Genomic DNA, 57,671 nt, shown 5'->3' with positions numbered 1-57,671 from the left:
AAGACCGACAGCATCGTCAACAACGACATCAACATCGTTGGGCTCGGTTTGTCCGATGGGACCTTTGATGCGGACGACTCCGGGACCAATCTGAAATTTGGCCTGAGCTATAATCCGCCGGAGACTGATTGGTTGGTGTACGCCAGTGCATCTGAAGGTTTTCGCATCGGCGGGACCAATCAGGCGCCTGGCATTCCCGAGGAAAACGTCACCTACGGGCCCGACTCGCTGTGGAACTATGAATTCGGCGCCAAGGCCACGCTCGCTGACGGCAGATTGCAGATCAATTCGGCGCTCTACTATGTAGATTGGAGCGATATCCAGCTATCGCTACCCTTTGGCTTTTCCTTCGCTGTGGCCAATGCTGGCGAGGCTCGAATCATCGGAGCGGAAATCGAAGTGGTGGCGAGACCGACTGAGAACTGGGACCTGGCGTTTGCCATTGGCGTCAACGACGGGGAACTGACAGAGGACGCCCCTGGCGCTGATAATCCTGCGAATCCCAATCCGGGTTTTGACGGTGACCGATTGCCGGGCACACCGGACATCAACGCGTCGATATCGGCACAACGAAACTTCACGCTCGCTGGCAACGACGCCTTTTTACGGTTCGACTACACCTACACCGGCGACAGCACGACCACGTTCAATGAAAGCAGCGTCCGCGGAGGCGGGGAGTCGAGCTTCTTCGAGCTAGACTCCTATAGTCTTCTGAACCTCCGCTTCGGCGTCGATTTCGATCGGTGGAGGGGCACCATTTTTGTCGATAATGCGACCGATGAACTGGCTGAGCTCTTGACGGACAACGCGGCTTTTGTGACGCGCACAACGCGTAACCGGCCGAGAACGGTCGGCGTCAAACTCCAGTATGATTTCTAGGGTCGCCTAGCGCGCGGCGGACTGGCGAAGCGGCTGAATTCTCGACCGGGCCTAGACGTGAAGCTATATATCTCCGCAGATATCGAAGGCGTTGCTGGGGTCACCACCCGAGATCAGGGTGGCCCGGAGGGTTTTGAGTACGACAAGGGGCGCGAGTGGATGACCGGTGAGGTACGCGCAGCCTGCGAGGGCGCATCGGTCGGCGGCGCGTCGGAGATTGTTATCAGCGACTCTCACGGCAATGGTCAGAACCTGCGGATCGACGACTTGCCAGAAGATGTACGGGTGATCCGTTCCTGGCCACGTCCACTTGGGATGATGGAAGGGATTCAGGAGGGCGGCTTCGATGCTGCTTTTTTCATCGGCTACCACGCAGGTGCAACCAATACAGCCGGGAATCTCGCGCACACGATTTACGGACTGGTGATTCGGTCAGTACGCATCAACGGTGAAATCGCTTCTGAAGCCTACCTTTCGGCCGCCACGGCGGGTGACTATGACATTCCTGTTGCGCTGATCAGCGGTGATGATGCGTTTATCGCGGAAACGGCCGCCTTCCTACCGTCGGCGACCACGGTGACAACCAAGCAGGCCTTAGGAACATTGTCGGCATCCTCAATCTCGCCCACAAAGTCGCGGGCACTGATTCGAGAAGCCGCCCGACAAGCGATGACCACCGTCGCGGAGCCGGAATCATCGGCCAAGCCACTAAGGGTACCGGCGCCAATCACGCTCGAAATTGAATTCAAGCACCGGCTACCCGCGGAGCTCCTGGATTATCTACCCAACGTCAGTCGGCGCCATGCATATGCGATTGAATATGAGGCTACCGACATGAGCGATGTGAGCCGGTTCCTTTCGTTTGTAACCTCCTACAACCCCATGCTGTTGTAGCGCGGACGACACCAGTGATCTGCAGGATGCTCAAAACAGCAGCAGAGAGTGGGAGAACGTAGTGGCCGAGAGCAGGTTAAGTCGTGTTCAGTTACCGATTTGGGCTGCACTCTTGGCTGCGGTACAGCTTCTGAGCCCGCCTGCGCTCGCCGCCTCGAACTCAAGCACCTACGTGACGATGCCGGACGGGGTGCGTATTGCCGTTGATGTCTGGCTGCCCGGGCTATTGAACGAGGAGGTTGGTATCCCGGCAATCGTCGAGTTTACGCGTTACTGGCGCGCGACCGCCATGGACCCGCCTTCAGACAACCTGACCGAGGCACGGCGCCAGAGCCTAGCAGCGGGTTTTGCATTTGTGGCGGTTGACGTTCGCGGGACCGGTGCGTCTTTTGGATCGCGAGGAGCAGAATTCTCGCTGGCCGAAGCGCGTGACATGCCGCATGTCATCGACTGGATCGCCGCGCAGCCCTGGTCCAACGGCCAGGTCGCGTCTATGGGGATCTCATACGACGGCAACACCGCTGAAATGGCCAGCCTTTATCGCTCACCGGCTCTGATGGCCACGGTACCCCGATTTACTGATTTTGACTGGTATACCAGCATCGTGATTCCCGGTGGGCTGAAAAATGCCTACATCACCGAACGATGGGCGGCAGGTGCTAAGGCCTTAGATCGCAATGACGTGACAATTTTGGGCGATCTACGGGATTCCGGAGACGCGGAAAACCCAAAAGTATTGGGTGTCAAACCGGTCGACGACGATACCGATCAGCGGCTGCTCAAGCAGGCTACCCAAGAGCACGCGGCGAACCAATCACTTGCCGACAGCCTCAATAAACTCGTGTATCGAGATCAATACCCCAGCGCCCCGGATCTGGATGCAGATGGGGACATGGCCGTCAGTATTCACAATTTTGAAGCGGCGTTTGAGAAAAGTCCCGTGCCAGCCTACCACTGGGGAAGCTGGTTTGATGCGGGAACAGCAGCGGGCGTTCTAGCGCGATTCCAGTCATTTGATGTCCCGGCAAAATATGTGATCGGTGCCTGGAGTCACGGGGCAAATTTCGACGCCAACCCTTACAAACCCGAAGACTCGCCTGTTGACCCGAGTCTCGACGAGCAGTTCCAAGACATCTTCGAATTCGTGCGTGGTCAAATGACGGAAGGTGCAGATTCCCCGGCAAAAGAGCTCTCCTACTACACCGTCGGGGAGAACGCGTGGAAAACTACCGACGTTTGGCCGCCGCGTGGTCACCGCTTGGAACGTTGGTGGTTTGACGCCGATGGTGTGCTGTCAGTAACTCCTCCGGAGGCAGTTGTTGGGTCCGATCGCTACGCAGTCGACTTTTCTGCGGGGACCGGTCCGACGTCACGGTGGTCGACACAGCTTGGTGGTGGTGATGTCTTCTATGAGGACCGGTCAGTTGCCGACACTAAACTGCTCACGTACACCTCGGCGCCGCTGGAGCACGCGGTCGAGCTCACCGGGACAGCGTTGGTAACGGTTCAGGTCAGCTCGACGCATGAGGATGGCGCGCTCATCGTGTATCTCGAAGATGTTGATCAGACCGGTCACGTTCGGATGCTCACGGAGGGGCAGCTGCGGTTGCGGCACCGGTCGACACGAGGTGCAATCGATTCGGATTTTGGGCCAGCCCGAAGCTTTACCGAAAAGGACGGCAGGCTGCTGACGCCAGGCGAGACGACCACGGTTGAACTTGCACTGCTGCCGGTATCTGCACGGATCGATGCAGGCCACGCCATACGCATCGCTATTGCGGGCCATGATCAGGATACCTTTCTCCGAGTCCCTGTGGTCGGTGACCCGGTAATGACATTCGAGCGTAACGTTGAGCGAATGTCGTATATCGATCTTCCGGTGATCGAATCGTCGGCACCAACGGCTCCTGACCCAGTGAAAGTCGAGGCGTGGGCAGATGCGCTCTTCACCGAGGCGCTAGAGCGCAAGCGAATGTCGGGTGCCGTACTGACAATGGTGCAGCGAGGCAAAACCGTTTTGTCGAAAGGCTATGGTTTCTCCGACTATCGGACCGGCACGCCTGTCGATCCTGAGGAGACGCGTTTCCGCATCGGTTCAACGACCAAGACCTTCACCGCTTTGGCCATCGCCCAGTTGATGGATCAGGGCAGGATAGAAAGCCTTGATGATCCCGCAAACCGATACCTAAAGCGGCTGCAGTTGCCTTCGCCCGACGGTCGTGACATTACCCTCAAGCACCTGCTGACGCATACCGCGGGCTTCGAAAACCGCGTCTACAACATCGGCACGGACCGGCTTTACGAACTGCCGCTCTCGGCCGAGGAGATCAAGCGCTATGAGCCTTCCGTCGTCAGCCCGCCGGGTGAGTACAGTTCGTACAACAACTATGGCACGACGATGCTGGGGCTCATTGTTGAAGATGTTACGGGGCAGCGCATCGACGAGTACTTCAACGATCACATCTTCACTCCGCTCGGTATGACCCGCAGCGTCCTCAACATGTCGCCAGAGCCGACCGAGGGCTTGGGCACGTCTTATGGGTTCCTTCCGAACGGCGACGCGGCGGAAATTCCGCACCGCACGGTTCATCCATTCTTCGCGCCTGTGGGCGGCATCAACGCAACGGGCAACGATATGGCGCGCTACATGCTGGCTCAGCTAGACGCGGGTCGAAGCGACGACGCCATTCTCAGCCCTGCAACGTTTCGCACGATGCACTCACAGATTCGATCCAACCATCCGCTTTCCAGCGGCTTCGGGATGATCTATTTCACGTTTAATTGGGACGGACTTGATGCGGTGATTCACGGGGGCGATTGGCCCGGTACGCACTCGGGCATGGTCCTGCTTCCGCAGCTGGATACCGCGTTTTTCTTCTCCCTGCTGGCCGAGTATCCAGAAGTACCGTTGCTTGAAAGCATTACGGGGTCAGAACGCACCACGCCGAGTCCGGACGTTGTCGTGGACACGCCGCTGTCCAACCTTGGAGTGTTGTTCAATTTTAGAGAGACCTTTTTTGGTCTACCCGAACCGCCTCATATCTCTGAGGCCTCGACCACGGACCTTGAAGAATACGTCGGGAATTATGTTGGCCGATCCGCGGCCTTCAGCACGATGGAGCGTATGCTCAGTCTCACCAACCCCTTCAATGTCGTGAGTGTGTCCATCGACGATTCCGCCAGCGGTCTGATGATCAACGGCAAGGGTCCGTACGCGGCGATCGGCCCCGACGTATTCTGGAGTGATTCTCATCGCGAGGTGCCGTTGGATGGCCTGTTCCTCGACTCGCCTAGCTTCAGCTTTGCCCGAGACGATGCGGGCGACATCAGTTATCTCGTCCCGCGGGTTGGCTTCGACGTCTGGGTAAAATCGGGGCCCCTACAAAACCCACAAACCTACGGAAAAGCCTGGATCATCTTGCTGATGCTGGCCCTGACCGCTCTGATTGCTGTTTTCTATCCGCGCATCTCCGGTCGTCCGTGGGCGAAATGGCTGCCGCTGATGGTCTTGATCGGTTTGGTCGCACAGCCGCTGGTTCTGCTGCTCGGCTACGCGCCCGGGACAACCCTTACCGACGCGCTCTTTTTCGGACACGGTGGCCGCTTTACGCTTTTTGCCATCCTGGCAAATCTCATCGCGCTACTGGCCCTCGTTTTTGGCTGGTATGTGGTTCTTGCCTGGCGCGAGTCGTTTTGGAGCCAGGCAAGATTGGGTGCGGTACTTCGCTGCCACTACACCATTTTGGGTGTAGGAGCGCTGCTGTTCATTCCTGTTTTTGCCTTCCTTAACCTGCTCGGCCCCTAGGCAGCAAAGAGGTGGACGCGTGATTACCATCGATAAGGTCAGCCTGACAGCTGAAGCCGGAGTTGCGCTGCTATCCATCGACCGGCCCGCAAAGCACAACGCGTTCCTTGTTGAGACGTTGTTTGAATTAACCGATGCGATTGATCGCGCCGCGGCTGACGACGATGTAAACGTGCTCGTGCTGCAGGGCGGCGGCGGTAGGGTGTTTTCTGCCGGGATCGATCTGGCGAGCGGGCTTTTTGAAGATGCCGACAAGCTGACCGCGGTCATGCAGGAGTCAGTCTTGCCGTTGCTCGAGTCCATCGAGCGTAACGAAAAGCCGTTGATCGCCTCGGTAAGAGGTTTTGCCGTGGGCTTTGCGGCGTCGATTGTCTTGGCGTGCGACCTGGTTGTGATGGCGGAGGACGCGGAGCTACAGCTGGTGTTTTCAAAGCTAGGCATCGTGCCAGACGGTGGTGCCTGTTGGCAGCTTGTAAACAGGCTCGGCTACTCCAGAGCCCTTGACCTCGCCTTGGGTGGGCAGACTCTGGACGCACAAGACTGCCTGAGGCTTGGTATCGCTAACCGGGTTGTTCCGAGTGATGAGCTGGATGATGCGACGATGAATTGGGCGCGATCACTCGCTCAAGGATCATCGATTTCCCACATGCTTACCAAGTCGCTGATGCGTGATGCTTCGCGAGGCGCCAGCTATACGGAAGTTGCTGATCGAGAAGCGCAGGCCCAGGCTAAGTGTGCCGCCAGTGAGTACTGTGTCCGGTCGTATTCGAGCTTTCTGGACAAGCGTAGAGCTACCCCAAAACCCAAGTAATCAGGGAGATGCCATGAAACGTCGCGAGAAGGTCATTATTACCTGCGCCATAACCGGTGCGGCTCATACGCCGACGATGTCACCGCACCTGCCGATAACGCCTGAGCAGATTGCCGAGCAGGCGCTGGAAGCCGCCGAGGCTGGCGCCGCCATGATTCATTTGCATGCTCGTGAGCCCGAAGACGGATTTCCCACGAACGATACCGACATCTACGAGCAGTTTCTGACGCCGATCAAAGCGGACTGTGACGCCATTATCAATATAACGACCGGTCAACCGGACCGACAGATGGTGGCTGACGGCGACTCCACCGCGTTATTTCAAAGGCGTTTAGCTGCGCCCAAGCGATTCGAACCCGAAGTCTGTTCATTCAATCTCGGTCCGATGATCCCTGGCGTATGGGCGGTGGTTGATCGGTTCGAGGGAAAGTGGCTTCACGAATGGGAAAAGCCGTTCCTTGAGGCGACCAAGCACATCACGATGACCAACACGTACGCGGGCATGGAGCAGGTTGCGCTGGAACTGGGCCGTGATCGCGGGATCAAGTTTGAGTTTGAGGCGTTCGACATCGGGCAGCTGTACACGCTCAAGTACATGGTCGATCAGGGCTGGCTCAAGCCGCCGTATTTTATTCAGTCGGTGATGGGATTCCCGGGTGGACTGGAGGCAACGCCGCAACAGATCGTTCACATGAAGGAAACGGCTGACAAGCTGTTTGGTGACGACTATCACTGGTCGTGTCTTGCGGCCGGCAAAGATCAGATCGCGGCAGTAACGCAGGCCGCCTTGCTAGGAGGCCATGTTCGTGTCGGATTGGAAGACTCGTTGTGGTACGGCAAAGGACGATTGGCGAAGTCCAACGCCGAGCAGGTGCGTCGCATCCGTCGCATTCTTGAGGAATTGTCGCTGGAGATCGCCACGCCGGATGAGGCCAGAGCGATGATCGGGACCAAAGGCGCCGATCAAACCAAAATCTAAGGGATGCCGAGATTCGCCGCCAACGTCACGATGCTTTATCGGGAACTGCCGTTGCTCGAGCGGTTTGCCGCAGCGCGTGCTGACGGTTTTTCGGCTGTCGAGATCCTCTCTTCTGAAGGGACCGACATAGCCCTCCTGGGTACCGCCGCCAAAAGTGCCGGTGTTGACGTCGTGCTGTGCAATGCCCCTATGGGCGATTTTCTTGAAGGTGGTCCGGGCGTATCGGCGGTACCGGGACGGGAGGCGGATTTTCAAGCGGCTATGGGTCAGGCCATAACGATGGCGGTGACGCTCTCCTGTCCGATCGTGCACCTCGGCCCGTCACGAATCCCCACAAACGCTACCAAGAGCAGCTGTCTGGCAACACTTGTTCGGAATCTGGAGGCTGCCGCCGAGCTGTGTGCGGACCATGACATCTCAGTAACGATCGAGCCGATGAATAGGCTGGATAATGTGGACGTCTGCCTCAGCACGGTGGCCGACGCGCTGCTCGTGCTGGACGAAGCAGGGCAGCCTAACTCCGGCCTGCAGCTCGACGTTTATCACGTAGTGCGGATGGGAGATGACCCGCTTCAACACATTAAACGTCATGCGGCAAGAATCAGGCATATCCAGTTTGCTGACGTTCCTGGGCGGCAGGAGCCGGGCAGCGGTGAACTGGATTTCCAGCGGATATTCGAGACGATCGACAATGCCGGCTACGAAGGCTACCTGGGTGCGGAGTATCTGCCGAGTGGAATGACCAGCGATTCCTTTTCATGGTTTGAAGGATATCGGCAGTGAGTAAACCGTCGCTCGCTTTTCTCGGCCTAGGCATCATGGGTTTGCCCATGTGTGGGCATCTGCTAAATGCAGGCTATCCCGTCACGGTCTGGAACCGCACGCGTGAAAAATGTGCAACTCTGGCGGGTAAAGGGGCAGTGATCGCCGATACGCCTGCGGCAGCGGTCGACGGCGCAGACTTCGTTATTGCGATGCTCAGCACGGGGCCTGTGGTCACCGACGTGCTGCTGGGCCGTATGGCTGCGGCAGACCGCATGAAAGCCGGAAGTACGGTCATTGTCATGAGTTCGATCCCGGTTGAGACCGCTCGTACCCATGCCACCCAGCTTTCCGGCAAGCACATCAACTACGTTGACGCGCCCGTATCCGGTGGTGAAAAAGGGGCGATTGAAGCAAAGCTGACGATCATGGCAGGTGGGGACAAGGACGTTGTCGTGGGAGCGTCGCAGATTCTCGAAGTCATGGGCCGTTTGACACGCGTCGGCCCGATTGGGTGTGGACAGCTTGCCAAGCTTGCCAATCAGATGATCGTTGGCATCACGATTGACGCCGTGGCTGAGGCGCTACTGCTAGTGAAGGCCGGCGGCGGCGACATGGCCGCTGTGCGTCAGGCGCTGCTTGGGGGCTTCGCTGACTCAACCATCATGCGCCAACACGGCGAACGAATGATCAGCGGTGACTTCGCTCCGGGCGCCAAGTCTGAAGTACAGTTGAAGGACCTTCGGACTGCCCATGAACTAGCCGAGTCGCTTGGCCTGAGTTTACCCGTCCTGCGGCTGACCGAATCCTTGTTCGAGGCGATGTGTGACGCTGGACACCAAGAGCTCGACCACAGTGGACTGTTCCGTTACCTCTCGTTACTTCAGCACGAGTCAGCGAGCCAGGACCCTATAGGTTCTCGATGATCGCCTGACAGCCGGTGACCACCGGGTCCACGCAGGGCAGGGCATATCGTTGTGAGAGGTTGGTCAGGTACTCCTCTCGCTGATCGGCAGTGAGCTGCGACGTATTAACGCTGATACCCGCGCAACGGATGTCGGGGTTCGTCAGCCGGCCAATGTCGACAGTGCGTTGGATGACCTCGCCGATGGACGGTAGCGGCACATGGTCCCATCCCGCCATGTGTTCCCTGCCCGCAGCGTGGCAGACCACGAAGGCGTCGGGCTGCGAGCCAAGAAGCAGGCCATGAGTGACCGCAGCGTAGCCCGGATGAAAGATTCCACCCTGGCCTTCGATGACATCCCAATGATCATCTTCGTTAGCCGGTGACAACAACTCTGCTGCTCCGGAAATAAAGTCAGCCACCACGCAGTCGATCGGGATGCCTCTACCCGCGATCATGATCCCGGTTTGGCCTGATGCGCGAAAATCGGCGTTCATGCCTGTTTCCCGCATGTCCTTTTCCAGCTGCAGTGCAGTATATTTTTTGCCCAGGGCGCAGTCGGTTCCCACTGTGAGAATTCTTTGGCCAGACCTGGGTTTTCCACTGCCAACGGGAATATCAGCCGGCGGTGACCTTACATCGATGATTCGACTGTGTCCGCGCCGTGCGGCTTCGTTGATCTCATAAACGGAACTGAGTCGCGTGTGGAGGCCTGCGACAATGTCCAAGCCAGCGGCCGCGGCTTCGGCAAGCTTATTGATCCACTTGCTCTGAATGTCTCCTCCAACCTGGGAGGTGCCGATGATCAGCGTGCGCACGCCTGCGGCCTTCGCTTCCTCGATCGATAAATCAGGTAGACCCAGATCCAGTGTGTCTGAGCTTAGGCGCAGTTGGCCTCCACAGAGGGCTCGCCTCCAATCCACGATTCCCCGTCCTGTTTTGACGTAGGTTTCTCGAGTTTCGTCAGCCAGGAATAGGAGGTAGGGCGGAGTGATTTCGACAGTGTGCATCGGCGGGTTCTCATGGATAGTGGCCTTTGATGGCCCAGAGGCAAGGTTGTTTTTGGGTTCCGAAAATTCATCGACAAGGATTGCGATCCGGAATTTCGGGTCCGAGGATAGAGCCAAAAAAGACCCATCTGCAGAGCTAGCATAACAGTGTACAGTTGAGATTCGTAGCTCGATCGACAGCCAGCAGGAATAGTGTTGATAACCACTTGGTTCCGCTGTGCGTTTTCCCGATGGATGGCATTTAACAAATAACAAGATACCAAGAGAAAAGCCATGGAGACCTTCCGAGGAATGCTGCTAGCGGCGGTTTTCGGCGTGGGGGCGGCTGATGCCCAGCACCCGATCATCGACGTCCACGTGCACGCTAACCTGCCAACGGTTAACGGGCCAATTCCTTCGTTTATATGCGTTCCCCTGGCACCAAAGCTGCCGGCTCCCACCACCGCCAAAGCGTGGCCTATGCAGCTCATGGGCGTTACCCGAAATCCACAGTGCGACGACCCCATCCCCACGCCTGAGACACCAAAGAAGATGCTCAAAGCGGTCGTCGATGAGCTGGTGCGCAATAACGCGGTGGGAATCCTGAGCGGTCCGCCGGGACTCGTTAACGAATGGAAAGCGGCGGCGCCCGATCGCTTCATCAAGAGTTTGCAGCTGAACGTGATGCGCGATCCGCACACGGCTGAGCAGGCTCGCGAATTCTTTAAGGATGGCGGGTTCTTAGTGCTGGGCGAGGTGAGTAATCAGTACATCGGCGTATCGCCAAAAGACGACAAAATGATGCCGTTCTGGGCAATGGCGGAGGAACTGAACATCCCGGTGCAGATCCATATGGGAAGCGGCCCCCCGGGTGCTGCGGCGCTATACCCCGACTATCGTGTGGCCAACGGTAATCCACTTCTGCTGGAACCGGTGCTCGCCAAACATCCAGGGCTCCGGATTTCGATCATGCATATGGCCGAAGGCTTTAACGACGAGCTGATCATGATGCTTTGGACCTACCCGCAGCTTTATGTCGACATCGGCGGCATCATGTGGGGCAAAGGCACCGAGTACTTCTACCGGCAGCTAAAGGATGTTGTCGATGCTGGCTTCGCCAATCGCCTGATGTTCGGCGCTGACGCGATGAACTGGCCGGGCCTGATCTCGAAATCGATTGAGATCATGGAGAGGGCGGATTTTCTGACCGCAGAGCAGAAGCGAGACATCTTCTTCAACAATGCGGTGAGGTTTTTTGGTCTGGATCGCGCGGACCTGGAAAGACGGGCTTTGGGACATCCTGCCTCTTTATAAGCGCTTTGCGCTTAAGTATTAATTGATTGTCGCTGCCGTTAGCAGACTTCACGGCCAACCCAGCCGAAACAACCCATCCTGGTTTGATGCGGGTCGATTGACCCGCTAGCCATCCCTCAGATTTTTTGCCGATAATCCAACGCCTGAGTCCAACCGGAGACAGGTTACGCTCTCCATTGCCAGATTCGGGATCATGCGCCGCAAAAAGATCCCGATAGCCTGATCCGACCGCGGAAAAACGAATTCGTTGACACTTGCAAACCAGATTGATTGTGCTGCGTCCAAATGCCAGTGGACTGTAGTGGCCCATTCGGAATTAACGCGGTGATTGACGTAAATCGCTTACAACACTCACACGGGAGACCGAGTGGCCAATTCAGATGAACAGGTGCTGTTGAGCCGGGCCAAAAACGGTGACCGACTCGCCCTGAAGGCCCTGGTGGAAAGGCATCAGGAGGATGTCTTCTACCTTGCGCTGGGCCTGCTTGGCCAGCGCTCGGAAGCGGAGGATGCAATGCAGGAAGTCATGATAAAGGCGATTAAGGCGCTACCGCGATTTCGAGGCGACTCAGGCTTTGCGACGTGGCTGTACCGCATCACTCACAACACCTGTCTGGATCATATTCGCCGGCAGCGCTGGAGCAAGGTAACCGATTCGATGGATGAAAACCCCGCCTTGGCAGAGCACTGGCAGACCCCGGACCCCACCGACGACCCCGGACGGGTCACGGCGAGCGCTGAGCTCGGGCGTGAGCTGATGCAGGCGATGGACACGCTAACGCCCGCAGAGCGCAGTGTTTTCGTTTTGAGGCAGTTTCAAGAGCTGTCGACCCGTGAAACGGCTGAGGTGCTGTCGCGCGCCGAGGGTTCCGTAAAAAACCTGCTGTTTCGCGCCATGCGGAAGCTGCGGGAGGCGATGGCGGAGTTCGACGACTCCTCGGGTCACCGGGAGGCATCGCTATGACCGTCTGCAAAGAGTGGGAAGCCGCGATCAGTGATCGAGTCATGGGCGAGGTGGAGGGGCCGGAACAGGAAGCGTTTTCGCGGCACGTCGAAACCTGTGCCGGTTGCAGTGCCGAGCTGGCCGCACAGATGGCGTTCCAGGCCTCGCTGGTGCTCCCGGCGAAACCCTTGCCCGGCGAGCTCAACGCTTGGCCGAAGGTGGCTCGCGAGCTGGCTCCGACACCGCGGCGTTCGCGCTCAATGAGTTTTGGCATGGCGGGTTTCCTCGCTGCCGCGATGCTGGTGCTGGGTGTTGGGCTTGGCGGTCTGATGGTCACCAACAGCCCGGTGGATGGTCCGCGCCTCGTGGAGACCTCTGTGTCTGAGGAGGATCGCTATCTAACCTTCCTTGAGGAAGCGGCGCCGCTGCTTCTGGCGGTCACCAATCGCGAAGTTCCTGAGCTGGTGAGCGCCAGTTTTTTGGGGAGCGAGGCCCTGGCGGCGGAACAGCGTGCTGCCGAACGCCTGGCTGATGTTGCGCGAGGCCTGATCGACCAGCTTGAGGACACCGGCCGTGATCGGGAGGCGCAGCTGGTGGGTGAGCTGGAGCTGGTGTTTATCCAGGTTGCCAACCTATCTCGGAAGCAGGACGCCGGCAGCCTTCAGATCCTGAAAGCGGCCATCGATAACCGTGGCCTCCTTTTTCAACTAACGCTGGAAGAACTGAGACATTTGCCCGAGCCGCAGGACGGCGGGGTCTAAACCAAGGAAGCAAAACTATGAAAATTCGCACAATTGTCCAAGTGGTGAGCCTGTGCTCCGGGCTGATGGCTGCCTCGGGAGCCGCCAGGGCTCAGTCCAATGCAGATGGCGCTGCCCAAGCTTATCAGCAGGGTTACAACCAGGTGCTGGATCGAAACTGGTCTGCAGCCCTGGCAACCTTTGGCGCTCTGGTTGAGCAGTACCCTGGCTCCGACTGGGCTGACGACGCGGAGTTCTGGCGCTGCTACGCACGTGACGAGTTGGGGGAGGCGCCTTCCGAGGTGTTTGGCTGCTATGACAACCATCTGGCGAGCTATCGGCGGAGCGAGTGGAGCGACGACGCCAAACGGGCAATGGTGCGCCTGGCTCGGCAGCTGGATGGACAAGGACAAAAAGAATACTCCGATCGCGTCCGCCGTTTTGGCCGCAGCGATGACGATAACCGGATGCTGCAGGTGTTGGCGGAGCTCGGTGAAATCGGCGATGAACGTTCGCTGGAGGTAATTATCCAGCACCTGGACGCCACAACCGACGAACAGCTACGTGCTCGCATCACCGATGTGCTGGAGGACATTGATCTTCCCGCAGCCTCCGAAAAACTTCGGAATCTGGTCTTTAATGACCCGTCGATCAAGGTTCAGCGCACGGCGCTCCACGCGTTAACCCATCACGAATCGGCCAGCGTCACGCCGACGCTGATGTCAGTCCTGGACGATCAGGGTCGCGATCCCGAACTTCGCTCCGACGCCTTGGAATATCTGGTCGAGCTGGAGCCGGCGGGTCTGATCGACTTGCTGACAGAGGCGATCCGCGGAACGGACGATCGGCTGGCCATGACCGCGATCGACGAGCTCTCCGACCGAGAGGACCGGCAGGCGCTGAACGTCCTGGTAGCCTTGCTAGGCGAAGTTCCGCATCAGCGACGACGGCTTTCCATCGTTGATGAGATGGAAGACTTCGAAATGCCTGAGGCCGCGACCGCGCTGCTGAAGGTGGCACAGAGCGACCCTGACCCTAGGGTGCGGCGTGCGGCAACCGAGTCCCTGGGTGATATGGAAACGCCTGCAGCCCGGGAGGCGCTGATCGAGCTGTTGCAGGGTATGGGAACCGGACAGTGAGGCACCTCGTAACTGCAATGGTGGGTTTGCTTGCTCTGGTTGTGAGCCTCCCGTGCAGCGCGGCGGCCGTAGAGCGGTTCGAATCCGGGTCACTGGCGGAGCGCTGGACGGACGCAAGCAAGCAGAATCCTACGGAGGAGGCCTGGCTTGGCTGGTCGATTGATCGTTGGGCGGACCCGAACGGGTACAGCTACGCCGGCGGCTGGAACTTTGGCGGCAGCCGGTTCGCCCTCAAGGGACGTCCTTTGAGTGAACTGCTAACCGCAGATGACTCGCGGGCCGCTGCATTCTCCGGACAGCCGCCTTACGCCGGCTGGGAGCGAAGACCGATCGCCATTTTGCTGCGCATCTCCCCCGATGGGGTGGTTACTCGGGTCATCAACAGCGACTTCCAGGTTCCAATCAACTTGAGAGGGAAGCCGCTGAACTGGCTCGGTCGCCACAATCCTGAAGACAGCATTACGTTGCTGGTCCGTCTGCTTGCAGGCGGAAATGGGCAAGCCCGTCCAAGGGTGCGTGAATCGCTGATTCGGGCGATTGCGCGCCACAGCCATCCGGCCGCCTTTGAAGTGCTCGAAGGCTTCGTGCGGACGCTGGAAAACCCGGGGCTCCGCGAGGCCGCCACGGAAGGGCTCTCCTGGCAAGATGACCCGAGGGCTTTGCCAGTCCTGCTACGACTGATTGACGAAGACCCGGCCTGGAAGGTTCGACGAGCGGCTGTAGAGGCGCTGGGTGAGCTTCCGGAAGCTGAGGGGCTGCCAGCCCTGGCAAAAATTGCCCACACGCATAACGATCGCGACCTGGGTGAGGAGGCGATCGAAACGCTGGGTAGCCTAGGGCGAAGGCAGCCTCGTGCACGAGAGGCGCTTTTCCGTCTGCTCACCCTTCACGAGTCTTAAGGGCGGGTGACCACTAGCTAAATCCGCCCTCGGTCGGGAGTCTGACCGGCAGACTCCGGACTCGGAGGCCGCTGGCGGCGAAAATGGCGTTGGCCAGGGCCGGCGCAACAACCGGCGTGCCGGGCTCGCCAGCCCCACCGGGAGCGTGGCCGCTGTTGACGATGTGCGTCTCGATGATGGGCGTTTCGTCGATGCGGAGCATTGGATAATCGTGGAAATTGCTTTCCTTGACGGCACCGTTCTGGATATTGATCTCGCCGTACAGAGCGGCGGTCAGCCCAAAAATAATGCCCGACTCCATCTGCGCGGTAAGGCCGTCCGGGTTGATGGCGAGGCCAGGGTCGACCGCACAAACAATCCGATTGACCGAAACCTGGCCGTTTTCCACCAACACCTCTACCACCAGCGCAACGTATGTTCCAAACGATTCCTGCAAGGCGATGCCGCGACCCTCGCCGGGTCCGGTTCGCTCATACCAGCCAGCTTTCTCGGCAGCCGTTTCCAGAACCGTTCGATGACGGTCTGCGTCTTTGAGCAAGTCGCGCCGAAACTCAAAGGGATCACGTTTCGCGGCGACTGCGAGTTCGTCGATAAACGATTCGGTGAAAAAGCCCTGCTGCGAGTGGTCCACGCTCCGCCACGGCCCAAACGGTACGTGGGTAGAGCTGTCCACGTTGAAAATGCCAACGTTGGGGATCGCGTAGGGGATTAGCGCCGCGTCCGGTGGATGGCGTTTTTGAACGTAGTGGTTCTGCCACGCAACCGGGTTGCCGCTGGCATCCACCGCGCCGACAAAACGGCTGGTAACTGCCGGGCGATACCGGTCCTGACGGATGTCCTCCTCGCGGGACCAGATGAGCTTGACCGGGGCGCCCACCTCCCGCGAGAGCCTGGCCGCTTGAATGGCCACACCGGCTTCGGAGCGGCGGCCAAAACCGCCACCCATATAGAAATTGGTTAAGCGCACCTTGTCGTCGGACATCTCCATGGCCTCAGCTACGTCCGCCTGGTAGCCCAGCGGATTTTGTGTGCCGGTCCAGATTTCCAGCAGATCTTCTGTGTAACGGGCCGTCGCGTTCAGCGGCTCCATGGTCGCATGCGCCAGGAAGGGCACCTGGTACGTGGCTTCTACGACCGTCTCTGCCGATTCAATCGCCGCAGCTACGTCGCCGAGCGCCCGGTGCTTTTCTCCTTTGTCCTCGGCAATGGCGGTCGAGATGTCTCGCTCATACTGTGCAAAAATATCGCTGCCGCTGATCCCGTCCGCGTCGGTGGTCTCCCACTGGGCTTTGACTCTTCCCAGAGCCTGTTTTGCCGTCCAGTAGCCGTCAGCAACCACCGCAACCGCGTCACCCAGATTCACCACCGCGCGTACGCCTGGCATCTGCAGCGCTTCTGTGTCGTCGATGCTCGCCACCTGACTGCCGAAAACCGGGCTTTGCTGGAGGGTTGCGTAAAGCAAACCCTCGACGTGAGCGTCGATGCCAAACTGGGCGCTGCCGTCAGTCTTTTCAGGTACATCGAACCTGGGAATTGACCGGCCCATAAGGGTGAAGTCGCCGGGGTTCTTGAGTTTTGGGGCGACTGGCGGTTTGATCTTGGCGGCAGCTGCGGCAAAGTCCGCGTAGGGCGCGCGCTGGCTGTCGCTGATGACGTAGCCTGCCTCGGTCCGCAGTGCGTCGATCGGCGTTGCCCAGGCGCTGGATGCCGCCTGAAGCAGCATTTCCCGTGCTGCGGCGCCAGCCACGCGCATACCAAACTGCCCGGTTGAGCGAACGCTGGTGCTGCCGCCGGTGATCTGCAGGTTAAACAGCTGGCTAACCTCCAGGAGGGCACCATCGACGGTCGGCAGCAGCACCGCAGGAACCTTTTTGTCGCCGATCAGAAAACCCTTGGCCAGCACGTGATTGGCATACTCCTTGTGCGGGGGCGCTTCCTCGACCCGGATCTGCGACCAGTCAGCATCCAGTTCATCGCCCAGCATCTGCGCCAGCGCAGTTTGGGCTCCTTGGCCCATCTCGGAGTGAGGAACAATGGCCGTGATGGTGTTGTCCGGCGCAATTTTGACCCAAAGGTTCAGCAACTGCTCGCCATTGCTGGTCATCAGCTCTGCCATCTTGGGAGCACGGTGTCCGGGCCGTACCGCAACACCTAGCACCATGACCCCGCCGGCTGCGAGACCGGCGCCAATCAGGCCTCGGCGCGTCCACTTGTTCATCCGGTTTGCTCCGTCGTGGACTCGGCCGCCTGGCTTGCCATGGCCTTGGCTGCGCGATGGATCGCCCGGCGGATACGTGGATACGTGCCGCACCGACAGACATTGCCCCGCATAGCGGCGCTAATCGCCGAGTCGTCAGGCGAGGGGTTGCTGTTGAGCAACGCCATGGCCGACATCAGCTGACCCGACTGGCAGTAGCCGCACTGCGGCACCTGCTCATCGATCCAGGCTTGCTGCAGGGGGTGCAGCTGGTCGTCTGGGCCGGCCATCGCCTCGATGGTTGTGATCTCCTGTCCGGCAGCAGCAGAGATCGGCACGCTACAGGAGCGTATCGGCGTACCGCCGAGGTGCACCGTACAGGCACCGCACTGAGCGACGCCGCAGCCAAACTTGGTGCCGTTCAGGCCAAATTGCTCTCGCAAAACCCACAGTATGGGGGTAGCCGGATCGACGTCGGTTTGTTGCTGCTGGCCGTTGACTGTGAAACTCAGCATGAACTGCTCCGTGAATCCGTTTTTGTCTCAAAGCAACATAGCATTCAACGGCGTAGCCGTCTGCCCAAGGTGTGTACAGGGTTAGACAGTTTTTTTGGGGGTTGTAAGAACTCGCTTTATTCCCTCCATGCTGCGGTCCAGGGTTGCAGCTCTTCATTCCCGTCGATCTGACTGAGTCAGATCGCTAACAAATGTCATGACGTCGTGCTCGTACTGCTCCAGCACGCCAGCGTCAGCCCCGCGGTACGCCGAAAAGGCGATGGCCTTTCCCCGTTTTACGGTGACCTTTTCTAGCGGGCCGTCGAATAGCAAGTGCCCGGCGTTTTCATAGAAGATGAATCTGACGGGCCTGCTTCGCCTTTGCATCGCTTCGACCCAGTCCGCGATGGATGTGGGGGAATTGGGATAAGTTCTTGTCCAGACAAAATCGGTTTCCGATTTGCCCGCCCAGGTGTCGAGTTTGCCGAAGATGACGATGGTTGGAATGGCGTAATCCCCTAGTGGGAGTCCAGTGGCTGCCGGCGCTTCGGCCACAATCCCCTGGATTCCGTCGAGCTTAAGTAAGGAGCCTGCGTATAGCGCAACTCGCCCGCCGTTCGATGTGCCGTAGAGGAACGTGTTTTGTCCATCCCAGTCGCTGCGCGCCACGGCATAAGACACGGCGCCCTCATAGATTCCCCAGATCATTTTCTGTTTGGCGCTGTTGGTGACCTTGCGGCTGACGAACTCCCAATCGGTCAAACCGTTCATCTCATAGGCATCGAAGGACACCGTGGCAAAGCCAAAGCGGCGAAACATCTCAACGCGTGCGTGGTCGTCGTCCCGGTAGCCGGCGCCGCCGTGGGCGAACACCATGACCGGCGGATTCTGACTTGACCCAGGAGCCCAGATTTCAACGTGTGGGCTGGTGGGATCAAAGGAAGCCACGGGTCCAGCAACGGTGAACCAGCCACGGGTTCCAACTTCCTTCAGACTGACGGTAGTGATTTCTTCGCCAAGGCAGGGCTCTGCCAGAAGTCCGACCATCAGGGCCATCGTCGCGAGCAAAGCGGCGTTTGTTTGGGGGAAATTCGGCATCTTTATGTACCAATTTGAACGGCGTATTCAGAGCGTAACGAATGATGCCGGAAGGGGTTACAGGTAAAGAACGGCGTAAACCTTCCATGCGTGGAGATTGGAACGCCAGCTGTCCTGCAAATGGCCACCTTAGCGGTTGCGTGTTGCGATAGGCTGAGACCCACCTCTGTCGCTGTAATTATGGGTGAAAACCATGAAGCTCGAAGAATATGTTTCTTATGACGCCACGGGGCTGGCTGAGCTCGTTGATCGCAAGGAGGTCAGGCCTGATGAACTGGTCAGCACGGCCAATGAGGCGATCGATCAGGTCAACGGTCAAATCAATGCCGTTATTGATCGACTGGAAACACCGGTGCTCGGCGACCCAAAAGGCACGTTTAGAGGAGTCCCGTTCCTCGCCAAAGACCTGGTTCTTCATATCGCTGGCGTTCCGTGCCGCTCGGGTTGCCGGGCGCTGGCAGCAGGTCAGTTTGTGCCGGAAACAAATTCCGAGCTCGCGACGAGGCTCCACAACGCCGGGTGCAGCGTTGTCGGGATCACGTCCACGCCAGAGTTTGGATTTAACGCTTCGTCTGAGGCCTTAGTTTACGGAGAACCGACCCGCAACCCCTTTAAGCTAGACCGATCGAGTGGCGGTTCGTCCGGCGGGTCGGCGGCGGCAGTGGCCGCAGGGATTGTGCCGATGGCACACGCCAATGACGGCGGCGGATCGATTCGGATTCCGGCAGCCAATTGTGGACTGGTCGGGCTCAAGCCCACGCGCGGAAGAACACCGCTTGGCCCAGATTACGGCTTTCCGCTGATGGGTATGGGCATCGAGTTTGCCGTGTCGCGCACGGTTCGCGATAGCGCGCGTCTTCTTGATGCGGTCCAGGGGCCGGAAGTAGGGGCCCTGTTTGAGATTGCCCCGCCGGTAAGGCCGTACGCCGAAGAAATTGCGCGTGAACTAAAACCGCTTCGTATCGCACTGACGCACAGTCTTCCTGGCACGCCAAAGCCCGATCCCCAGATTGTCGCGGCGCTTGACCAGACGGCCTCGGTGCTTGAAGGCGCCGGTCACCATGTGGAAATGGCCTCTCCCCAGTACGATCCTGACCAGTTCAACGAAGCCAATTTTTTGGCGTGGACATCATTTCTGGCGGCCGGTGTCTATGGCCTGAGTCAGGAGCTTGGCATTGAACCCGGGCCTGAATATTTCGAAGAGGCAACGCTCGCCTGTGCTCGAGCCGGAGCCGGGTTTTCGGCGATCGACGTTGAAGTAGCTTTTGTATCGATTAACGCGATATCGCGAGCCATCGGGAATTTTATGGCCGACTACGACGCGCTGCTGCTTCCAGTGTTGCGGCACGAACCGATCGAACTGGGCTATCTCAATCAAAACGACGCGTCGTTATCCGGCCGTCACTGGTACGACCGCAACTTCGGGGTGGTGCCCTACACAGCGCCGTTCAACATGACGGGGCTGCCAGCCATTTCGCTGCCGGCCAGTATGCACAACGATATGCCGGTACCGATCCAGCTTGCCGGACGATATGGCGATGAGGCGACGCTGTTGCAGCTGGCCGCGTTTCTGGAAAAAGCACAGCCGTGGCGTGATATGCGGCCGGCGGTTTTTGCCGGGTCCGGTTGAAACCGCTGAGCCAAAGTCGATTCCTTAGATCCCTCAACCTTTCGCTTCAGCCTTTGCATTGGCTGTTAGGATTACTGATGAAATTTGCCTTCATGGCGTTGTTGAGCGCATCGTTTTGCGCCAACTCGATCGTCATCAGACATGACGTTGACGATCAGAAATATCGAGTCCCAGCGAATACAGTGCCGCAATTGGCTACGTTTTATGTTGATGGGGCGCATGGGACGCTGATTGACACGCAGTGGATTCTAACGGCGGCCCACGCGACGTTTTGCGTGGTGCCTTATGCTGAGGTGTTGATCAACGAACGGCGCGTTCCGGTGGAACAGGTGTTCGTCCATAAAGACTATACGCCAGGGATTAGCCACGATATTGCCTTAGTGAAGCTCGCAGAGCCCGTGACCGACGTTAAACCGTTTACCATCAATACACAGGCTGACGAGGAGGGCCGCATCCTCTGGCTGATTGGAATCGGCGGGACCGGCAACGGCAGCGCAGGGCAGACGATTGACAGCTTTGCCAACGCTGGGGTGCTGCGTCGCGCTCAAAACCAAGTTGCGCGCGCCGACGGTCCAACGATGACCTTCGTTTTCGACCAGGGCCCCGATGCGCTTCCGTTAGAAGGCGTATCGGGCGGAGGCGATAGTGGCGGACCGGCCTACACTTTTGAAGGCGGTCAGGGCACGGTCTACGGCATCAGTTCCCGCGTTAAAGGAGGCGGTATTGGTCGCTATGGCGTCCAAGAGATATATAGCCGGATTTCCTATTTTTCGGAGTGGATAAAGCAGGTCATTGACGGCCGCGACACGGCGGCGATAGCTGACCCACGTCTTAAGCGGCTCCCCGGTGGATTAACGCGCGACGTGTTGCCCGAAGTGTGTGAGGATATCGGCCTCTAAGATATGGGCGTTGGATCTCTTATGCACCGACAACGGAAGGCCCTAGCACTGACGATTCTGTGTTTTACTTTGGTCGGCAGCGTCAATACCAGCTTGGCGGAAGAACCGGCGATGACCGCGGACGCAGTCGGGCGCTTCACCCAGCTTGCGATCACCTGCATCCCGCAGGAGTACCCGAATAAGCTCAATCAGCTGCTTGGCGACGCCAGTCATTTACGCCCGCCAAGAGAGCTCCATCCGACATTTTTTGGCTGCTACGACTGGCATTCATCGGTCCATGGGCATTGGATGCTCGTCAAAGCGCTCAAAGACTACGAAGACCTTCCCGGTCGAGAGGCGGTTTTTGCGCAGCTTCTCAAGTCGATTTCGGATGAAAACGTTTTGGCTGAACTTGATTACTTCAAACAGGAGTCCAAGAGCTGGGAACGGATGTACGGATGGGCGTGGCTGCTGCAGCTGCAAAATGAGCTGGTCGGCTGGGACGATGAGCGTGGCGAAGCGATGTCAAAAGCGCTACAGCCGCTGTCAGACTACATCCGCGATCGTTACATGGAGTTCCTGCCGATCCAGACCTACCCGGTGCGGACGGGCGTTCATCCGAATACCGCATTCGGCATGTCGTTTGCTTACGACTATGCAGTCGCTGTGGGCGATAAAGCGTTTGCGCAGCTGCTCGAAGAGACGGCGCTGCGGTACTACGGCAGCGACAAAGACTGCCCGATCGGCTGGGAACCCAGCGGGGAAGACTTCCTGTCGCCGTGCTTGGAAGAGGCGGCTCTGATGTCTCGCGTGATGGCGGGCGACCGGTTTCGGGACTGGTTGGCCGAGTTCCTTCCGAGGCTGGGGCAGAGCGGGCTTCAGCCCGCGGACGTCAGCGACCGTACCGACCCAAAGATTGTGCATCTCGATGGCTTGAATCTGAGCCGAGCGTGGAGCCTGCTGATCATCGCGAATGCTCTAGAGGATGCCTCGCTGGCGAATAAGCTGCGGGCGTCAGCGGATCAGCACCTGGCTGCGTCGCTGCCCTTCGTAACCGGCGACCACTATGTCGGGTCGCACTGGCTGGGTTCGTTTGCCATCTACGCGCTGACGCGTGCTAGGTAACTGCGAAAGTTTTTGCAGTCACCTTTTGCTGGAAGCGTTACGAGAGGTTGCGAGGTAGAAGCGTTATGCGTAGATGCTCGTAGACGCAAAGAAGACAATTGATGCCGCCGCGATCGTCGAGGTCACTATGCCGGTAAGGCGTGAACGGATCCAGCCGGAAAGTCCGATGCTCACAATGAGGCTGTTGACCCCCAGGCTGTAGCCCGCAATTAACGAATTCCACAGGAGCGTCACTTTATCTGGATCCGGCGTGAATGGAAGATCTGGATGAAGGGCAATAATGAGTCTCCAGCCCGCAATCACTGACACCAAAAGACTACAGGCCGACAGGGTCGCTGTGGCAACCAAAAACGTGACGATACGCTTTTCGGAAGCAAAAATGATTACGCTGAAGAGGATGGTCGCCGCCACGCCGCCAAGAAATGCCGAGACGAACGAAATCTGTTCCGCGACAGCGACGACGTAGCTGGCTTTCAATTCCTGGGTCACGATCCATTGTCCCTTGCAAACACCATCGCAGGCGAATGCCAGAGACTGTCGCAGCTTTGCGCTCTACGTCAACCCGTAACTGTTGCGGTGAGATGCGTCTGACTTGCCCTGAATTGGAATCAGAGATTTAAGGCGATGACCGTTGCACGCTGGTTCTTACGGAAAAAACGTAGAAATGACGGGTTTGTCAGCGTTCACACCGCATCGGCCTTTCCGATCAGAGCATTGAGCGGGAAGGAAACGGGCCCCGTGGCGTCTTCGAAGGACGGGTACTTCGTCCGCATCAGACTCACCATCTCGTCGATTTGCTTTTGCTCCACGTCGTTCGCCAACAGCCAAGCCTGAACCTCGGTTGTGACGAAATCTTCCACGGAGGGGAAATCAGCGGTTCCATCATGATGGGTGATTTCGGCTTCCTCCAGGTCGGCAGACGCAAAAATCGACTCTAGCGCGCCCGGTGAACCCATCGTAAAAGGCCAGGCCATCGATTTGGCTGCTTCCTCACCGGCAACCTCGCGTGTGGCATCTACCAGATGGCGGTAAACGATATTGTCTTGAAGACCCTGCCAAACGCTCGCGACTAATCGGCCTCCTGGCTTGAGCACGCGCCTCATCTCGCTTAGGGCTTTCTTCGGGTCCGGAACGAACATCAGCATGAAGGAGCTGACCACGATATCGAATCGTTGGTCCTCGAACGGGAGCTCGACAACGTTGCCCTGCAGGAATGTCGCGCCAGGACAGCGCTCCCTTGCGACGCTCAGCATGCTCTCGCTGAGATCAAAGCCCGTTAGGCTTCCGGTGTCCCCGACGTGCTGGGTCAGTTCGCGTGTCAAAACCCCGGTCCCGCAGCCAACATCCAAAACGGCGTCACCGTTGCTGATCCTGGCTGCTGCCATGAGGACTGGCGGCCATTGCTGAAAAATTGCCGGCACAAAAAATTGTTCATAGCCGTTCGCCGCTTCCGGCGTGAGGCCCATCTCATCGGGTGTTGACATCGAGTATTGCTCCTTCCTGCTCAGCATAGTTGCGGCTAATAGGTTTGTGGTTACCTATTCCTCGAAGCCGCTGTCGAAAATCTTTTCGGGAACCTCAAGAAAGAAAAAGCCGAGCTCGTCCACCAACGCCGAAATGGTGTTGTTCATCGGATTGATGACCGTGGCCGAAAGCACGGTGTAGGGTGCGTCGCCGTCGACTGAATGCACCAGACTAAGCTGCCTTTCTTCTACTCCTGGGAATAATTCGTCATCCAGATAGCGAAACTGCACTTCAGCGCCGGACCAGTTGTCGCGATTAGCCGATACCTCCCATGACACAAAGGCTGCCGCGTTACCGAAGGATCCGTCATTGCGGTTCAGCGTAACAGTAACGATTGAGGCGGCTTCGCCTGGGGTCTCGCCGTTCGAAAAATCGATCCATGCGCGGGAGTCGGGATGGCTGCGTTGGCTGCCGTCGCCCGCGATGCCAATCGCAATTCTGGGAGGATCACCATTTCTGATATGACGACGATAGGTGGCAGTTTGTCCCGGTTCGGATTGACTGAAAACCACGTAGCTCGAGCCAGCGGAATCGTTTCCGTCTGGTTCTGCGCCTGGTGCGCCGATAATCAGGTCAGCGAGGCCGTCGCCATTAACATCGCCGGCTGTCGAGACGCTTCGGCCAGCATCGTCGTTGGCGGCGACACCCTCATATCGCACGAATCCAGCAACGTCATTGAACACATCAATCGGCCCAGCGTCAGCTTTGCCGAAAATCAGGTGACTCAGACCCGCGCGGACATCGGCGGTTGTGCGTTCGCGGTCCAATCCTAGGATCAAATCCGCCTGCCCATCGCTGTTGGAGTCTCCGGCACCGGCGACGACCGTGTTACTGACCCCACCCAGATTGACTAAGTCAAACCCGCCAGTACCTAGATTTTCGACTTCGACCTGGGCGGAGTCACTTTTTCCGAAAATCACGTATGCCTCCCTGGATTCGAAGCCGGCAGCCAAGACATCACCGAGCCCGTCTCCATTGACATCACCGGCACCGGACACGATTCGACCTAGTCCCTCGAGAAAAAACTGTCCAGTAATTCTGAATCCGCTGGTGTTCAGGCTCCCGAGCTCAATCTCGTTAATGCTTGTGTCGCCAAAAATGACGTAGGCGGCACCAGCATTGGTGGTGCTGTTGGGACGGGCGCTTGTTGCACCGACAATCACATCGTCAAGACCATCACCGTTTACATCACCTGCGCCAGATACGCTGAAGCCTGATCTATCGCCTGCAGATGCGCCCGTTATCCGACGTCCCTGGAAGCCCAAATTGTTGACGTTGATGTCATTTGCATCAGTTTTACCAAATATCAGATAGCTGGCTCCGGCGTCCATGGCATTGGATAGGTCTACTCCTTGTGCGCCTACGATAAGATCGTCCAGGCCATCCCCATTAAAATCGCCAGCGCCGGCGACGCTTGAGCCAAGACGATCCCCCGGGCTCTCTCCGTTAATTCGAAATCCACCGGCACCCAGATTTCTGAGATTAATCAGGCCGCCAGCTGGCCGACCGAACACAACAAAAGCCGAACCTGCATCATTCCCGCCTGGAATGTCTATGCCGTCGGCACCGATAACGACGTCCGTCAACCCGTCGCCGTTGACATCACCGGCCCCCGACACGCTAAAGCCGGTTCGATCGCCTGGACTGATACCCACAATCTTGATGCCATTGGTCCCCAGGCTGCCAAGGTCGAGATCCAGATTGTTTGGCTTGCCGAACACGACGTAAGCAGCACCGACGTCCTCAATCACGTCGAAAATTGTTATTCCCTGGGTGTCAACACCCGTTGCCCCGACAATGACATCCGCAAGGCCGTCACCGTTAACGTCGCCGGCTCCGGAAACGCTGATGCCAGAGAGGTCAGACATCGACTCGCCATCGATTTGAAATCCGTTGTTGCCAAGCTGGTCGAGTCGAATGGTCTCCGCCAGAGCGCTCGTTCCTAACAAGCAGTGAAAAAACAATGCTGGCAAAACGATGCCCACCCAGTTTGCAAGAGAAAGAAGATGCGTATTCGCTGTATCACATTGGCTCTTCGTGACGATGTGTTTCCATCCCACACTTGCTCTCCCTATCGATCATCGGAAAAATTTGTGGCTGAATAGAAAGATCGAGATAAAACGACGAACCCGCCATTTTGCGTCGCTGCTACTCTTGGGATGGTTGAGTTCGTAACATCCGCTGGCCATTAACGAGGTATCTATGCCAAAGGCGACTGACTCGGACAGCATCATCAGCGCAATGCTAGGGATGGTCAGATCAGAGCGGGAAGCTTATCTCTCGTCGGTTCTCGATGACCCCAAAAAGCCTCCGGTTTTCCTGGAGGCGGCTGATGCGCTCTCTGACTATCTGTCGCTGCTGCGCACGGGTGGCGGCGTACTAGCCCATCAGCAGCTTCGCGTCGATGAAACGGTCGGCAATGCTGAACTCGAACGCGTCGAGATCGAGCAGTTTGAAATCGGCGAAAAGCTGGGTTCAGGCGGGTTTGCGGACGTTTATGCCGCCAGACAGCTCGAGCCTATTCAGCGCGATGTAGCGATCAAGATTCTGCGGCACGATCCGGGTAACGAGACACTCGCCGCTCGATTCCAAAGCGAACAGCAGGCGCTGGCGCAGCTTGACCACCCAAGTATCGCGCAGGTGTTCGACGCGGGCCGGACGAACGATGGAAGGCTGTTTTTTGTGATGGAAAAGATCGACGGCGTTTCCATTACGCAGTACTGCCACGATCGGGCGCTTGGGCTAAACGAGCGTTTAGGTCTTTTTCGAGAGGTTTGTGATGCGGTTGAGTTTGCTCACTCTCGGGGGATTGTTCATCGGGACCTGAAGCCTTCCAACGTGATGGTGACCGATGCCGCCGGCAGGGTGCAGGCCAAGGTGATCGACTTTGGGATCGCGAAAGGGATTGAGCATGCAGTGCGGGCAGAAGAACCCCTCACAGGGCAGGGAGAATTCCTCGGTACGCTGTCATCGATGAGTCCTGAACAGATCGGTGCGCGGTCTATTCCGATTGACCGGAGAACCGATGTCTATGCTCTGGGAGTGTTGCTCTATGAGCTGCTTTGCGATGCTGGTCCCTTCAGCGGGAGTACAACGCAAGGCGTCCTGATGAGCGTCTGGCGCTACGTGAGTGGCGAAACTCAGCTAACTCGGCCCAGCCGGCTAGCCGAGGAACAGTCTGCGCTTTCCCCCCGTATTGTGACGCGAATTGAAGAAGACCTGGATTGGATTACGTGCAAGGCGATGGCGATCGATCCGGCGGAGCGCTATCAGAGCGTCATGGTGCTCAGTGAGGACATATTGCGATTTTTGAGTCACCAGCCGGTGGCTGCAGGTCCTCCATCAGCCCGTTACCGAGCTCGCAAGTTTGTCCGGCGCAACTGGCCCGCACTATTGGCAGCGGGCTCCGTTCTGGCCGCGCTCACGGGTGGATTGCTGCAGACCACGATTGAACGCAACCGTACCGCGGAGGCCCTAGAGACGTTGACCCTGGTCACAGACTTCCAGTCGGAGATGCTTTCCAACCTGGATCCGTATGCCTTCGGTCTACAGCTGCGTGAGGTCATCCAGTCGGCAGATCCCGGACAGCCGGTGAACTACACCGATGCGGCTCGTTCGGCCATCGATAAGAACATTTTGTCCAAGGCGGGAGGCGCGCTTGGGTCGGTGTTTGCCGATAAGCCCGAGGTGGAGGGGCAGCTGAGGCAAAGCCTGGCGGATGTCTACATGAATCTGGGCATGAACAGCAAGGCCGTTGCCGAGCTGGAAAAGGTCCAAATGCAGCAATCCGGAGCCAGTGGCGTGGATCAGGTTCAGTTTCTCGGTCGGCTGGCCAACGCACTTGACGGAGACGGACGGTATGAGCAGGCGAGAGCGCTAGGTGTGCAACGACTTAAGCTCGCAGCAGCTGACTTTGATCCGCTGGATCCGATATATCTAGGCGCGTTGTCGGACATGGCCAGCATCCATATTTCATTCGGAGATTTTGAGAAAGCCGAAAAGCAGCAGCTTGAAGCGATGCGCGGGTTTTCCCAGCTATATGGCGAGAATTCCCGCCGAGCTCTGGCAGAAACACACCTGTACGCGACCATTCTTCACCATCAGGGTCGTCTCGCAGAGTCGCTGACTTACCGAGAGGCGGTTCTTCATTCGCGTTCCGAGCTATTGGATCGTCTCGACAATGATTTGATTGTCAGCCATGTCGGGCTCGGTTCGCTTCATCATCACCTGGGCAACCTGCAACAAGCAACTTATCACTTAAAGGAAGCGTTTAGCCGGCGCCGCGAGTCGCTAGGAGAGAACCACCCTCGTACGCTGTCGCTCTACAACAGGCTGGCGGCGGTGCTGCTCGACGAAGGTAAGCTCGCTGAGGCTGAAGCGTTCGTGCTGGACGGCGTAGGGCGATTTGAATCCACATCCGAGCCCGATACGCCACGTCTACTTTTGCTGCAGGCGCGATTGGCTGCGGTCAGAACCGCCCAGGGGCGCCATGAGGAGGCGGTTGCTGTACTCCAAGACGTACATCGCAAGAGCAGCGTCTTTCAAGGGGAAGACAATCCGGAGACGGTGGTTTTTCTCCACTCGTTGGCGTCGGCGCAGCTGAGCGCCGGTCGCCCGGAAACGGCCCGCTCTCTGTTCAGCCAGGCGATTGAACATTATCTCCGAATCTGGGGCGATCAGCATCCGCGTTATGGGATCCTGCTTGCGGATCAAGCTGAGCTGGAGGCTGACGCCAAGCGGTTTTCGCTGGCGCTGGATCAACTGAATCATGCGGAGCAAATTTTTGCGCTGAACTTCGGAGAAAAAGATCACCGCCTGATCGCTGACGTCCTGCTTCAGCGTGCTCGTTTCCTGGCGTTGGATGGGCGGAGCCCGGCGGCGCAACAAGCCGGTAATCGCGCGGCGGATATGTACCAGCGTCTGGGGCTATTGGCCAAGGCTGACGAGGCGCTGGCGCTTTCAATTCGTCAGTGAGATCGATGCGGTCTTAGCGGCCAAGCTGCGCTGCTAAGAACTTGCGCGCATTAGACCAAAACCGCTCTGCCGAGCGCTCGGACGATCCAAGAATGTCGGCAATCTCCGCGATGGAATACCCGCCAAAATAGCGATACTCAAAAACCTGGGCAAGTCGCTTGTCTTGCTCTGCTAACCGATCAAGTGCCTCGTTCACCCTTAACAGAAACTCTGCGTTGACCTGCTGGTCGTCGCGACCGATTGCCGGCACATATTCGACCTCGAGCCCCTGGCGCTTTTGCGTCTTAGCTTGTCTTGCGTCATCGATTATCACCTGGCGCATGATGGTCGCCGCCAGACCGAAGAACTGCTTCCGGTCCTCGGGTTTCACCCCGCCCGACGAAAGCAGCTTGATAAAGGTTTCCTGCACCAGCGTTGTCGCACCAATCTCCTGACCTGGGCGAACACGGCGATGTGCCAAACTCTTCAACTCCGGGTAAAGCAGATCGGATAGTGCGCTAAATGCCGTGGTATCACCCTGACAATAGCGTCTAAGTAGTTGCGTAACGTTTGCGTCGCCGCTCATGTTTTAGTCGTCATTTCTCTTCTGAAGGCGATGAACCCGGGTAAGAACGCCACGGATGGTCAGAGGATTTCCCAAGGTTATTGATCCCAGCAAAAAAGCTGAGCATAGATTCTATGATGCCTATCCATCGGCTGCACTGGCCTGCTAGAGATTTCTTTGCTGCTCAGCCGCTCGGACACGTGATCGCGAACATGTAAGAATGGCGTCTAGTTGGGGAATAGGGAAAACAGTGCAGGCTCAGCTCTCAAGATGCAGCGAGTTTCGGTGCTCGTTGGACCGCCGGATGCTGCCATTGGCGTCGGTGCTCTTTGTGCTATGTCAGGTTACGGAAGCTCAGGTGTTTGAGGCGGGCGCCGGGGTAGCTGCTCCCGATGAGACGGTAGATATTGATCTCCGGTTTGATTCGCAGGGGCAGCAAAATGTTGCCGGTGGCGAACTACGGCTGGGGTTCGATCCAGCGGTGATACAGATCAGCGAGAGCTGCCGATCGCGGGTTGGAGGTACCATATTCTCGACCCATCGGGTTAGCTGCGAAGTCGACAATTCGGCGGGGACGTTCACCATCGAGTTTTCGAGCCTGACGCCGATGGTGCCTCAGCCTCTTGTGGGTGATTTCGGACTGGGGAGTATCCAGGTAACCCTGGTTGATCCAAACGCCGTAACGGCGGATGGACTGCGGCAGCTTTTGCCGACGCAAATCATTATGCTGGAGAGCATCACTGGTGGACCGCTGCCGACGTCGACACCGCTGCCCGAGGGCGAGGCAATATTTGTTCCAGGCTGGCCCATTGATCGCTTTGAGTTTGACGATGACCCGGTCTCGGCAAGCAATCTGGATGAATCACTGGTTTCCAACGGTGATCCATTTATCGATCAACAGCTTCATAGCCTGCATCTCGATGCTGACGAGGACTGGTCAGCTCATGTGCTCAATGTGTGTAATCCGGTTTTTGCTGAAATTAGCGTTACCGCATTAAGTGCGGGTTTACCGGATGCCTTTCATCCAATAGTTCAGATTTACCCGGTGAGCCGTCTTACGGACGACAGCGTTTTGCCTGATGTTGTGTTGGGGAACTGTGATGCTGCGCCGGCTGAGTTGAGCATGGACGTTTCCGTGCTGTTTCGAGAAAGCCGCCTGATACGCGTCAGAAACTGTGAGCCGATTCCGGTCGGAGGATTGGCGTATCGACTGACTCGGGCGACGTCTATTGCCTGCCCTAGAGAGTCGATCTCCGTGTCAGGGACCGTCACGGATGCGTCGACCGGTCAGCCGGTACAGGTATTTGTGCTCGCCAGCCCCAATCAGTTTTCAGTGTCCAATCCTGTTACAGGCAACTACGCGATTACACTTCTGGCGGGTGTGGAATATACGTTGACGGTGATTTCTGACACGTTTCAGTCGAATCAGCTTACGGTCGGCCCCTTTGCTGAAGGCATCCGAGATACCGGTAACGATCTACAGGTCTTTCGACTCAGCGACGATGTCTTTGTTGATGGGTTCGAAGAATTCTAAGAACCCCGAAACGCATCTCAGTGATAGCTGGTCCGAACGGACACATCTGAATATCGTGATTCGTGGTTGACTAAGGCGCCGACAGAGTGGTCGGGTGAGGGCGGGAGCTAACGCTTCGCTAGCGGTTTCTCTTTGCGCGTCGGGCTGCTAGTTTGGCCTTGTAGTGAGCTTTGCTCGCCACATAGATAGTTTTTCTAACCTCGCAGTACACCTTCGATCGATCTTTGCTGGTGAGCTGGGTGACTTTAACGATTTCCGTTTCGTATTCGGCCTCAACCGCCCGTCGAATATCTTGGAGCTCTTCCTGGGAGTAGCTGAAATCGGCGTAAACGTCCTCCCTGGCTGGAGCCCTGAAATAAATTTCGGCGGACTTATCCCAAACGACGTATTGGCTATCAAGGAGATTGATGAGTTGAACCATCGGGATGGGGTCTACCGCAGCGAACAGGCTGCCCCCAAAGATCGACCCGACGTAGTTTTTGTTTTTGTAGCTGATTGGCAGCCTGGTTCTGACAAAGGTCATTTCCTCATCGACTTCAATAATCTTCGCCGTGCTGCGCCGATACATGGGTGAGAGGTTAAAGCCCACCTTAAAGAATCGAGCTTTGCCGAAGGCTTTGGCACCGATTTCTGCGATTTTCTGATACATGCTCAGGCCTTGCTTCTTAGTGAGATGCGCATCGTAATATCGGCATGGAAAACCTCGACGCCCTTTGCGTCGGTAACACTAACGGGCATCACGACATCCTGCGCTGTGTCCCAGTCGTAAGCGGGCACTTCACAAACGGCTCGAAGATCGGTCTTGGCCATTTTCAGGTAGTGCACGGTCATTCCGACCGGTATCCAACGGAAATCGCTATTCAGGGACACGTCGAGGCAGGTTCCACCGGCCAGCTCAGCCGCGTTGCACATCGCGATGGCATGCACCGTACCGATGTGGTTCTGCACGCGCCGCCGCTTCTTAAAAGACACTTCAACCCTTCCGGGGCGTATATCCCTGAAGGTGGGTTTGATACTCGAGAAATAGGGGGCCTTGAAACAAACGATTCGGCTGACTAGCCAGTGTCCAAAGGCATTGCCACCGAACGTTTTCCAGAGCTTTAGCAGGGGGCTCTTCGAAGGTTTATGGGCCATGGTTACTTTTTCTTCCCGGAAAACAACTGGGTCACGTGCTGCAAATAGCGAGCTACGGTGTCGAGCTCGCGTTCACTGAATCCCTTATCCATTTCGGAGTTGAGGTCCTGTAGCAGGGTCATACCTTTTTTCAATACGTCTTTGCCTTTATCGGACGAACTTAGACGAGATGCGCGTGAGTCGGTTTCACAGGTTGACCGTTCGATTAGTCCATTGGCCAGCATGCGTTTTGCGAGCCCGGTGACGGCGGAGTTATCAAGCATCAGGGCATTGGCAAGCTCTTTCATGAGGCAATTTTCGTGCTCCTTTAACACCATGAGTGCCGTGAGTTGAGTTGTGGTTATCCCAAGCTGTTCTAAACACCCGGCGTCCAACGCTTTCATCATGGTGTGCCTGGCGAGGTTGATTTGATAAATCATTCGTCTGTTTTGGGCCATGAAGGTAGTGTGCGTTATATATTTGATATGTCAACTATCGATCCGGAATTCCTTCGATCGATAGAATGAGAGCGGCTTCGCGCTCTGGTCACAGGCCAACGCGATCGCAGAGTGAGGTGGAGCCTTGCATAAGGCTAGCTCTGGCAATGTGCAAAACCCCTGAGTCGAGGGGTTCTCTGAGTCCAGGCTCCGTCTTTTTCTGGGCTACGTTCGATCCATGAATTCCAGATGCGCCGATTCCTTTTCTCAACTTTAGGGCCCGTGATCGCCTGATCTTGGGACACCTGCTGCGTGCCGTTAACTGGGGGATCGAGCCGCCCGGAGCCTACTCAGGTCACGGTGTGCTCGGCATATGAACCTTGCCAGAGCCTTAATTTCAAACCCTGGTCGATTTGGTGCGGGCCGAGTGAGCTTGTTGCTGAAGCTGACAGAGAGCTCCCGTCCAAAGGCTGGCGCAGAATTTCAAACGGTCTAGTTTTGTGGATCGTTACGCTATGATTCATGCGAACGGTGCCGAGTATGCAAGTATGCCGCTCCTAAATTTCGCTCATGCACGTTCGTGTAGTGCCTCCGTCCTGATTTGCGCCCTGCTGGCTACTGGGATGCAGGTTTCCCTAGCGGCAGGAACGGCTGATGTGGTTCGTCTGACGGTGGCGGTCAGATCGATGCAGGCACAGGCTCGGGACGACTTCGTTATCGTTGAGATACCGGGTACCAGTAATTACGTACAGTTCGCCGGCGTGGAAGGAGGCGGATATGTTTTTGACGTCCCGGTGCGTTCACTCACGCCGGATCAACAGCGACGGGCGGCGGCGTTTTTCGCCTCCCGGGGCGTTGGAGTTGTAACCATCGACGCCACCGACCCGACAACGAAGGAGTCGTTCGCTATCCAAACCTATCAGAAATACTTCCGCGGCGATGACCCGGGTGGCGGGGCGGCGCTGAGCGTTGAATTTGTGCACGAGGTGCTGCGCCATTCCGGCGAGCTCCGCGTCGTGCGAGGATGGCGCTGAGCGGATCTGCTCATAGGGATTTGCTGAGCAAAGTAGAAGGCCATATTGAATGAAAGGGAATCGCAGGAATTATGGGCTGTCGGCTTGCGGTCTAACTCTGTTGCTGGTGGGTTGCGCAGCGGAGCGGAAACTAGAACATCAGCAGTTTGATCTGATGATGAGTTGGCTCGCTGGTAAGTGGGATAACGGCCAGCAGGTCGAGGCTGAAATTGCCGCCGCAATGCCTGAGTTCGATCGACACCTGCACTACGCCATGCACTATGTTCCCCTTCAAACGCCCGGGATGGATGGTCAGGTATTTGCGATCAGAAGCTTCAACGAAGGCGGATTTGATGGCCCATTGACTCGCGTGGCGCTCCACCGGTTTCGGTGGCTGGATTCCAGCCAGGAGATTGAACACGAGTTTCTGTTTCTGCTGGATCCTGGGGAGTTCGGAGATCTCAAATCCTCTCTGGATTCTTTAGCCACACTTGGTGAAAACGACGTTCGTGTGAACCCAAAATGTCGTATGTACTGGCGCTGGCTCGGTGATCACTTCGATGGCCGCACTCGCAAGGGGCAGTGCATAACCGGTTCGTACACGCCCACTAGCATACTGGTGGAGGGTCATGGCGTTTTGAGGGCGGACGAACTGCTTCGGCATGACATGAACTTTGAACTGAGCGGTCAAGTTCGCCCCCGTCAGGGCGGGGCGTCACCCGAGCGCTTCCGCAAAATTTCCTCGGGGTAAGCGAACCGCAAGCTCCAGGACCCAATGCCGCGTCAACTTACCACTGGAGATACCAATGCGTAGAGTGACCGGCGTTCAATACGACCGCGGCGCCCGTGGACAGTGCACTGGACGCCGCGGAAGAAGGTCACGCCCGGGTCAGTCGCAACGCGGCTGGAGAGCGAAGGGAAGGCAGACCGTTTCAACTTCCTCGCGTTCGCTTTGGTAAAGAACACCGCCAGCTCCATACACGAGCCGGCGTCCGTCGCGCGAGATAGACGGCCGCGTTTCGCTGCTGTCCGCTGTGCTCAGCGGAATAGTTTGACTTAGGTTGACCGCATTTCGAAATGGCTGGTCGATGCTTGGTCGGCTGGCGTAGTAGATATCGAAGTTTCCGCTACCCGGATCGTGTCGATCGGAGGCAAACACAATTTCTAGGCCGTCCACCGTCACATTGGGCTGTCGGTCGTCGAACGGTGAATTGATCAGTGTCAGCGCCCGGCCCTGGCGAAATCCGCCTGCGCCTAGCCTGCTTTCCATCAGTTCCTGGTCGCCGAAGGCAAAATTGGAGGAGTAGAACAGCGAGGTACCCCTCCAGGTTGTTACTAGCGCAGGGCTGAACTCCGTACCGGGTGTATTTGGGCCTCGGGGCTCACAATTGAGGCTGACGGGCTCCTGCCAGCCTTCGATGGGGTCCTGGCGGGCGAAGTAGATGTCCACCGACTCGCCGCAGCCGCCGGGGCGAGCCGACACAAAGAGCAGGTCGCCCCCAGGTAGCGGTGTGGGACAGAAGTCGGGCCCCTCAGCACGATTGACCGGCTCTGGCAGCGGTGCGCCAGGCTCAAAAGGGGCGTCCACCATCGGCCGGAAGTTACTCCAGAGGTTGAGCGATCCGCTGTCGTCAGTGCGGGCCGTAAAAAGGGTCAAGCCGTCGGGTGACTCAATGGGGCAGCCACCGCCGAAACCATCCAGCGCCGGTGCGTCGAGCGCGACAACGTCCGGCCCCCAATCGGAGAAGGTGGGCAGCTTCAGCGAGAACTGCGCCAGCGCCGCCGGGGTGAGGGCGCAGAGGCCAAGCGCGGCTAACGCGCATTTTGACAGGGACAGGTTCATGGGCTTCCTCGTTTCAGTTGGGAAGCACCACCGTTACCTTAGATCGCTGCCCAGTCTCAACAAATTTGCTATACATATGCGACAAATCTGCTAAATGCTCATGAATACGCCGCCAAAGTCGGTTCTTAAAATTGGTCCCTACGAGCTGGATTTCTACAGCGGACAGCTGCTGCTTGATGGCCAGACTCGGAAACTCCGCCCCAAGTCGATGGCGGTGCTCCAATATCTGGCGCAGCGACCTGGGCAGCTGACCAGCAAGCGCGAAATCCTGGATGCCGTGTGGGGCGCTGCGGATGTCGGCGAGGGAGCGCTTACGCAGTGCATTATCGATATCCGTCGGGCACTCGGCGCTCATCGAGACTGCCTGCAAACCTTACCCAGACGCGGCTACCTCCTGGAGCCAGGGTCGGCGACAAAAGCGCCTTCGGCGCGGCGGGCACGTCTCCACTGGTCGGGTGTTGCTGCGGCATTCCTGGTTGTGTTCGGCGTTGTCGCAGCATTTAGCTATCGGCCTGACGGGGGAGCGTCAAGGCCGATACGCCTGCTACTCGCGCCGATCCAGGACGCTACGGGCGATCCCATGCTGGCCCACCTTGGCCAAAGCGTCATTTATGAACTGCGACATCTGCTGGCAGGGGAACTGGATGTGGAGGTGGTCATGCCGCCCCACGGTCTTCGTCCGCAGGCCGAGGAGTTGCTCCGTCTGGCGGAGCAGTCATCCGCAGCATATCTACTCACCGGATCTATGGACGGCACGCCCGATGCGCTTCACGTCCAGGTGGGGCTCACCGGCGTCGAAAGGGGTTTACAGACCTGGTCGCACCGGTTTGAGGTTTCACACTCGGACTGGGCCTCGCTTCGCCGCCAGCTTGGGGTGGAGGTTGCGGCGGCGCTACGCCTCGATCTGGTGGCAGGCGCGAGCCTGGCGTCGTCGCATCAGAACAGCTCCTGGCTGCAGTTCCAGCGCGGGAAGTTTTACTACGATAGGCGTCAACCCGGGGATGTTGATCGAGCCCTGGCCATTTTTCAGGAGGCGGTACGCCTGGATCCTTCCTACGGCGATGCTTGGGTGGGGTTGCTGGCGACTCACCGGATGCTAGACAAGACGGCTTCTGACCCTGATCTGGCCCTTGCGATGGAACGGGTGGCGACGCTGGCGGTTGACTCGGCTGAAGCCCACATTCGCCTGTCCCGGATTTATGCGGACGAAGGATTGGAGAGTCAGTCTCGGGCGCACCTGGAATCAGCCCGCCAGCTAGATCCAGGAAACTGGCTAGTGTTGAATGACCTGGCAACGCGCGCGTTCGCCTCGATGGCTTACGACGCCGGTCTGAGCTATCTCCAGCGGTCGGTCGAAGCAGATCCGCTCAATCCGGTGGCTCGCGCTAACTACCTCAGTGCCCTGGCAGGTACGCGGAACTTAACTGAGGCGGCGGCTCAGGTCGAGGCCCTAAGTACTTTGAGTGACTATCACTCGATTTCGCCCGAACTGCTGGGCCTGGAGCTGAAGTTTCTGCAGGGAACCATTACCGAATCCGACGAGCGATTGCTGTCCCAGGCACCGTGGCCGGACAAGCAGGGGCTGCTCATGAAGCTAAGGGCGACGCGAGGGGATCGAAGCGTGCTTCTAGAGCTGCCAGATGACGCGACGCTCAGCGCCCGCGGCATAGCCAGTGCCGCCGTCATAGGGCGCGCTGAGCTGCTGGTGCTGCTGGGCGAGGAGCAGCAGGCGCTTGAGTTGGTTCAGACATTGGCCGGTGAGGTGACCGGTATCAGGAGACTTGTGCGACTTTCGCAGGTTAACCTCTCAGCGGAGCTGGCGGTGCTGCGTGATCATCCAGACTGGCCGCAGCTCGACGAATCCAACAAGCGTGACATCGGGACCGTTAGCGACGCGGTTGCAGAGGTTGGCTCCCAAGCCAGTATCCTAACTAAAGCCAATCCCGACTAACCTCATAACCGGTGGTGGGCTTTACCGTGCGTCCCTACATCATCGGGTCCATCATCCTAGAAGCTATCTCGCAGTAGCGTGAACTCGCCAACTGTCGATCGTGTCGAGTACGATTGAGACATGCGGAAGGTTTTCGGAGAAATCATGATAGAGCCGCGACACGGCCATTGCACCCCACATGGAAGTCTGAATAAAGGATGCGCAGGCACGAAGATCCAGGTCGTTGCGGATAACTCCGCAGTCTTTGCACTGCTCCAAGTACTCCTCGAATAAGTCTGTCAGACCCTCACGGTAAGAGCGCACATACTGAAGTACTTGCTCGCTGACGTTCGTGGAGTCCAACACCGTATTGACCATCATGCAACCGAGATGCGCGGCTTCTTGTCTCGGATCTCCATCGAGATGCAGCGAAAAGAATTGATTAAGCGAGCTCAATTCAGGTACCGCAAGCATTTCTCTTAGCATCTTGAAGGCCATCTCTTGATAACGACGCTGGGCCGCCAAATACAATCCTTCCTTGTCCTTAAAAGTGTTGTACAGGCTGATGCGGCTGATACCGGTCGCTTCCTCCAAATCGGAAATCGTTGCTCCATCAAAGCCGTTCTGCCAAAAACAGTGCATTGCAGCATCGATGACGTTGTCTTCATTGAATTCACGGGGTCTTGCCACAGGGCCACCTTTGGATGTGTTGGTTCCCGATCGTTGCCTCCTAAGTCTTCGACTTAGGAGGTAGTTATATAACGACCATTATATAACTATTCGGTACTTTGCGTTGTGCGTGATGAACGCAGTGGTTGCGCTCTATGCGGCTGTTTCCGTTTGCCAGGAGCGTAGCGTTTCCGCCGCAATCTTGGAGAGAGGGGCAGCTGCCGTCTTCGAACGAATCAACCGAATTTCACTCAGCGCGCCCCACATCGAGCCAACCAAAAATTCCGCGCGCTCACGAGGCTTAGCGATGCCACTCGCTCGCAAGGAATCTTCGAACGCAACTAACCACATCTTTCGGTACGCCTCGACATGTTCGCGCATGTTCGGCTGAAAGCGATGTAGCTCGAAAATCGTATTGACGAGCATGCAACCCATGTTTGACATGTCCTCATCCGAGGCAGGCGGCGTTCCCATGCGCTCAAAAAATGCAATCAATGCCTCAATGCCAGGTTCAGAAAAGGACTTGGCGACGACACCACGGGCCATCTGTCGATAGGCACCGGCCGCCTTATCGAAAATCTCGTCCTTTGTACCAAACACGTTCGACAGTCCTTTGACGTCAATGCCCGTGGCTTCAGACAGCATTTTGTACGTCGTGCCATCGTAGCCGTGGCGCCAGAAGGTCAGCATCGCCGCCTGCAGCGCCATTTCTTCGTCAAAGTTGCGGGGTCGCGCCATCGAAGGCTCCGAGAGTGGTTTTCCAATGCGAGTTGTAAAACGCAAAGGGTTGCGCTATAAAGCGACATTGATAATACAACCGACGTTGGAAAACAAGTCTGGCAGACGCAGGAAACTGTGACGACTGGTGAGCGGTTGGAATTAGGAATTAGGCGAAAACGGGAGTTTACGAAGGAGTTAAGGATGGAAATTCACCGCAAAATTAGGATCGCGACATCGGCTGACGAGGCTTGGGCGGTCATCGGCCCCGAGTTTGCCCACGTCGACAAATGGGCTAGCAACGTCTTTGTCTCAACCTCGCACAACAACAGCGCCGCACCAAACGGGGCACCGGCGGGGGGGCGCGTTTGCAGCACCTCACAGGGCGAGTTCGATGAGTCAATAGTCGATTACGACGAGAGTCGCCGACTCATTGCCTATGCCGTCACCGGAAAGGCCCTGCCAGGTTTCGTCAAATCGATTCGGGCAAGCTGGGTCATTCAACCCGCTGGTACGAATGACAGCGCCGCGACAATGACCATGACAGCCGACTTGGCGCAGCCGTTCGCCTTTCTGATGGGCTGGATGATGAAGAAACAGTTCGGCAAGGCCATCGACGAGTCTCTGGAGGAATTCAAGTTCTACTTGGAGGAGGGTCGCGTTCATCCTCGAAAAACTGAGAAAGCCAGCTCCAAGCAGGCTCAGAAAGCGCGTGCAGCCGCGTAAACCTTTTTATTTGCCTTGTTTTACAACAACTATTGGATAACTAACGTCGTACTCATGCCGTTAGCAGAGGAGGTATCCCCATGATCAAGTATCGATTAACGACCATGTTTGTCGCAGTTGCCGTACTAGCGTTCCACCTGAGTGCAGGAGCTCAAGACGCACCACAAATGCCGCCAAGAACGGATGGTGCTGTAAAAGTTGATGAGCACACTTCAGCGCCACTGCAGTTCTCCCGCTCGGCGGAAGTCAGCGAATCAGCTGGTGCAGTATGGAAGTATCTCACCAACTCAAACAACGTGGCGGGCCTGTTCGATGGCGTTCACTCCATCTCTCGCGCCAAGGTTGGTGAGCGACGCACCGTAAGGCTCAGGAGCGGCGGGAGCGTCAGCGAGACCGTACTCGCCGACGACGCGAAGTCACGTACGTTCGCCTATTCAATCGCCGATACGAATCCCATGGACATATCTGATCACCTTGCGGTGCTGACAGTCACGTCCGCCGATGAAAGGAAGGGGTCAGTGGTGACCTGGAATCACTACTTCAATGCTGCCGGAACGGATGCCAGCGTGTCGATGAGCAAATCTCTGACTGACGCTCTCGTGAAGTTGTCGGCCAAGCATGGAGGTTATGCAGACCACGGCAGTAACAGTGGTTTCAATCCCGCGATCGTCCGTCAGACGAGAATCCTCAAGGCGAGTAAAGCCGACGTGTGGGCGGTTGTCGCGGACGGCTTTGGCGACGCCCATGTTTGGTCAAGCAACATTGGCAAGATTACCGTGACGGATCGCAACGGCGACAAAATCGTAGGTGATCAGCGAGCCTGCTTCATTCCTTCCTTCAATGGCGAAACGAAAGAAACCATAACCCAATATGATGAAGATAAGGGTGTTTTCGCATACTCCATTGATCAGGGAATGCCGCCGTTTGTCACTTACGGCGAAGCTGTCTGGTTAGTGAATGAAATCGACAGCGACACTACGCAGATCACGGTGGAGATAACGGCTGCAACTGCTCCGGGCGTGCCACCGCAGGCCATCGCGTTTTTTCGCGGTGCGATGACACAGCAGGTTGTTGTCGCAGTCGACGACGCGAAATATTTTATTGAAAACGATGCAGTTCATCCACGGAAGACCGCAGCCCTACAGGCTGCCGGCGGCGGTAACTAGTCGGGCCAGATTGGTTCCTGTGTATCCGGGAAAAGGTCTTGTTGCGCTCTTGCTGTGCTCAGTGCTGACAGCCTGCGACAGCGTGGGTGAACCGCCCAACGTCCGCGTCCTGGCCGATGGGGCGACAGGGCTTTCAACATCATCAGGGGAGATCGTCCTTCGCGTCCTCCGGTCCCCCCCGGAGGGGGCGGAACGGTCTGCGCTGATGGTCGGTCTGCACGGCTACGGAATGGACGAGCAGCAGATTACAACTCTCGTGAACATCGAGCCGTCAACACCTCACACCTATGTGGCCATTCGGGGCTTCGAAGCGCTCGAGCCACGAGGTTATGCCTGGTTTCCTGTATCGAACGGCGCAGGTGGTCCCGCTATTGATGCCAACACGATCATCAAAGCTAACGATCGCCTGTTCAACGGTATCGATGCGATAACAGCCTGGCTTAAAACTGATCCTGAACGAGTTTACCTCGTCGGCTTTAGCCAAGGCGCCACGATGACTTTGTCCGCCGCCTTCCTGCGGCCGTCGGACGCGGCGGGCTTCGTCGGCTTTGCTGGAAGCCTTCCGGCGTTTGACGTACCTATCGTATCCGACGTCTCCGCGCCCGTCCTGATCGGCCACGGCACACGAGATCCGAGTGTTCGAGCAGAGGACACCGACCTCGCAGTTTCCCGGCTGATTGAGGTCGGCCGCCAGGTCGAGCTCAACGTCTACTCCGTGCCGCATGTCGTCAGCGCCGCCGGTCGCCGGGATATTGCTACTTGGATCGATGCTCGCGAGCGTGGACAGGATATGACTGCATCGCCGCCGCAGCCTTTGTCGGCCGTGGGCTCAGCCGTGGCCAAAAGTCAGGGTTCGACCGAGGCCTTTGTCGACAGTGTACTGCGCCGCGCGGTGACTCGTGGCGGCGTGTCCGGGAATCCGAAGGGCGCTATTACGATTTACAAGTTTTTCGACTACAACTGCCCATCGTGTCGAGTCGCCCATCGTGAACTGCCGAATTTGCTGGCCGCTTACCCAAACGTTCGATTGGTCGCGGTGGACGTCCCGGTTTTCGGCGACGGATAAATAAGAGCGACCGCACTGACCTTTTCAATTGATAACCCAGCACATTACAAGGCGGTCTACGCCGACTTGATGGCGTCTGATGAGCGGATAGGCTCTCACCAGGCGATCGAGTCGATTCGGCAGCACGTCGGTGTTCTTATCGACGATACGAATATCGCCCCAGTCGTGCAGGCGAATCTGAGCGAAATCCAAAACAATATAGCGGCCCTAGATATTCTGGGATTCGTCGGCACGCCTGGGTTCCTGATTGATGCGGACGGTGTGCGCACAAAACAAATCGGCTGGGATCCGCACGCGTTAAGGGCGTATCTGAACAGCGTCAACGAATAGCTCTTCCACTATTGAACTACGGAGCAACGATTTATCCTCGACATACCCATTCGTTCCATCGAGCAGGCCGCCGTACCAGGTGCGGGCTTCTTATCCTTCGACGCTTTGGTAAGTCAGTTCTGGTTTGTGAGAGCAGCTGGCCTGCATCCAGCGCAGATTGAGTCCGATTCGCTCGCCGTCATATTCGGCCCACGCGTAGGAGACTGCGCGCTCCGACGCTCCTTCGTAGGCATATAGAACCAGTGACGAGCGGCTGGATCCCGTGGGCCATTCCATCCTGCGGAGAATCAGCCGCGCGTCCGTTTCAAAATCTTCTCCGCCAGGTAGCTGCAGCTGCCCGCCCTGGTCGTGGAGCCACAAGCCGCTTTGAAACGACCAGTCGTTATTGCCCTCGCCACTGTCCCCATGTTTCGTCCCGCGAAGTCGAGCCACCCAGCATTCGAAAGCGCGGATCTTCCGGAGTTTGTGGTGGACGTCCGCTTTGTTTCCGAAGACGTACTCGCCGGTAACGGTCTCTGCCTTATCCCGAATCCAGATCTCGCTGTCGGTCAGAACCAGATCGTCGGTAATCACTATCTCCTTGCCAGATCGCTGGGACACAAAGCGGCAGGCTCCCTCTTTCATATAGCCGATGAACTGATTGGATTGTCGACGCCAGAAAACGTCGCAGCCCGCATTTGTCGTGGTATCGGCCACCGTCAGATCTGAAAGCAAATCGGTGTTGTTGAAGGCCGAAACAATGACATCAGGTTCGGTTGGCGTGTAGATCTTCAATCGGATTGCATCTTCTTCAGCGTCGGCGGTGAATGCGTAGATGCGCTGGCGATAGATATTGGCGGGGTCACCGTCGCCATATTGCTCGACGTAAAAGACGTTTTCTCCGAACTCCGGAAGGTCAACGCGTCGGAAAATGGAATGAATGCGCTCATGCCGGTGGTCCTCCGGCACTTCAAGCTCCGGTTCCCAGAAAACCTGCAGCGAATTGTCATACCGGCCGGGAAACCAGTCCAGCATCAGGGCAAGGTCTTTTTCAAGGACGGTGGCCGGGGGCTGGGCAAGGGCAGATGTCCCGGTAAGCGCAAGGGCGATTGCAACAAGCTGGGTCAGGATTGCTTTTGAGTTCATTTCTTCCTCTCGAACATGATTGATGTCGAAATCAAAGGGTCCAGGAGCAGTTGGTGGTTCGGATAGCTGACAAGTCTAACCTTGTTCTCGGTGAGCGCTGACTGTCGGTCATTCTAACTGAGACACCTAATAGCGTTGCTGTCTCGCCCGAGATCTCACCCGGAGCTTTTTTTGCTGCCCCGTGTCATCCCCGCTTCCTGTTTTCGTATTAGGCACTGATACAAGCGGATAACTCGGAGTGGTCACATGATCGCGCGATCTCGTTTTAAGCCCCTCGCTCTTTTGCTAGTAGCGGTGCTTCCGACCTCAGGGTGGGGTGCGGGCCCTAAGGGCTTTACGCTCCCACCGCCAGATATTGCCAGCATCAACGGTGGTCCCTGTGCGTACGAATCTGTGGCGTCGGCGGTGGAGGCGGCAAGCAGTCTCGATACCATCATCATCGCACCGGGCACCTATGAAGCGCTCATCGGGGAAATCGACAAAAGCCTAGTGCTGGTGCCGGGTCGCGCCGCGTCCCCGGGGTTTACCGGCTGCGAGGCGGAAGACACCACGGCCAGTTTCCCGGCCGTGGTGCTAAGCGGTGCAGGAGGTAGCGACGACAGCGTGGGCGGGCTGGCGCATGTACTCAATGGCGCCCGGGTCACCTTCCGCAACCTAACGCTCGAGTCGGCGGTGGCCTCCAACGGCGGTGTTTTGGCTGTCACCGAAGCCTCCCAGGTCACCCTGGATGGTGTAAGCGTCGAGAATGGCACGGCAACGTTAAGCGGTGGTCTGATCTACGTGGAGGGGGGCGCCACCGCTTCCCGCCTCACCCTCACCGGGGATACGCAGTTGCTCAACGGTCTAGTGTCACCCGGCGACGGCGGGGGCATCGCGCTGTTTGATGGCCAACTCACGGTTGAAGATGCCCGAATCGGCCGTGTACCTACCGTTTTTCCGCCGTTATTTAATACCGCTGACGGAAATGGCGGTGGCATCTTCGCCAGCAACAGCACCATCACCCTAGGTACGGAAGCCAGGATTATCGGCAACAGTGCAGGCGACGAGGGCGGAGGCCTGTACGCCATCAATTCAACCGTGACCGGCGATAGCGCTAATTTTGCCGCAAACCGGTCCGGGCGGGTTGGCGGCGGCCTGGCAGTTCGTGGCGGCTCCGTTGACCTGGCTAACGCAATCTTCAACATGAACGAAACGTCTCAGGTGGCATCCAACGCCGGCGGCGGCGCGATCCACGCCGGGGACGACGCTGTGGTGACGTTGGATTCGGTGATGTTCATGGAAAACAGCGCGTTCTCTCTTGGGGGCGCGATTTCGCTCAACGCCGCCCAGCTCTGCAGCGTAGGCAGCATGTTTAGCCAGAACGAAACGGGAAGGGGCGGTGCCATATTCAGTTTCGAAAGTGAGCTGACGCTGGAAGGTGGCTCATTGCAGAACAACGCAGCCAACTCCCAGGGCGGGGCCCTGTATTTGATCGGTGGCAGCGCTTTGATTCAGGGTGGTGTGGTCTTTTCCGAAAACGAGGCCGACGAAGGAGGTGGCATTTTCCAGCTCGACGCCAGCGCCACCGAGCTGACGCTGGACAACGTGACGATGGACAACAACCGGGCCACCGACGGCGGTGGATCGCGTGGCGGCGCCATTCTGATGGGCGCCGGCACCCTGGTGATCGGTAACTCGTCGTTCACAGGCAACGAGGCTACCGGCGCGGGGGGCGCCATCGATATAGACGGGGAAACCAGCGGGTTGACGGCGACTATCGTTGGCTCCCAGTTCCTGAGCAACACGGCCTTTAACGAGGTGTCTCCCATCGGCGACGGGGGCGCGATCAGCGCCACCCGTCTTGACCAATTGGACGTCACCGATACGCGGTTCATTAACAACAGTACCGATGCGTTGGGCGGAGCCTTGTCCCTTTCGCGGGTGGCCTCGGCAACGTTCCGCAATGTGCGCTTCGCCGGAAACCAGTCCGACCGGGGCGGCGCCATCTCCTCCCAGAACAGCAGTCTTCAATTTGGCGTCTTGCCATCAAACTGCGATCCATTCGCTTTGGCCAGCGACGAGTATTGCACGATGTTTTCGAACAACATCGCCAGCACAACCGGCGGCGCGTTCTATGTGAGCAATAACCTGGCTGAGGGCAACATCAGTTTCAATCGGGTGGCGTTTGTCGACAACCAGACCATGAGCCTGAACGAGGCAGACGCCGCGGTGATCGAGATCCGGGGCACTGAGCATAGCCTGACGACAATGGACAACGTTTTGGTGGCCGACAACGGTCTGCCGGGAAGCGCGGCGCCGGCACTTTTGGTCGAAGGCAGCCAGCAGCTGATGCTTCGCCACGTGACGTTAGCGGGCAACGTGGCAAGTCCGCTGCGCGCCGCGGACGAGACCGCCCAGGTCAGTGTCTTTAGCTCAATCCTACAGCTCAACGGCCAGGGTCCGGCAGTGGGCACTAACGTGGCCTACACGGGGGCTTGTAACAACTCACAGCCTCAGCAGGCTGGTGTGCCTCTGGGTCCGAATCTGGGCAACCCCAATTTCATCACAACGGCCCGGGGTGACTATCGACTTTCGGCCATTTCTGTCAGCGTTGATCAGTGCGAAATCAGCAGCGGTCGGGATCTGGATGGTTTGTTTCGCATCAGCCCGAATCTGGCCGATCAGGGCGCCTTTGAGCAGGACGGCTCAGTGACTCCGCCCGATCCCTTGTTCGCTGACGGGTTTGAGGGGCCATAGCTGTTTAAACAGCGAAAGCGAATCAGGTAAGACCTAACCCTTGGCATCGGCAGCTAGCGCCTCGGTCGGTCGCAACGCCTGTGTGATTGCGTAAGCTTCCCCGTCAAGTAGACGTCTCGTTAGTTAGCACTTTGGCTCGGTAAAGGACTTCTGCGGGCGTTAGCCCACCGAGTCCGTCATGATCTCTTTCCTCGTTTTACTCCAGCATCCAGCGCCACGTTATTTCTCGGACCTCGTCTAGATTTCGGAAAATCCAGACATCGAGCACTTCATTTCGGTTGCTCCGATTGAATCGTTCGATGTAGGCGTTCTGGTACGGAATTGGAAGGGGGGTACGCTTGGTGTCGCCAAGCGCTCGTGTCTCGAATCGAAATCGATGCAAATCTCACAGGCCTCAATTTAAACGGAGAATTACACGTTCACTACCACGGTCACTCACACGATCGCTGCTCAAAATATCTAGCAGTTCAGGCAATGGACGTGAGCACAGGATGTGCTTAACAATCGACACATGAGACAGATTCCGCTCGCATTATTCGTCTCCAGCGCACCAATTAGCCCCATGGCAACCAATGGTTATCGATTGGACAGTCAATACCCCATTTTTGCAGCAAACGCTCGGGTGGCTTGTCAGTTTGACCTAGGCTCGGCGCGACCGCGCGGTCGTCTGCTTCCGCTGGCGGCGGCGGTGGCATTGTCGTTGTCGTTGACAGCGACGCCACGAACGCAAGCTCAAACCATCGATCTCGGCAATTTGGGCGGCGGCGGTTTTGCCATCGAGGGTGTCGCAGCGAACGACTATTCTGGCCGCAGCGTGTCGGGCGCGGGCGACGTGAACGGCGATGGACTGGCAGACCTGATTGTAGGCGCTGCCCAAGCGGATCAGGGCGATGAGAATTACGCTGGAACCAGCTACGTGGTCTTTGGGAAGTCGAGCGGTGGCACGGTAGAACTGGGCAGCCTGGGCAGCGACGGGTTCGCCATCGAGGGTGCCGCAGCTAACGACTATTCTGGCCGCAGCGTGTCGGGCGCGGGCGACGTGAATGGCGATGGCCTGGCGGACCTGATTGTGGGCGCACCAGGCACTGGGAATTTAGTCGGAACCAGCTACGTGGTCTTTGGGAAGTCGAGCGGTGGCACGGTGGACCTGGGCAGTCTGGGCAGTGGCGGATTTGCCATCGAGGGTGCCGCACCGTTCGACTTTTCTGGCGGCAGCGTGTCGGGCGCGGGCGACGTCAATGGGGACGGGCTAGCGGACCTCATTGTGGGCGCGTACAACGCGGATCCGGGCAATGAGGATCGTGCTGGAACCAGCTACGTCGTGTTTGGCAAGTCGAGCGGTGGCACGGTGGACCTGGCCAGTCTGGGCAGCGGCGGGTTTGCCATCGAGGGTGCCGCAGCGGACCACTTTTCTGGCGGCAGCGTGTCGGGCGCGGGAGATGTGAATGGCGATGGGCTGGCGGACCTGATAGTGGGCGCTGACGGCGCGGATCCGGGCGGTGAGAATTATGCTGGAACCAGCTACGTGGTCTTTGGCAAGTCGGACGGTGGCACGGTGGCCCTTGGCAATCTGGGCGGCGACGGGTTTGCCATCGAGGGTGTCGCAGCGGACGACCGATCGGGCCGCAGCGTGTCGGGCGCGGGCGACGTGAACGGCGATGGGCTGGCGGACCTCATTGTGGGCGCATTCCGCGTGGATGTGGGCGGAGAGACCAATGCTGGGACCAGCTACGTGGTATTTGGCAAGACTAGCTCTAGCACGGTGGACCTGGGCAGTCTGAGCAGCGGCGGGTTTGCCATCGAGGGTGCCGCAGCGGGCGACCGTTCGGGCTTGAGCGTATCGGGCGTGGGAGACGTGAATGGTGATGGGTTGGCGGACTTGATTGTTGGCGCCTACCGAGCGGCTCCGGACGGCGAGGTCAATGCTGGAACCAGCTACGTGGTCTTCGGCAAATCGAGCGATGGCACGGTGGACCTGGGCAGTCTGGGCAGTGGCGGGTTTGCCATCAAGGGTGCCGCAGCGGGCGACTTTTCTGGCGGCAGCGTGTCGGGCGCAGGAGATGTGAACGGCGATGGGCTGGCGGACCTCGTTGTGGGCGCGTCCGCCAGTAATGGTTTTGCTGGAACCAGCTATGTGGTGTTTAGCACCGCCTCGCCCGAACTCACGGCCACGTATCGCACCTTTATGCGCAACGGGGACGCGCCCCGTCAGGCGGTGGGGGTGAGCGGTGATGGCAGCAACGACGACTCGCCGGACGCGCGTGTATGGATGGATTTCGACGATGGCTTTGATTTTGTTAACCTTGGCACCGATGCCTCTTCTCATGAAGTGACCCTGAATCGAGGCAGCGGCGCGTTTGGCGACTCGGCGGCTGAAGTTCACTGGCAACTGCAAACGAACCGTGGCGCATGGTCGGGCGCGGAACTGACGTTTCGTTATATCGACGCTGAGCTACTCACGGCGGATGAAAGCGCGCTGCTGATGGTGCACGCGCCGGCCGCTGACGGCCCCTATACGGTGCTACCCAGCATCGTGAACCCGATTGACAACACGATCTCAGTGATCGTTGACGAGCTGGGGTTCTTTTTTGTCACCGAAGCTCCGGGAGAAATCGACGTCCAAGGCAATGGTAATGCCATTGCGGACGGAGATACCACGCCGCGAGCCACGGACAACACCGACTTTGGTAAAGTGCTTGTGGGCAGCTCCCCAGTCAGCCGGACTTTTACGATCCGCAATGAAGGCACGGGAATGTTGACACTCACCGACGACATCACGGTGCCGGGTGCAGGCTTTAGCGTGGTGCAACCGGCTAGCGATTCGATTCCGCCGGGCAACGCCGTGACCTTCGAGGTGTCCTTTGATACCGAGATCATCGGAGTAACTGCGGCGCTCGTTAACATCCCCAATGACGACGACGACGAAAACCCGTACACGTTTGCGGTTAGGGCCAACGCGGTCGAAGATCTCGATATCATCTTTGCAGACGGGTTTGAGTAGGCAGCCTGCTGCTAGGCGACCTTTAGTGTCGTGTTGTGGCCGTCCCGGCTAGAAGGTCCGCAATTCGGCGTTGCAGTTTCAGCGATCCCGCAAAGCGCAAAAACAGAATCGGGCGCAGCTCGGTGCTAAATCAGGCTTCGCAAATGCGTTGCCATGCGCTGTCTCATCGCTTCGTCAGGAAGCCGGCCAAAGCCGGCGCCAAGATTATCCAACGCATGTTTTGGGTTCGCCGTCTCCGTCAGCACGCAAGTCACCGCTGGATGAGACAGAATATATTTCAGTGAAAACTGCGCCCAGCTATCACAGTCAAACTCGGCCGCCCAGGTTGGCAACGCCTTGTCCTGCACAAGGCGGAAGTAGTTGCCATTGATGAATGGTCTGGATATCGCAACGCTGACACCCTTGTCCTGCGCGAGCGGCAGGAGTCGGTTTGCTGCACCGGGTTCAAGAATCGAGTAGTTCACCTGAATGAAGTCAACGCGTTTTGCCTCAACCAGGCCACCAATGAAATCATGAACCTCGGTGTTTCCGATCCGAGCGACCCCGAGGTAACGAACTAGCCCCTCTTCCTTGAGCGCCTGGTACCGGCTTTGTTCCGCGGCAAATCCTTTGATGTCTCGAGTGTGGACGAGATCCAGCGCTGACTTACTCTGCGCTTTCGCGAGGGTAGAAGCTGCTTGTTGCATGGTTTGGCGCTGATCAGGACTTAGGTAATTTGCGATGAATGCCTGATCCTGGGCACTCATTTCCTTAGCGAGACCGCCAACAAACGCCGCGCTTGAGCCTGAAGCGTCGATGTAATTGCCACCATGGCGAAAATAAAGCTCCAGTAAGTCCTGCGCGACCGGGCGATCGCCACGACGAAACGCATTTGAATTTCCCAGACCGACTACTGCGAGTCGTTCGCTCGTTCCGTGGATTGCCCGTCGGGCAAGCGTTTGATTGGTTTCCGCGCCCGCGGCAAAAAATGATGGTGCCAGTAGCGAAGCACCAGAGAACTTCAAAAAGGATCTGCGATCAGTCATAGGGTCATTCTAACGCTTCGCTTGCTTTCCGGCTCGCTGCGCGAGGTGCGCCGCTGGTGTTACCGCGGTCTTGGGGAGACCAGCACGCTAGAGCACCGCGTGGTCTAAGTATCGGCGCCATGGCTTAAGTCAACGAAGGGTCAGCTCGGTGCTGGCAGCAGCGGATATCACACTTAACTCAACCGTCCGAATTCATGCGGTAGAACCCGTTAGCAGGGGCCTACCTTGCTCTTATGGGGTTTCTAGCGGTACCAAAGGTAGCCGAGTTTTGTGATCGTACGTCTGCAGACCATTTTCGAGGACTCACGTAAAGTGCATTCGTAAAATGGAGTAGGGCAACACTCTGATTTCCGAATAAGTGTCTTGCAGGTCCGGTTGACTTTACTAATCAACGCTCTGCAAACCTGAGGTTAGCCTTTCGTTTGGCTGATCTTGAGTGACTGTTTTCGCACGTAATTACCCAGCCGGGGCTGGTGGCTACATTCGCTGTCCAAATTATTTGCACTTTTGACAATACTTCCAATGGGTAATAATTTACCAAAAGAAAAAAGGTCATAAGGCGTTGATAATGAAATTTTTCTCGCTCGCTAGCTCGCAAATTGCTCTTGTTTTCTCTGCACTTCTATACATCACGGGTCCTTGTCTTGCGGCTCCTGAGTCGGACAACCCTACTATGGTGTTCGCAGAATTTTTGAACGAATTATCAGATCGCAGGCGACTTCAAACTTTTTTTCCAAATGAACAATCCCCTTTTAGGGGGCTACAAGTAAATAACGTAAATGTGGGGGACGGCAACCTAACTTTTTTGCGTAGAGACCTTGTCACGTTAGCCAGACTGCCGATTGTTCTGGGTCGTGTTTACGATTCATCTGCGCGGGACGGAACAGACTTTGGTCGGGGATGGAAGCTCGCCCCGTATGAAAAAATAAGTATTAACAGCGATTTGAGTTTCACATATGTCGACTCGTCCGGGTCTACTTACGAGTTGGAGCTAACTGATGATGTGCTTGCACTTAAGACACCATTTTACTCCGACTTTCTGAACATCTCTTTTGTCGGAAATGAAATAGAGATTTATTTTCGAAATTTGTGGGTCAAGAAATTCGCCAAACTTGGCGACTCTTACCAGCTGGTAGAGGTGGTTGATAACAATCTGAATACAATTGAATTGGCATATGACTCAAACAACCGTCTAACAGAACTCACAAGCGGTAAATCGAAAATGACGGTGGAACGGGACATCAATACAGGCAGGATAAAGTCTGTTGCCGACTCGTCTGAGAGGTCGGTATCTTATCGTTATAGTGAAAACGGTATGTTGATTGAAGTAATTGATGTTGCGGGAAATCCGTGGAAGTACGAATACGATGATGCTGGCCAGCTGATCAGGGTGATTGATCCGTTAGGAAACAGTTCCATTGAGGTTGAGTATGACCAAGAACGAGTTGTTTCGATGATGTCGGGAGGCGTCGCTACGAAATTCCAGTACATTGGACAGCGAACTGAGATGTATGACGGCGGAAATACACTGTCGGTATTTGAACAAAACTCAAAAGGCTTAACCTATCTAATAAAAAATGGTCTGGACTTAACCACAGAGGTTGGATTCGACACACGAAATAGAGTGAGCAAGTTAATTGAGGATGGGGTCCTGAAGGCTGAATTTGAATATGCTGAAGATGACAGGTTGGAACAACTAATCAGATATGAATCCTCCGGAGCAATTGCCGTTGGTTACGAGTACAACTGGCATAAAAAAGTAGTAACTGCTCGCACTGCACATGCAACCCAAACTCAAACTTACGATGACAACGGAAATTTGCTATCTCAGGTAACTAAAGATCGCTGGGCCGCGAGAGTTCATGAGTTTTCGTATCAATACAACCGATTCGGAGACCTTACGTTTTTTTCGTCGGATAACGCTGAATATGAATTCAAGCACAGCGAAATCGGGTTAATTGACCAGGTTAAACGTGACGGCGAATTGTTCGCCACTTTGGAGTACGGTTCAACTGGCCGACTTGCGCGGACCAAATTCTTCCATGGCGGATCAGTTAGCTATCAATACAACAGTCTGGGGTTTAGGTCTAGACAAGAGACCGATGAAGGAGACGTGGAAGACTACGAGTACGATGCATCTGGGAATCTCGTTGCGATCAGCTCTACGGTTTCAGGTCGAACAGTTAGGAAGAGTTTCAAATTAGACAAATCCAATAGATTAGTAGGAGTTGATGCAGTGGGCGCCCCGAGCATGCGAGTTGAATATGATGCCGCGGGAAATCCGATTCGTGTTAAAAGAGCGTCATCCGATCTGACGTTTACATATGACCCTCTGCAACGGGTGACCGGCGTAAGAAATGCTGGAAAATTCCTTGGGCATTATGACTATGACGACTATGAACCCGATCTTCGAAAGCAGGAGGACATTAGGACGCGCGGGGTACAAAGACTAGAAGTTCGAAGCTCAGCCATTTACGGGTCGATCATGGATGTCAGTTACACCCGAGGTATAGGCAGCACTTATGGGGCCGTTATAGACAACAGTGGATCTGGCTTCGCTTTGGCGTCCGAATGGGGTTTCGCCGATAATCAATCCGCCATAGTAAATGCGCTTGAACGAACCAAAGTATCGAGAACTAACGACACCGATGATGAAGCTAACTTCAAACGTCCCTCAAACGCATTTTTTATTCCTCCGGAATACTACACGATAAATTGCAATCCTGAGCCACTCCCGTGCGCAGGAACCGTCGGCTTAGTATTGGCTTCAATGGACGATGACGTGGGCAGCCTTACTTCGACTACATCTGTTTTTGTTTACCGAGGAGCTAACGTGTTTTTTACCGGAAGCGTATTGACGGGAAACTGCTCTACTAATCCCCTTCTGATTTGGGACACTGGACAGGGCGACCCTGTATTTTCGCAAGGGCTGACGTTGTCGGGAACCGAGAATTACCAAGCGAGCGGAGTATATTCTGCGAGCTTTAAGGCAGAGTGCCCGTGCGAAGGAGGTAATATCCGGAACGTAAATTTCTCAGTAAATGTAATACCTTTTTGCAACATCACTCAAATGACCGCGGCCGCGAAGGGCTTCGCGAATTCGCAACCACAAAACGTTCCGCACGAATACGGAGCTGTCATTAGTTGCAATGATCAGGGTGCATTCATTCAAAACATAACGAGTACTGAAGGCACTGGTGATGTCTGCCAAGGTTCTATATCGGGTTTTAATTGGGTGGAGGATGATATTATTCATACACATCCTTTTTTCACCCAAGCCAATTTGGCATCGTCTGGAGCTGTAAACTGCCGAGGCCAGATGTTTTCGTCGAGCACCAACCCAACGGTGCTAGCCGACAAAAACAACGACAACAACTGTTTTTCGCGAAGTGATATTCAGGCTTCTAATTCAGCTAACCGAGATAGCTTCTTAAGACAGGCTGATTCAGCAGCCCTGAGATATTACGAGCACGATACGCTGCCCAACCCATTTGAGCCGGATTGCCGACCGACGATTATATCTGTACTCCCATGAATAGGGCTGGTGGCTGTGGCTTTTTGTGTCTCTGGTTCAATCTAACATTAGCGGTTGCGCAGCCGTCGACAGTTGATTTCGAACAAGAGATGCTTCAGCTTTGTGGCGGCAACAAGATTTTTGCGAAAAGGTGTGCTGTCAAGCTTGCACAGTTGGAGGCACAACGAGCGGAGTCCAATACATTTTCCCTAAGGTTTCAAGCGATCATCGCAAGAGCCTATCTAAACCACGCATCATTTGACTATCCTCCGCATTCAAAGGAAAGCGAAAAGTATAGAGCGTTAGGCGAAGAGTGGGCGAAAATGGTGTTGGAATCCGACCCCGAAAATCTCTCAGCTTGGAAGACGTTAGCGAATTCACATGCGATGACCAACAGCCTAAATGGCTATGTAACGCAATTACAGAAACTCAAATTTTCAGATGCTCACGACGATCATCACTTCGCAGGCTACCTACTAGGGAGAATCGATACAACGGATTTACTTGCCGTACAGGAAACACACTATCTTGAAGCAATCTCGTCGGCGCCTAATCGCTTTGCAAAGACTGGCTACGCGATGGAATTTGTGAATCAGCTTCGCGAAAGAAATATGCCTGACCGGGCTAATCAGTTTGCCGCTGAATTCTCTGAAAGGAATCCAGGGGCCGTTGAGAGTGATTTCGGAGGCTTCCTAAATAGATTGGAAGCCATGGCTCCAGCGAAAAGAGATTCGCAACTAGCCAATTCCGAGATTTCCTATTTTTGTGGGGTTTCTGTCTTCACTGTGCTTGGAACCAGCAAGTGTAGATTGCTATTAGAGTTCGCGTTGGGTGTGACCTCGTCGTCTGAAGTTTTGGCAGCAGTTTCTAGAGCAACGGAGTACTTGGAGGAATTTGATGCCGAAAACAGCTATTGACCCCCTCCCCGCCCGGGGGGGAGGCCTGGAGACTCCAAATGTTGAGAAGCTGGGTTTATGAATAAAAGAGTACTCCGATATTCCCCGGCAGTCCGGGAGCGAGCCGTTCGTCTGTCTTAGGAAGCCCTGAAGGACCATTCATCCCGCTGGGCGGCTACCAAGTCGGTCGCAGAAAAGATCGGTATCTCGCGATACGCCCATCATCTGGCAAGCCTCCGATACATTGCCCAGTTTTTCCGCCAGATTCAGCAATCCGATTTTGTTTCCAATGATCCTCTATGTAGACTGACCCTCGAGGGTTGTATCCTAAGGTTTTTGATGAAAATTCGCACTTTCATCAAAACCGGTAACCCTCGCTTTCATCAAGCCAGGTGTCAGATCAAGTCGCGACTAACTCAGCTATAGAACGCCACGCAATTTTAGTCTGCCCGCCATAAACAAGTCGCAGAAAATCCCTCGGGAAGTTCGCACGTTGATCACACCGATCTAGTCATTCTGATTCCTCACGTACGCCTATATGGACGTAACTCGATATTGGGCCTTTGCACCGACGTTCATCATCAAGATAAGGACGGCAAAACCTGGCCGCAAGTCCAGATCAACCATCCATGACACGATGCACTTCCTTTTTGTAGTGTTCCGGAAACTTGTTTCTCTCCAACGCATTTTCGATGAACTGCTTATAAGCAGCGGTTGGCGCAAAGTTATCTGGTTCGCCCTCGGTAGTGTAGGCCACCGCTTTGACTTCAAATTTTCCATCTATCTCGACATCGAAGTTTTCAACTCGATACCCCATGCTGGTTTCAAGATCGTTCAGAGCCGCAAGCTCGACCTTATCGACGCAAAAGACAATTCCATACACAGACTTCGAGGAGTCTGCCGACACAATATTGGCGATCCCGCCGTTTTTTCCTTCACCGATTGTGCCCATTATATTGAATCGAAGTTCTCGGCCGCGCACCTTGCCAAGTGCAAGCGGCCTTGCAGAAGGGCATCTTTTGTTCATTCGCGCAGTGTCCATATTCGATCCGAACGCAAAATAAAGCTGACCGCGCTCTTGCAGGATCTCAGCCGATACACCAAACACCAGATCTGTGTCGAGCAATCCAAGCTCTTTTGCTACGGATCGCAACGCAGTGGAGTCGAGTTCGATGGACTCGAGATTAGACAAATGCTCGTAGATCATAACCCTGCGTGTGTCGCGCACCTCTCTAAGCAACTTGGCTAGTCCGTCTCTCCCGATTGCGTGGGTGCTTCTGAAAAAAGCCGACACTGATTCCTTCATTAACGTGACAAATTCGGTGTCGTTCGGACCTGTGGCGATGAACGCTGCACCGCCTTTCTTCTCCTCCAGAGTAGTATCGGATGAGCGTGTAAACATTACATTGGCCGAAGCCTTATCCGTTCGAGGATCAGTGAGGCAAATCACGTAAGGCAGCGCGGTTGGGTCAAGTTCCTTTTTCATGAACAACTGAAATTTGTCGCCATGCGCAGCTTTTAAATCCCACAGCATTTGCAGCCAAGCAAGGCTCAACGTCGTGTTGTATTGAAAACGCTTTACTACGCAGCCGTTCTTGAGCGCAGTGTTCATCGCAGCGATCAACCCGCTGGCGTACTGATAGTTTTCTTCGTCATGACAAGAAAACCCGTCTCCAACTATGAATACCGCCTCTGTCGCATCCTCTATTAGGCGGTAATACTCCTTGTAGTAGTCAGCTCGCCGCGTAATACAACGTGGGACAGCGTCGGTGGCTCTAGCCGAACGCCCATCCCAAATCCACGTAAACGTCACAGCAAATAGATAGAACACAGTTAGTGCGATCAGTACGATTGAATTGGTCGCTGCAGGCAGTACTGGCAATTCTTCGGAAAAAAACTGGGTAGCCTCCAACACCCCGTACGCCAGCGGCGGATAAGCGAGGAGAACCGCTAGAGCCCGATTTCGTAAGGGTGTAACACCCGAATTGCTTTTGAAGAACATTGCGATTTGTGCTTTCCAGCTGTTGAGCCCCGAAGTTAAGCGTACTAGTCAATAGATGCAACCGGACGCGGACACTACGACAACGCCGTGGCTGAAAGTTTCTTCGGCACCCTAAAGAAAGAAAAAATCAGACGACGAAAAAATCGCACCCTGGATGATGCGCGGCAGGCGGTCTTCGAATACATCGAGCTGTTCTACAATCCGAAGCGCCGTCATACACACAATGATCCTGCCTCAACGGTGGTGTATGAACAGCAGTATGCTGTGTAGGAAGAAGGTGTCGGGAAAACTCAGGCCGTATCAATGCTACCTCTGGCGGGCAGTGGACCAGGGTGGCAGTGTGGTATAAGTATTTCTACACCGAAAGCGAAACGGCGGCGCCGCGCGCCGCTTTTCCAAACGATTGCTCCGTGGGAATTCCACCTTACCGATACTTTTCTGAGCGGGCTCGCACTGACGCGCAGTTGGAATAAAATCACACCACCATTGCCACTTCAACTGGTAAGGAAATGAATGTTCTCAGGGTAATTAACCAGTCCTTTCGTCAGGTCGTGTACTCCATAGCCCAAGGGCTGAAACATACTGGTCATTCAATCAATAGAGCGATCAGGGCGTTTGGAAATCTAATTGGAACGCTGCACGATCTGATTGCTACTGCAATCCAGGTCATACTCAATATTTCGTCAGTTGCGTTCGTGACCTTTTTGCCATTCGCACTATTTTTTGATCCGTTGAATTGGTCTGAATTCCTCAGTCAATACGCCAATCCCGAAGTTATTTTCTTGGCACGAATAGCACTCGGGGTGTTTTTCCTTTATGTCGTGTTTCTCCTGTTTATAGCGCTTTGGAAAGCACTCAGGGAGCCTGATCCAACAACCAATGGAGACGCCGATCTAAACAAAAAAGGTTTTTTGCGGTTTATCTCAAGCATGTTGAGTTGGATGACTATTGGGTTAGTATTTATCTATTTCACTATGTATCGATTTGAGGTGTTTGGAATTAGGGCTGAGGAAATTCCAGGTGTAAGCTGGCTGATTGAGCAGGCAAACCTACTAATCTGAATTTCCTTATTGTGTCCCTAAGAGTCACGGTTCCTGCGTACGCATCCGCGAATCTTACACAGGCTAAGACTGGTGTTTTCTAGCATTGGGGTTCTACCTCATCATGAACCACCCCGGGTTTCCTGGAGACTCCAAATGTTGAGAAACTGGAGTCATGAACAAGAAATCCCCCCGCTATTCCCCGGAAGTCCGAGAGCGAGCCGTTCGTCTGTTTGAGGAAGCCCTGAAATACCATTCATCTCGCT

General features: G+C 56.4%; 46 protein-coding genes and 3 pseudogenes (1 of these 49 running past the window's edge). 30 read left to right on the top strand and 19 right to left on the bottom strand.

Features of this window, described 5'->3' with window-relative positions:
* The 7 genes from AAF358_07225 to AAF358_07195 form a co-directional block, all read left to right on the top strand.
* A protein-coding gene (locus AAF358_07225; protein MEM7705324.1) for a TonB-dependent receptor crosses the window boundary here: on the top strand, nucleotides 1-879 show its 3' end. It extends 1,341 nt beyond the left edge of the window; the window shows 879 of its 2,220 coding nt (coding positions 1,342-2,220); its start codon lies off the left edge, out of view; it ends in the stop codon at nucleotides 877-879.
* 57 nt (nucleotides 880-936) lie between these two features.
* The gene (locus AAF358_07220; GenBank protein ID MEM7705323.1) at nucleotides 937-1,773 is read left to right on the top strand and encodes a M55 family metallopeptidase; all 837 of its coding nucleotides are present in this window, start codon (nucleotides 937-939) and stop codon (nucleotides 1,771-1,773) included.
* A 112-nt stretch (nucleotides 1,774-1,885) separates the two neighbouring features.
* Nucleotides 1,886-5,578: a CocE/NonD family hydrolase gene (locus AAF358_07215; protein MEM7705322.1), complete on the top strand. Its 3,693-nt coding sequence runs from the start codon at nucleotides 1,886-1,888 to the stop codon at nucleotides 5,576-5,578.
* 19 nt (nucleotides 5,579-5,597) lie between these two features.
* A complete protein-coding gene (locus AAF358_07210; GenBank protein MEM7705321.1) occupies nucleotides 5,598-6,389 on the top strand; it encodes an enoyl-CoA hydratase/isomerase family protein in 792 nt (263 codons plus the stop codon).
* A gap of 13 nt (nucleotides 6,390-6,402) precedes the next feature.
* Nucleotides 6,403-7,368 carry a 3-keto-5-aminohexanoate cleavage protein gene (locus AAF358_07205; GenBank protein MEM7705320.1) on the top strand — a complete coding sequence of 322 codons (966 nt, stop codon included), beginning with the start codon at nucleotides 6,403-6,405 and terminating at the stop codon, nucleotides 7,366-7,368.
* Between the two features lie 3 nt (nucleotides 7,369-7,371).
* Nucleotides 7,372-8,151 carry a TIM barrel protein gene (locus AAF358_07200; protein ID MEM7705319.1) on the top strand — a complete coding sequence of 260 codons (780 nt, stop codon included), beginning with the start codon at nucleotides 7,372-7,374 and terminating at the stop codon, nucleotides 8,149-8,151.
* On the top strand, nucleotides 8,148-9,056 hold the full coding sequence (locus tag AAF358_07195; protein ID MEM7705318.1) for an NAD(P)-dependent oxidoreductase: 909 nt from the start codon (nucleotides 8,148-8,150) through the stop codon (nucleotides 9,054-9,056). The genes AAF358_07200 and AAF358_07195 overlap by 4 nt, the downstream gene beginning before the upstream one ends.
* Here the strand turns inward: AAF358_07195 and AAF358_07190 are convergent.
* Nucleotides 9,040-10,161 carry a DUF1611 domain-containing protein gene (locus AAF358_07190; protein ID MEM7705317.1) on the bottom strand — a complete coding sequence of 374 codons (1,122 nt, stop codon included), beginning with the start codon at nucleotides 10,159-10,161 and terminating at the stop codon, nucleotides 9,040-9,042. The two genes, AAF358_07195 and AAF358_07190, sit on opposite strands and share 17 nt — an antisense overlap.
* A gap of 156 nt (nucleotides 10,162-10,317) precedes the next feature.
* Here AAF358_07190 and AAF358_07185 point away from each other — a divergent pair, with 156 nt between their 5' ends.
* The 5 genes from AAF358_07185 to AAF358_07165 all read left to right on the top strand — a co-directional run bounded on the left by AAF358_07185 (nucleotide 10,318) and on the right by AAF358_07165 (nucleotide 15,058).
* A complete protein-coding gene (locus AAF358_07185; GenBank protein MEM7705316.1) occupies nucleotides 10,318-11,337 on the top strand; it encodes an amidohydrolase family protein in 1,020 nt (339 codons plus the stop codon).
* 367 nt (nucleotides 11,338-11,704) lie between these two features.
* The gene (locus AAF358_07180) at nucleotides 11,705-12,301 is read left to right on the top strand and encodes an RNA polymerase sigma factor (GenBank protein MEM7705315.1); all 597 of its coding nucleotides are present in this window, start codon (nucleotides 11,705-11,707) and stop codon (nucleotides 12,299-12,301) included.
* The gene (locus AAF358_07175) at nucleotides 12,298-13,041 is read left to right on the top strand and encodes a zf-HC2 domain-containing protein (GenBank protein MEM7705314.1); all 744 of its coding nucleotides are present in this window, start codon (nucleotides 12,298-12,300) and stop codon (nucleotides 13,039-13,041) included. The genes AAF358_07180 and AAF358_07175 overlap by 4 nt, the downstream gene beginning before the upstream one ends.
* 17 nt (nucleotides 13,042-13,058) lie before the next feature.
* The gene (locus AAF358_07170) at nucleotides 13,059-14,159 is read left to right on the top strand and encodes a HEAT repeat domain-containing protein (GenBank protein MEM7705313.1); all 1,101 of its coding nucleotides are present in this window, start codon (nucleotides 13,059-13,061) and stop codon (nucleotides 14,157-14,159) included.
* Entirely contained in the window at nucleotides 14,156-15,058 is a 903-nt protein-coding gene (locus AAF358_07165; GenBank protein MEM7705312.1) for a HEAT repeat domain-containing protein, read from the top strand. Before AAF358_07170 ends, AAF358_07165 begins: the two co-directional genes overlap by 4 nt.
* Before the next feature lie 13 nt (nucleotides 15,059-15,071).
* On the opposite strand, the gene AAF358_07160 is transcribed toward AAF358_07165, so the two are convergent.
* From AAF358_07160 to AAF358_07150, 3 genes are all read right to left on the bottom strand, one after another.
* Nucleotides 15,072-17,276, bottom strand: coding sequence for a molybdopterin cofactor-binding domain-containing protein (locus AAF358_07160; GenBank protein MEM7705311.1), 2,205 nt, complete (start codon nucleotides 17,274-17,276; stop codon nucleotides 15,072-15,074).
* Entirely contained in the window at nucleotides 17,273-17,770 is a 498-nt protein-coding gene (locus tag AAF358_07155) for a (2Fe-2S)-binding protein (protein ID MEM7705310.1), read from the bottom strand. Before AAF358_07155 ends, AAF358_07160 begins: the two co-directional genes overlap by 4 nt.
* A 153-nt stretch (nucleotides 17,771-17,923) precedes the next feature.
* Nucleotides 17,924-18,796: a hypothetical protein gene (locus tag AAF358_07150; GenBank protein ID MEM7705309.1), complete on the bottom strand. Its 873-nt coding sequence runs from the start codon at nucleotides 18,794-18,796 to the stop codon at nucleotides 17,924-17,926.
* A 244-nt stretch (nucleotides 18,797-19,040) separates the two neighbouring features.
* On the opposite strand from AAF358_07150, the gene AAF358_07145 reads away from it, so the two are divergent.
* The 3 genes from AAF358_07145 to AAF358_07135 all read left to right on the top strand — a co-directional run bounded on the left by AAF358_07145 (nucleotide 19,041) and on the right by AAF358_07135 (nucleotide 22,480).
* Entirely contained in the window at nucleotides 19,041-20,477 is a 1,437-nt protein-coding gene (locus AAF358_07145) for an amidase (GenBank protein ID MEM7705308.1), read from the top strand.
* Between the two features lie 77 nt (nucleotides 20,478-20,554).
* Nucleotides 20,555-21,376, top strand: a complete 822-nt coding sequence (locus AAF358_07140) for a trypsin-like serine protease (GenBank protein MEM7705307.1) — start codon at nucleotides 20,555-20,557, stop codon at nucleotides 21,374-21,376.
* 111 nt (nucleotides 21,377-21,487) lie between these two features.
* Entirely contained in the window at nucleotides 21,488-22,480 is a 993-nt protein-coding gene (locus tag AAF358_07135) for a DUF2891 domain-containing protein (GenBank protein ID MEM7705306.1), read from the top strand.
* A 63-nt stretch (nucleotides 22,481-22,543) separates the two neighbouring features.
* Here AAF358_07135 and AAF358_07130 read toward each other — a convergent pair whose 3' ends face one another.
* The 3 genes from AAF358_07130 to AAF358_07120 all read right to left on the bottom strand — a co-directional run bounded on the left by AAF358_07130 (nucleotide 22,544) and on the right by AAF358_07120 (nucleotide 26,064).
* Nucleotides 22,544-22,969 (bottom strand): hypothetical protein, encoded by a 426-nt coding sequence (locus AAF358_07130; GenBank protein MEM7705305.1) that lies wholly within the window; start codon nucleotides 22,967-22,969, stop codon nucleotides 22,544-22,546.
* A 194-nt stretch (nucleotides 22,970-23,163) separates the two neighbouring features.
* Nucleotides 23,164-23,964 (bottom strand): methyltransferase domain-containing protein, encoded by an 801-nt coding sequence (locus tag AAF358_07125; protein ID MEM7705304.1) that lies wholly within the window; start codon nucleotides 23,962-23,964, stop codon nucleotides 23,164-23,166.
* 54 nt (nucleotides 23,965-24,018) lie between these two features.
* Nucleotides 24,019-26,064: an integrin alpha gene (locus tag AAF358_07120; GenBank protein ID MEM7705303.1), complete on the bottom strand. Its 2,046-nt coding sequence runs from the start codon at nucleotides 26,062-26,064 to the stop codon at nucleotides 24,019-24,021.
* 142 nt (nucleotides 26,065-26,206) lie between these two features.
* Between AAF358_07120 and AAF358_07115 the strand changes: the two genes are divergently transcribed.
* Nucleotides 26,207-28,978 (top strand): serine/threonine-protein kinase, encoded by a 2,772-nt coding sequence (locus tag AAF358_07115; GenBank protein ID MEM7705302.1) that lies wholly within the window; start codon nucleotides 26,207-26,209, stop codon nucleotides 28,976-28,978.
* Between the two features lie 13 nt (nucleotides 28,979-28,991).
* Here AAF358_07115 and AAF358_07110 read toward each other — a convergent pair whose 3' ends face one another.
* Nucleotides 28,992-29,543, bottom strand: a complete 552-nt coding sequence (locus tag AAF358_07110) for an ECF-type sigma factor (protein ID MEM7705301.1) — start codon at nucleotides 29,541-29,543, stop codon at nucleotides 28,992-28,994.
* Nucleotides 29,544-29,826: 283 nt separating this feature from the next.
* On the opposite strand from AAF358_07110, the gene AAF358_07105 reads away from it, so the two are divergent.
* On the top strand, nucleotides 29,827-31,056 hold the full coding sequence (locus AAF358_07105) for a carboxypeptidase-like regulatory domain-containing protein (protein ID MEM7705300.1): 1,230 nt from the start codon (nucleotides 29,827-29,829) through the stop codon (nucleotides 31,054-31,056).
* Nucleotides 31,057-31,174: 118 nt separating this feature from the next.
* On the opposite strand, the gene AAF358_07100 is transcribed toward AAF358_07105, so the two are convergent.
* The 3 genes from AAF358_07100 to AAF358_07090 are packed head-to-tail and all read right to left on the bottom strand — an operon-like array spanning nucleotide 31,175 to nucleotide 32,609.
* Nucleotides 31,175-31,705, bottom strand: coding sequence for a DUF4442 domain-containing protein (locus AAF358_07100; protein MEM7705299.1), 531 nt, complete (start codon nucleotides 31,703-31,705; stop codon nucleotides 31,175-31,177).
* Between the two features lie 2 nt (nucleotides 31,706-31,707).
* Nucleotides 31,708-32,190 carry a hotdog fold domain-containing protein gene (locus tag AAF358_07095; GenBank protein MEM7705298.1) on the bottom strand — a complete coding sequence of 161 codons (483 nt, stop codon included), beginning with the start codon at nucleotides 32,188-32,190 and terminating at the stop codon, nucleotides 31,708-31,710.
* A 2-nt stretch (nucleotides 32,191-32,192) separates the two neighbouring features.
* Nucleotides 32,193-32,609 (bottom strand): MarR family transcriptional regulator, encoded by a 417-nt coding sequence (locus AAF358_07090; GenBank protein MEM7705297.1) that lies wholly within the window; start codon nucleotides 32,607-32,609, stop codon nucleotides 32,193-32,195.
* A gap of 620 nt (nucleotides 32,610-33,229) precedes the next feature.
* Between AAF358_07090 and AAF358_07085 the strand changes: the two genes are divergently transcribed.
* Together AAF358_07085 and AAF358_07080 are read left to right on the top strand one after the other, a co-directional pair.
* A complete protein-coding gene (locus AAF358_07085; GenBank protein ID MEM7705296.1) occupies nucleotides 33,230-33,640 on the top strand; it encodes a hypothetical protein in 411 nt (136 codons plus the stop codon).
* 49 nt (nucleotides 33,641-33,689) lie between these two features.
* On the top strand, nucleotides 33,690-34,370 hold the full coding sequence (locus AAF358_07080) for a CpcT/CpeT family chromophore lyase (protein MEM7705295.1): 681 nt from the start codon (nucleotides 33,690-33,692) through the stop codon (nucleotides 34,368-34,370).
* A gap of 138 nt (nucleotides 34,371-34,508) precedes the next feature.
* Here AAF358_07080 and AAF358_07075 read toward each other — a convergent pair whose 3' ends face one another.
* Nucleotides 34,509-35,462 (bottom strand): hypothetical protein, encoded by a 954-nt coding sequence (locus AAF358_07075; protein MEM7705294.1) that lies wholly within the window; start codon nucleotides 35,460-35,462, stop codon nucleotides 34,509-34,511.
* 100 nt (nucleotides 35,463-35,562) lie between these two features.
* On the opposite strand from AAF358_07075, the gene AAF358_07070 reads away from it, so the two are divergent.
* On the top strand, nucleotides 35,563-37,413 hold the full coding sequence (locus AAF358_07070; GenBank protein MEM7705293.1) for a winged helix-turn-helix domain-containing protein: 1,851 nt from the start codon (nucleotides 35,563-35,565) through the stop codon (nucleotides 37,411-37,413).
* 63 nt (nucleotides 37,414-37,476) lie between these two features.
* Here the strand turns inward: AAF358_07070 and AAF358_07065 are convergent, their stop codons facing one another.
* Together AAF358_07065 and AAF358_07060 are read right to left on the bottom strand one after the other, a co-directional pair.
* Nucleotides 37,477-38,082 (bottom strand): TetR/AcrR family transcriptional regulator, encoded by a 606-nt coding sequence (locus AAF358_07065; protein MEM7705292.1) that lies wholly within the window; start codon nucleotides 38,080-38,082, stop codon nucleotides 37,477-37,479.
* Nucleotides 38,083-38,214: 132 nt separating this feature from the next.
* Complete coding sequence (locus AAF358_07060; GenBank protein ID MEM7705291.1) at nucleotides 38,215-38,799, bottom strand: TetR/AcrR family transcriptional regulator; 585 nt, start codon at nucleotides 38,797-38,799, stop codon at nucleotides 38,215-38,217.
* 183 nt (nucleotides 38,800-38,982) lie between these two features.
* Between AAF358_07060 and AAF358_07055 the strand changes: the two genes are divergently transcribed.
* The 4 genes from AAF358_07055 (at nucleotide 38,983) to AAF358_07040 (ending at nucleotide 42,066) form a co-directional block, all read left to right on the top strand.
* Nucleotides 38,983-39,504: an SRPBCC family protein gene (locus tag AAF358_07055; protein MEM7705290.1), complete on the top strand. Its 522-nt coding sequence runs from the start codon at nucleotides 38,983-38,985 to the stop codon at nucleotides 39,502-39,504.
* 80 nt (nucleotides 39,505-39,584) lie between these two features.
* The gene (locus tag AAF358_07050; protein MEM7705289.1) at nucleotides 39,585-40,670 is read left to right on the top strand and encodes an SRPBCC family protein; all 1,086 of its coding nucleotides are present in this window, start codon (nucleotides 39,585-39,587) and stop codon (nucleotides 40,668-40,670) included.
* On the top strand, nucleotides 40,615-41,736 hold the full coding sequence (locus AAF358_07045) for a dienelactone hydrolase family protein (protein ID MEM7705288.1): 1,122 nt from the start codon (nucleotides 40,615-40,617) through the stop codon (nucleotides 41,734-41,736). Before AAF358_07050 ends, AAF358_07045 begins: the two co-directional genes overlap by 56 nt.
* A 69-nt stretch (nucleotides 41,737-41,805) precedes the next feature.
* On the top strand, nucleotides 41,806-42,066 hold the full coding sequence (locus AAF358_07040; GenBank protein MEM7705287.1) for a hypothetical protein: 261 nt from the start codon (nucleotides 41,806-41,808) through the stop codon (nucleotides 42,064-42,066).
* A gap of 90 nt (nucleotides 42,067-42,156) precedes the next feature.
* On the opposite strand, the gene AAF358_07035 is transcribed toward AAF358_07040, so the two are convergent.
* Nucleotides 42,157-43,191 (bottom strand): chromophore lyase CpcT/CpeT, encoded by a 1,035-nt coding sequence (locus AAF358_07035; GenBank protein ID MEM7705286.1) that lies wholly within the window; start codon nucleotides 43,189-43,191, stop codon nucleotides 42,157-42,159.
* Nucleotides 43,192-43,437: 246 nt separating this feature from the next.
* On the opposite strand from AAF358_07035, the gene AAF358_07030 reads away from it, so the two are divergent.
* On the top strand, nucleotides 43,438-45,927 hold the full coding sequence (locus tag AAF358_07030; protein ID MEM7705285.1) for a hypothetical protein: 2,490 nt from the start codon (nucleotides 43,438-43,440) through the stop codon (nucleotides 45,925-45,927).
* A gap of 103 nt (nucleotides 45,928-46,030) precedes the next feature.
* On the opposite strand, the pseudogene AAF358_07025 reads toward AAF358_07030, so the two are convergent.
* A pseudogene (locus AAF358_07025) lies at nucleotides 46,031-46,246 on the bottom strand (transposase).
* A gap of 381 nt (nucleotides 46,247-46,627) precedes the next feature.
* Between AAF358_07025 and AAF358_07020 the strand changes: the two are divergent.
* Complete coding sequence (locus tag AAF358_07020; protein ID MEM7705284.1) at nucleotides 46,628-48,928, top strand: choice-of-anchor D domain-containing protein; 2,301 nt, start codon at nucleotides 46,628-46,630, stop codon at nucleotides 48,926-48,928.
* Nucleotides 48,929-49,053: 125 nt separating this feature from the next.
* Here the strand turns inward: AAF358_07020 and AAF358_07015 are convergent, their stop codons facing one another.
* Nucleotides 49,054-49,953 (bottom strand): aldo/keto reductase, encoded by a 900-nt coding sequence (locus AAF358_07015; GenBank protein MEM7705283.1) that lies wholly within the window; start codon nucleotides 49,951-49,953, stop codon nucleotides 49,054-49,056.
* Nucleotides 49,954-50,521: 568 nt separating this feature from the next.
* Here AAF358_07015 and AAF358_07010 point away from each other — a divergent pair.
* Both AAF358_07010 and AAF358_07005 read left to right on the top strand, forming a co-directional pair.
* Nucleotides 50,522-53,488, top strand: a complete 2,967-nt coding sequence (locus AAF358_07010; protein ID MEM7705282.1) for a DUF6531 domain-containing protein — start codon at nucleotides 50,522-50,524, stop codon at nucleotides 53,486-53,488.
* Nucleotides 53,455-54,384, top strand: a complete 930-nt coding sequence (locus tag AAF358_07005) for a hypothetical protein (protein ID MEM7705281.1) — start codon at nucleotides 53,455-53,457, stop codon at nucleotides 54,382-54,384. Before AAF358_07010 ends, AAF358_07005 begins: the two co-directional genes overlap by 34 nt.
* A gap of 180 nt (nucleotides 54,385-54,564) precedes the next feature.
* Here the strand turns inward: AAF358_07005 and AAF358_07000 are convergent.
* Nucleotides 54,565-54,657 (bottom strand): annotated as a pseudogene (locus AAF358_07000) (helix-turn-helix domain-containing protein).
* Between the two features lie 325 nt (nucleotides 54,658-54,982).
* Nucleotides 54,983-56,365 (bottom strand): gamma-glutamylcyclotransferase family protein, encoded by a 1,383-nt coding sequence (locus tag AAF358_06995; GenBank protein ID MEM7705280.1) that lies wholly within the window; start codon nucleotides 56,363-56,365, stop codon nucleotides 54,983-54,985.
* Nucleotides 56,366-56,437: 72 nt separating this feature from the next.
* Between AAF358_06995 and AAF358_06990 the strand changes: the two are divergent.
* Together AAF358_06990 and AAF358_06985 are read left to right on the top strand one after the other, a co-directional pair.
* Nucleotides 56,438-56,635: pseudogene (locus tag AAF358_06990) on the top strand (IS3 family transposase).
* Nucleotides 56,636-56,874: 239 nt separating this feature from the next.
* Complete coding sequence (locus AAF358_06985) at nucleotides 56,875-57,426, top strand: hypothetical protein (GenBank protein ID MEM7705279.1); 552 nt, start codon at nucleotides 56,875-56,877, stop codon at nucleotides 57,424-57,426.
* Nucleotides 57,427-57,671: the final 245 nt, after the last annotated feature.

This window comes from Pseudomonadota bacterium (assembly GCA_039033415.1).
GTDB lineage: Bacteria > Pseudomonadota > Gammaproteobacteria > Xanthomonadales > SZUA-38 > JANQOZ01.
The sequence above is the reverse complement of the archived record's forward strand: the minus strand, read 5'-3'. Positions and strand labels throughout refer to the sequence as shown.

Coding starts and splice junctions, on each gene's coding strand:
- AAF358_07205 (MEM7705320.1), top strand. CDS start 6,403: ATGAAACGTCGCGAGAAGGTCATTATTACCTGCGCCATAACCGGTGCG.
- AAF358_07200 (MEM7705319.1), top strand. CDS start 7,372: ATGCCGAGATTCGCCGCCAACGTCACGATGCTTTATCGGGAACTGCCG.
- AAF358_07185 (MEM7705316.1), top strand. CDS start 10,318: ATGGAGACCTTCCGAGGAATGCTGCTAGCGGCGGTTTTCGGCGTGGGG.
- AAF358_07175 (MEM7705314.1), top strand. CDS start 12,298: ATGACCGTCTGCAAAGAGTGGGAAGCCGCGATCAGTGATCGAGTCATG.
- AAF358_07170 (MEM7705313.1), top strand. CDS start 13,059: ATGAAAATTCGCACAATTGTCCAAGTGGTGAGCCTGTGCTCCGGGCTG.
- AAF358_07160 (MEM7705311.1), bottom strand. CDS start 17,276: ATGAACAAGTGGACGCGCCGAGGCCTGATTGGCGCCGGTCTCGCAGCC.
- AAF358_07155 (MEM7705310.1), bottom strand. CDS start 17,770: ATGCTGAGTTTCACAGTCAACGGCCAGCAGCAACAAACCGACGTCGAT.
- AAF358_07150 (MEM7705309.1), bottom strand. CDS start 18,796: ATGGTCGGACTTCTGGCAGAGCCCTGCCTTGGCGAAGAAATCACTACC.
- AAF358_07145 (MEM7705308.1), top strand. CDS start 19,041: ATGAAGCTCGAAGAATATGTTTCTTATGACGCCACGGGGCTGGCTGAG.
- AAF358_07140 (MEM7705307.1), top strand. CDS start 20,555: ATGAAATTTGCCTTCATGGCGTTGTTGAGCGCATCGTTTTGCGCCAAC.
- AAF358_07135 (MEM7705306.1), top strand. CDS start 21,488: ATGACCGCGGACGCAGTCGGGCGCTTCACCCAGCTTGCGATCACCTGC.
- AAF358_07125 (MEM7705304.1), bottom strand. CDS start 23,964: ATGTCAACACCCGATGAGATGGGCCTCACGCCGGAAGCGGCGAACGGC.
- AAF358_07115 (MEM7705302.1), top strand. CDS start 26,207: ATGCCAAAGGCGACTGACTCGGACAGCATCATCAGCGCAATGCTAGGG.
- AAF358_07110 (MEM7705301.1), bottom strand. CDS start 29,543: ATGAGCGGCGACGCAAACGTTACGCAACTACTTAGACGCTATTGTCAG.
- AAF358_07105 (MEM7705300.1), top strand. CDS start 29,827: ATGCTGCCATTGGCGTCGGTGCTCTTTGTGCTATGTCAGGTTACGGAA.
- AAF358_07100 (MEM7705299.1), bottom strand. CDS start 31,705: ATGTATCAGAAAATCGCAGAAATCGGTGCCAAAGCCTTCGGCAAAGCT.
- AAF358_07095 (MEM7705298.1), bottom strand. CDS start 32,190: ATGGCCCATAAACCTTCGAAGAGCCCCCTGCTAAAGCTCTGGAAAACG.
- AAF358_07090 (MEM7705297.1), bottom strand. CDS start 32,609: ATGATTTATCAAATCAACCTCGCCAGGCACACCATGATGAAAGCGTTG.
- AAF358_07085 (MEM7705296.1), top strand. CDS start 33,230: ATGCAGGTTTCCCTAGCGGCAGGAACGGCTGATGTGGTTCGTCTGACG.
- AAF358_07080 (MEM7705295.1), top strand. CDS start 33,690: ATGAAAGGGAATCGCAGGAATTATGGGCTGTCGGCTTGCGGTCTAACT.
- AAF358_07075 (MEM7705294.1), bottom strand. CDS start 35,462: ATGAACCTGTCCCTGTCAAAATGCGCGTTAGCCGCGCTTGGCCTCTGC.
- AAF358_07070 (MEM7705293.1), top strand. CDS start 35,563: ATGAATACGCCGCCAAAGTCGGTTCTTAAAATTGGTCCCTACGAGCTG.
- AAF358_07060 (MEM7705291.1), bottom strand. CDS start 38,799: ATGGCGCGACCCCGCAACTTTGACGAAGAAATGGCGCTGCAGGCGGCG.
- AAF358_07055 (MEM7705290.1), top strand. CDS start 38,983: ATGGAAATTCACCGCAAAATTAGGATCGCGACATCGGCTGACGAGGCT.
- AAF358_07050 (MEM7705289.1), top strand. CDS start 39,585: ATGATCAAGTATCGATTAACGACCATGTTTGTCGCAGTTGCCGTACTA.
- AAF358_07045 (MEM7705288.1), top strand. CDS start 40,615: ATGCAGTTCATCCACGGAAGACCGCAGCCCTACAGGCTGCCGGCGGCG.
- AAF358_07040 (MEM7705287.1), top strand. CDS start 41,806: ATGGCGTCTGATGAGCGGATAGGCTCTCACCAGGCGATCGAGTCGATT.
- AAF358_07035 (MEM7705286.1), bottom strand. CDS start 43,191: ATGAACTCAAAAGCAATCCTGACCCAGCTTGTTGCAATCGCCCTTGCG.
- AAF358_07030 (MEM7705285.1), top strand. CDS start 43,438: ATGATCGCGCGATCTCGTTTTAAGCCCCTCGCTCTTTTGCTAGTAGCG.
- AAF358_07015 (MEM7705283.1), bottom strand. CDS start 49,953: ATGACTGATCGCAGATCCTTTTTGAAGTTCTCTGGTGCTTCGCTACTG.
- AAF358_07010 (MEM7705282.1), top strand. CDS start 50,522: ATGAAATTTTTCTCGCTCGCTAGCTCGCAAATTGCTCTTGTTTTCTCT.
- AAF358_06995 (MEM7705280.1), bottom strand. CDS start 56,365: ATGTTCTTCAAAAGCAATTCGGGTGTTACACCCTTACGAAATCGGGCT.
- AAF358_06985 (MEM7705279.1), top strand. CDS start 56,875: ATGAATGTTCTCAGGGTAATTAACCAGTCCTTTCGTCAGGTCGTGTAC.